We start from the raw sequence: 56,578 nt of genomic DNA on the forward strand, positions 1-56,578 counted from the left end.
GCGCAACCGGCGCGAGCTGCATGGCGGCGTTGGTGGCGTAGTCGCCGTGCTCCGGACGCCCCGGTCGTTCGAGGCTGATCGGGGGCCACGTGGCGCCCTCCTGGCGGCCCAGCTCACCGGCCGCCTCGGCGCGGTCGCGGGCTGCCTCGACCGCGGCGCGCAGATCCGCGCGCAGCGAGCTCATCGGTCCCTGGCCAGTCGCAGCTCGAGCACCTGGTCGGCGTCGAAGCCGCGCAGCGCGAGGGCCTCAGCTGCCACCTCCAGCAGGGCCCCGGCCGGCGCCAGACCGATCAGCTCGCAGTGGTCGATATCGGCTCCGAACTGGCGTGCCAGCTGCCGGATCTCGTTCACCACCCGGGCGATGCCGGTCTGCTCCCAGTCGACCAGGTTCATGCTCACCTGGGCATAGCGTGGCTGGCCGGGGTTCTCGAGCTGGACCGCCATCGCCTGCACCGCCGGGAGCCCGCCCGACGATTCGCGGATCGCCTCGGCGATGCGCTGGGCCAGGCTGATGTCGTCGGTGGCCAGGTTGACGTTGAAGGCGATCAGCGGCTTGCGCGCCCCGACTGCGACGGCCCCCGCGCGGGGATGCGGGCGCTTGGGACCGAAGTCGGGGTCACGCTCCGGATCGGAGCCGAGCTCGGCCTTGAGCCCCTCGTACTGCCCGCGTCGCACGTCGGCGAGGCGGCGGCGCTCCGGGCGCAGCGCAGCCTCACCGTAGAGGTAGACAGGGAGTTCATAGGTCCGCGCGATCTGCTCGCCAAAGCGTCGCGCCAGGTCGACGCACTCCTCCATGCGGGTCGTGCCCAGCGGGACAAAGGGAATGACGTCGACCGACCCGATGCGCGGGTGGGCGCCGGTGTGCTGCTCCATGTCGATCAGCTCCACCGCGCGGCCCACAGCAGCGGTCGCGGCCCTCACCACGGGCTCAGCTGATCCTGCGAACGTCACCACGCTTCGGTTGTGGGTCTCGTCCCGCGAGTAGTCGAGGAGCGTCACGCCATCGATCTGCCGAACCGTGCGCACGATCTCCTCGACGACCTCCGCGCGACGACCTTCCGAGAAGTTGGGGACGCATTCAATGAGGCTGGGCATGGCGGAACCGATGATACCGGCGGGTACCCGCTCAGGCGTCGGCGGCGGCAGCCTGTGGTGGATCGTCTCGACCGATGCCGTCCGGGTTCTTGCCCCGCGCCCGCGCCAGGCGCTCGGCGAGGAGCTGGAGCGGGATGGCCGTCGCTAGCGCGGCTGCGGCCGAGCGTGGGAGCGCGGCGGCCAGGGGAACGCTCAGCCGTCCGGCCGGCGTGAGCGCATTGGGGATGTCGTCGCCGAGGTCGGCGGCGATCAGAGCGGCGGCGGGCATGCCCAGCTCTCGGGCCGAGCGCAGGACGGCGAGCGACCGCTCGATCAGCGTCTCGCCCCAGCCTTCGGCGTCGGTCAGGAGCATCACCAGCCCGGTCTGCGCATCGACCGCTGCCAGGTGACCGTGCCGGATCGTCTCGAGCTGGAGCGCCGATGCCGGCAATCGCGCTCCCTCCTCGATCTTGAGCGCCAGCTCGCGGGCCGCGGGATAGTCGATTCCCGAGCCAACGATCAGCAGGCGCGAGCAGCCCGCTAGTCCCGCTGCCGCAGCTTCGGCAGTTGGCTCGTGCCCGGCGGCCTCGAGCAGCGCGCGCGCCACGACCGGGTCGATCGGCTTGTCGCGAAGAACGCCCGCCAGCGCGGCCGCGGCAATGACCGGGGAAAGGTAGCCGACGGTGTGGCACCAGCTCTGGTCCTGCTCCTGGGTGGCAATGACGTGGTCTGACAACGCAGCAGCGGGGGAACGATCGCTGACCGTGATCAGCGCCGTTGTGGACCCAGCGGCGCTCGCGGCCTTGAGCGCCTCGTTGGTCGCCCACGTCCCGCCTTCGTGCGACACCGCCAGGAGGAGGCCGCCGCGCGGCGGTCGGCGAGCGACTTCCAGAGCCTGCATCGGCCAGACGGTGGTGGCGTCCAGGGCATCGGTCAGCAGCTCTGCGGCGATCATTGCCGCGTGCTCGCTCGTGCCGCAGCCGGTTGTGATGATCGGTCCGTCGGCGGTCGCTGCCGTGCGGATCGCTTCGGCCGCCCGACCCAACGCAGGATCGTCGGACAGGCGCCGCAGCAGCCGCTCGGCAAGGGCCGGCTCGGCCGCGATCATCTCGGTCATGGCGTAGGGAGGGCCGTCACGCCGGGCGGGCATCTCCGAGCCCGCCCACGGGTCGGGAGCACCGGGCAGGGGGGTCTCCGGGTCGAAGGTGTCCACGAGCCGATGCTACGGCATGACCGCGCACCGTCGTGGCGAGCGGTACGCTGGGCCCATGCCAGAGCAGTCGGACCTGCCGGTCCCGCCGCGGGCCAGCTTCGAGCCTGAGCTGCCCGCCGACCCCAACCTCATCAACCTCCATGACTACGAGCGGGCGGCGGCCGAGCGGCTCGCGGCGGGTCCGCTCGCCTACTTCACGGGCGGCGCCGGCGACGAGGTCACTCTGCGCGACAACCGGGCCGCCTTTGCGCGACAGGCGATCGTGCCGCGCGTCATGCGCGACGTCTCAACGGTGGATACAAGCGTCGAGCTCTTGGGGCGGCGCTGGCCCTCCCCGATCTTCATCGCGCCCACGGCGCTCCAACGCATGGCCCATCCCGACGGCGAGCTTGCCACCGCCCGTGCCGCTGCGGCGCGCGGCGTGACGATGGCCGTCTCTACCTCCGCCAGCACCGACCTGGCCGAGATCGCCGCGGTCGGCGGCCCGCGTTGGTTCCAGGTCTACTTCCTCGCCGACCCCGGCGCGCGCCGCGCACTGATCGAGCGCGCCGTAGCTCACGGCTACGAGGCGCTGGTGCTCACCGTCGACCTCGCGCGCATCGGGCAGCGAGAGCGCGACCTGCGGGTCGGCTTTCGGATCCCGGAAGGCGTCGAGATCCCGAACGTGGCGATCGCCGCGGGAGTCCCGCCGTCCGAGGTCGGATCGGTTGAATACGTCGATCGCATGAGCTGGGCCGATCTCGAGTGGCTGGCCCGCTTTGGACTGCCGGTCATCGTCAAGGGGATCCTGCATCCAGATGACGCGCGCCTGGCGATCGAGCATGGCGCGGCGGGGATCGGCGTGAGCAACCATGGGGGGCGCCAACTGGATGGCGCAATTGCGAGCCTCGACGCGTTGCCGGCAGTGGTTGACGCCGTTGCCGCCCGGGTGCCCGTGCTGCTCGACGGCGGGGTGCGGCGCGGGACCGATGTTCTCGTCAGTCTTGCCCTCGGCGCCACCGCGGTCGGCATCGGCCGGCCCGTGATCTGGGGGCTGGCGGTGGACGGCGAAGCGGGCGTGGGCAACGTGCTCGACCTGCTCGGCAACGAGCTCGCGAATGCCATGGCGCTTGTGGGCGCTGCGAGCGTTGCAGATCTCGACCCGGACCTGCTGGCCTAGACCTCCTCGGCCATCGGCACGTGAACGCCGCGTTCGCGGGCGACCTCCAGGGCACGCTCGTAGCCAGCGTCGGCGTGCCGGATGACGCCCATCCCCGGGTCCGTGGTCAGCACGCGCTCCAGTCTGGCTGCGGCTTCATCGGTCCCGTCTGCGACGACCACCATTCCGGCGTGTAGCGAGTAGCCGATCCCCACCCCTCCGCCGTGATGCACGCTGACCCAGGTGGCGCCGGCGGCGGTGTTGACTAGGGCGTTCAGGATCGGCCAATCAGCGATCGCGTCAGACCCATCCTTCATCCCCTCGGTCTCGCGGTACGGGCTGGCCACGGAGCCGGCGTCCAGGTGGTCGCGCCCAATCACGATCGGCGCCGCCAGCTCCCCCGACCGGACCATCTCGTTGATGCGCAGCCCCGCCTTGGCTCGCTCGCCGTAGCCGAGCCAGCAGATCCGCGCCGGCAGCCCCTGGAACGGCACCTTCTCCTCGGCCAGGCGCAGCCATCGGTGCAGTGACTCGTCCTCCGGGAAGAGGGCGGCGAGGGCGGCATCGGTCTTGAGGATGTCGTTCGGATCGCCCGACAGGGCGGCCCAACGGAACGGACCCTTCCCCTCGCAGAAGAGCGGCCGGATAAAGGCAGGCACGAAGCCGGGGAAGTCGAAGGCGTCGGACACGCCCGCGTCGCGTGCGAAGTTTCGAATGTTGTTGCCATAGTCGAACACGACCGACCCGGACCGATGGAAGGCGAGCATCGCGCGCACGTGCTCGGCGATGGAGGCCAGGGATTTGCTGGTGTACCCGTCGGGGTCGCGCTCGCGTAGCGCGAGCGCCTCCGCCAGGCCGATGCCTCCCGGGACATAGCCGTTCAGCGGATCGTGGGCGCTGGTCTGGTCGGTGACGATGTCGGGATGCCAGCCGCGCTTGACCAGCTCGGGCTCGACGTCGGCGGCGTTGCGGATGAGCGCCACGCTACGGGCCTCGCCCGCGGCACGCCAGGCATCGACTCGCCGAACCGCCTCGTCGAGGTCGATCGTCAGCTCATCGACGTAGCCAGCCTTGTGACGCCGCTCGGCTCGTGCCGGGTCCACCTCGATGGCCAGCACCGCCCCCTCGTTCATGGTGATGGCCAGCGGCTGCGCGCCGCCCATCCCGCCCAGCCCGGCGGTCAGGGTGGCCGTGCCCTTGAGGGAGCCGTTGAAGTGCTGCCGCGCCGCCTCGGCGAAGGTCTCGTAGGTTCCCTGGATGATCCCCTGCGTGGCGATGTAGATCCACGACCCGGCGGTCATCTGGCCGTACATCGTCAGGCCGGCGCGCTCCAGCTCGCGGAACTGCTCCCAGGTCGCCCAGTGGGGGACGAGCATGGCGTTCACGATCAGAACCCGCGGCGCCTGGGTCGTGGTGCGGAACACGCCAACCGGCTTGCCTGACTGGACGAGGAGGGTCTCGTCGTTCTCGAGCCGGCGCAACTCGCGGACGATGGCGTCGAACGCCTCCCAGCTGCGCGCTGCCCGCCCGGTGCCGCCATAGACGATCAGGTGGTCAGGGTCCTCGGCCACGTCGGGGTCGAGGTTGTTCATCAGCATCCGTAGCGCCGCCTCCTGGCCCCAGCCCTTGCAGGAGAGCTCCGTACCGTGCGGCGCATGAACGGGACGAGGTCCTGATGCGGGCTTCGCTGTCGCAGTCATGCGCCATTCTCCCACCCGAATCGACGCCAGGTGCACCCGTCCCTACCGGTGCCCCCCGGCACGGCCGAAGTCGTGGCGCTACTAGAGCGGCAGCGGTCCGCGGAGGATCGCCGGCTGGTAGACAGGGCCGTCCGGCCCGGCGCTGAGGAGAGTGACCGGCACAAACAGGTCGCCTCCCATGATGATCGCTTGTCCAAGCGTGTTGATCCCACCATCGGCCAGGAATCCTGTGGTGGGACCGCTCCATGTCTCGCCATCGGCTGAGAACCAGAGCTGGATCGTGTCGCTGGGGGGGATCTGACCGGCAGGGTCGTACGACCAGCCGGCCGATGGGAAATGGCCGCCGATCGCAACGAATCCCTCGTCGGAAGAGACAGCCTGACTGACTCGCTGGCCCGACTCGCCCTGCAGGACGAGCGACCAGTTCAGCCCATCGCGCGAGTGCCAGATCGCCGGAGTTGCCGGATAGGTATCACCAGGGCCAGTGAGCGCCCCGGTGGCGACGAACGCGCCGTCCCGGAATGCAACCGAGGTCATCTCGGCTCCCTGCAGCGCCCCCTGCTCAGGCGCCGCCGTCCAGGTTGCGCCGTCAGTGGATACGAAGGAACTCGCGGCCGAACCGCTGCCACCAACCGCGACCATCATGCCGGCTTCTCCGATGACGTCGTTGAGGCTGCCTGTAACCCCCACGCTATCCATTGAGGTCCAATCGCGACCGTCAGCCGAGGTCCACACCTGCGGCCGGCCCGTGAAGCCATCGTCCGAAGCAAGGCCGATGGCCACGTAGCCAGGCCCGCCGACCGCCAGCGCTTCGATCCGCTCGAAGCCACTCGGGCCGTAGACGCTAGTCCACCGCTGGCCATCGGTCGAGTACCAGATCCGCGGCGTGCTGACGTCGATGGTCTGCCACGTCCCGACCGCCACCAGTCCGCCCGGTCCCTGGACGATGGACGTCATGGTCGTTGCTGCATAGTCGAGTGGCTCCGTTGCGGGGAGGTCGGGCGCCAGCGTCCACGAGCCGCCATCCAGGCTCGTCCACACTGCCCCCTGATCGCCGTGGCGGCCGACGCCGATCAGCCGGCCATCGACCTCGATGATCGCCCGTACCTCGTCCTCGCTGCCTAGGCCGGCGATTGGAATGACCGACAACTGCTCCTGCCCCGACGGAGCCGGGCTCGTTGTGACCGAAGGCGACTGCGTTGCGGTCTCGCTTGCGGAAGAGGTCGGGTGCGGCGTGGCGGTCGCCTCGCCGGTCGGGGGAGCAGGCCGATCATTCAGCAGGAGCACCACGATCAGGCCGGTCGCGACGCCTCCGCCAGCAACCAGGGCCCCCCACGCCAACGCACGCGCCCTCGTTGACCTTGAGCCGATGGTGGCGAGATCCGGCGCGGCCGCGCCGGGCACGCGGGCTTCAGAGGCCCGCAGTCGCTCGGTCAGGGAACGCTCGAACTCGTCGTTGTGATCAGTCATCGGTCAATGCCTTTCGGAGCTGCGCCTTGGTGCGGGAAAGCCAGCTCGCGACCGTTCCAGCGGGAACTCCGAGCATCTCGGCAATCTCTGCCTGGGTGAAGCCGTCGACGGCGCTCAGCAGCAATGCCGCGCGGTGTTCGGGTCGGAGGCCCTGGAGCGCGTCGCCGAGCTCGGGATCGACCGCATCCACCCAGGGCTCCTCTTCGGTCCGCCGGCCGAACAGCGCCGTGAGGCGCACGCGTCGTCGACGCTCGTTGAAAGCCAGGCGCAGGCCGATGGTGTGCAGCCAGGCCCGGGCGTCTTGTCCGTCGAAGCGGTCCCAGGAAGGCCCGCAGGTAGGCGTCCTGTGCCAGGTCGCGCCCGGCCTCGCGATCCGCGACCACGATCGTGAGTCGGCGGACCAGCCCGGCGTAGTGCGGGCCGACGGCAGCGGCGAAGTCATCGGCGCGAGTCTGCGGTTGGGCGTTCAAGGTAACGGCGCTCTCCACTTCACCCTGTACAACACCCGAGGCGTCCAGTTTCTTGCAGCGGTCTGCTGATCAGCTCACCGTCGTCAGCAGGAAGGCCGTCGCGAAGCCGAAGACGGTAGCCAGCGCGGTCAGGTCGCCGCCGTCGGCGAAGGCCTCGGGGATCATCGTGTCGCTCAGCATGGTGAGGATCGCGCCCGCGGCGAAGGCCTGGATGAGCGGGATGGCGCCCTCTCCCATCCCGCCGAGCAGCGCGTAGCCGAGGGCGGAGGCGACCCCCTGAGACGGCGGCAACGCCTACCCACAGGCCGATGATCCACGGCGGCCGATGCCCGTCCCGCCGCAGGTCCGCCGCCGCCGACAGCGCCGCGGGGACGTTCGAGATTGCGACGGCAGCCAGGAAAGGAAGACCGATCGCGCCTCCGGCGATCAGGGTCGACCCGAGGACAACCGACTCGGGGATCCCGTCGAGCATCGCCCCGAGCACGATCGCCGGCCCGTTGTCCGCCGCCTTGGCCATGCGCTTCCCGCGCCGCGCGCCGCCCCGTCGGCCCAGTATCTGGTCGCCGGTGAAGAAGGTGAGGGCGCCCGCTGCGAGGCTAGCGGCCACCGGCAGCGTGCCTCCCTGCTCAAACGCATCCTGGGTCAGGTCGAAGGCAAGGGCGCTGACCAGAGCGCCCGCACCGAAGGCCATCGCCAGTGGCACGCGTCCGGTAAGCCCGATCAACGCGCCGAGCACCAGTGCGGACGCGGCGGCAAGTCCCCACAGACCGGCCTCGAGCATCGCTCAATCGTCGCCGAACGGGTTGGGGCGGGAGGGCTTGGGCGGGAGGCGGAAGAGGTCCTCCTCCTTGGGGCCCTTGGGAAGTGGCAGCGGCCACTCCTCGCCCTCGTCGGGCGGTCGGGTGTGCGACAGGAGGTCGCCCCAGCCAACGTCCGCGGAGGCTCCCTCCAGCTCACGGCGGTAGACCGGGTAGCGCTCCTCGCCGGCCGCGAGCGCGAAGCCGGCTGCCTCGTAGACGGACGCAGGCCCCGGCGAGAGTGACCACCGGTCGGCCACCCCTTCCGGATACGCCTCGACCGCTATGATCCCGCGTCGATCGAGCTCGTCGCAGACAGCGGCAAGGAGCGAAGCGGCAACCTCCTCCCGCTCCGGCGTCTCGGGCACGACCTGGAGACAGGTCACCACCCATGGCGCGGGTGAATCGGGGAGGGAAGGGTAGCGCTCGCGGATGACCTGGGCGCGTGGGTAGGCGGAGATCGGCCCGAATTGGGCCCAGCCGACGGCGACCCGGTCGCCAGTCGCATCCACGCTCCAGGCGAGCATCCCGTACGAACCTGCCAGCCGGGCACCGGCCATCAGGCGGCTGAGCTTCAGTTCGGCGGCTGCCTCCGACTCGGACGCCTCGCGGTTGCCGTCCAGGCGCTCCCAGTAGTCGCAGGTCTGGCATCGGGCACCGGCCGTGGCGGGAACGGGAATCGAGGCAAACGAATCTGCGTCGACGAGGGTGAAGGTCAGGCCGGTGCCGGCCATCGGTCAGGACCCGTCGGCGGCGGCCAGCAAGTCGCCGGAGTGGACCAGCTCGCGGACTGCAGCGATGTCCGGTGACGGAGAACGGTCCTTGTCAAGGTGGAGGACGCGGGCGCGGATGGTCGAGCGTGCGCGCGAGACGCCGTGGCCCGGACGCATCGGCACCCGGAAATCCAATCCCTGGGTGGCGCACAGCGCCTCGATGGCAAGGACCGTCTCCGCAGCCTCGAGCACGGTGCGCAGGTGGAGCGCCCCGGTGGCGCCCATGCTCACGTGGTCCTCCTGGTTGGCACTGGTCGGGATGGTGTCGACCGATGCCGGATGGGCCAGCGTCTGCATCTCGTTGACGAGTGCTCCGGCGGTGTACTGCACGATCATCAGGCCGCTGCTCACTCCCGGCGTCTCGGAGAGGAAAGGCGGCAGGCCCGACAGGTGAGCGTCGACCAGCCGGGCGGTTCGACGCTCCGAGATGGACGCCAGCTCAGCGAGGGCGATCTTGGCGTAGTCGATGGCGAGCGCGATCGGCTCGCCGTGGAAGTTGCCGCCCGAGACGACCCGGCCATCGGCGAGGACAAGCGGATTGTCGGTGGCGGCGTTCATCTCTACCAGCAGGACCCGCTCGAGCTGGTCGAGTGCATCGCGCACCGCGCCGTGGACCTGCGGCATGCAACGAATCGAGTACGAGTCCTGGAGCCGATGCGAGCTCTGCGCGTGCGACGCCCCGATCTCGCTGCCCTCGAGCAGGGCGCGGAGGTGGGTGGCGGCCGCAACCTGGCCGGGGTGCGGTCGGGCGGCGATGAGCTCCGCGTCGAACGCTGCCGCGGTCCCTTCCATCGCCTCGAGGCTCATCGCGCCGATGACGTCGGCCGAGGCGGCGAGGCGCTTGCCGTCATGCAGCACCAGGGCGGCGATGCCGGCCATCAGCTGCGTCCCGTTGAGGAGGGCGAGCCCCTCCTTTGCGCCCAGCTCGATCGGGACCAGGCCCGCGGCGCTGAGCGCATCGGCGCCGGACATCGGTCCGGCGGGGGTATCCGCCGATCCCTCGCCGATCAGCACGGCCGCCAGGTGCGCGAGCGGCGCGAGGTCGCCGCTGGCCCCGACGCTGCCTCGCGACGGGATGATCGGGTGCACCGCCTCGTTGAGCATCCCGCACAGCAGCTCGGCGATCTCGGGCCGAGCGCCGGAGAGGCCGACCGCTAGGGCATTGGCGCGCAGCAGGAGCATGGCCCGCACCACGTCGACCGGGAGCGGCTCACCGACCCCGGCGGTGTGCGATCGCACCAGGTTGCGCTGGAGCTCGGCGACCTGCTCCGGCTGGATCCGAACGTTGGCGAGGTCGCCGAAGCCGGTGGTCACCCCGTACACCGTCTCGCCCTGCGCCACGAGCCGCTCGATCACCTCGCGGGACGCCCGCATCCGCTCCGCGGCGCCGGGGTCGAGCGCCACCTGGCGGCCATCACGGGCGACCGCGGCGACGTCCGCATTCGTCAGGTCGCGCCCGGTGATGAGCAGCGGTGAGGACGGCGCGGGGAGCGTGGAGCGGCTCCTTTCGAGGGGCTTCGATCCGCTTCGAACCCCCGGGGAGGCCGGAGGCCGTCCCTATACTACGCAGCGTGCGACGAGCCCCGGACCCCACGAGCCGTTCGATCGCGGCCGCCGAGGCCCCGGATCCTGGCAGCGCGGTTCCCAGTCCCGCCTTCGCGTTCCTGCTGGCGCTGATCGCGCTGCCGAGCCTCTTCTGGCTGGTCACGTTCAAGCGTCTCACCGACCACACGGTGCCGGAAGACTGGCTGATGATGGAGGTCGTCCTGCCCGTCCAGCACTGGGTCATGACCACCGCGCCGCCGCTCGACGCGCTGCTGGTCGGGATCAGCGGCCTTGGCTCCGGCTGGTTCGTGGGCCTTGTCTTCGGGGTCGCCGGTGTGGTGGCGGTGTGGCGGGGCCGGACCGATCTTGCCCTCCTGCTGGCGGCCGGGACGCTCGCCTTCCCGATCGAGTGGGCGCTGAAGTACTTCACCGCCATCCCGGAGATCAGCCTGGCGACGCTGGGGAACGCGATGTTCAACATTGGGGGTATCGGTCTGGATGACATCGCCGACTTCCCCGCCGGACACGCCCTGCGCGCCACCGTCTTCTACGGCCTGCTCGCGTTCTGCGTGGCGCGGGTCAGCCTGGATCGGCGGCGCGGCATGATCGCCTATGGCGCGGCGATTGGCCTGATCGGCGCCATCAGCCTGATTCGCCTCTATCTCGGGGCCCACTACCCGATCGACCTGCTCGGCGGCTGGATGGCGGGCGGCGCACTGCTGGCGGTGATCGTGGCGGTCTACTCCCTGGCGGTGGACTACCGAGTCCCCGCCTGACCGATGCTCGACTTCATCGATCGGACCATCATCCCCTTCTTCCTGGGCCTGTACGACGCGGTCGGCTACCTGGGGGTGGCGATCGCCATCGCGCTGGAGACCTTTGTGCCGATCATCCCGTCCGAGGTGATCGTGCCGATGGCCGGCTGGAAGGTGAGCCAGTCTGCGTCCGATCCCTCGATCCTCGAACCGCTGACCAATGCGCCGTGGAGCTGGCTGATCGTGCTGGTGATTGCCACTGTCGGGGCGGTGCTGGGGTCGCTGGCGGGCTACTTGATCGGTGCCTGGGGCGGGCGACCCCTGCTGGACCGATGGGGACGCTACGTCCACATCAAGCCCGATGACCTCGATCGCGCCGACGCGTGGTTTGCGCGCTACGGGGATCGGGCGGTGTTCTTCGCTCGACTGGTGCCGCTGCTGCGGGCCTTGATCAACTACCCCGCCGGGGTGGCCCGCATGCCCGTCGGCCGCTTCCTGCTCTTCAGCGCGCTGGGGTCGTTGCCCTGGAACGCAGGTCTGCTGCTCGGCGGCTACCTGCTCGGGGAAAACTACAAGCGACTGTACGAGGCGGTGCGCCCGTTCGAGCTCGTTATCTACGTCATCGTGGTGGTGGGCATGGTGTATGTCATCTACCGCTGGCTGCGGGCTCGAGGGGGGACCGACCAGGTCATTGCGTGATCCGCGGTGCGCGGGGGTTAACGGGCGAGCTTGGCCTCCCGTCGCGACCGCGACTTCGCCCGGCTAATTCTCTGACGCGGGGGCTTATGCCCAATCATGGGCGCAGATTCGGCGGACGGCGCCTTCAATTCTCGGGCTGTGAGGAATGACTAGACCTGCATCCCTTGCGCGGCACATTGCTCTCCGAGGGCGAGAAATAGGCGTGGACGTTGGGGGGCTGCACCTGGCTGCTTGACCGCCAGGTGCGCAGCGTGCACGCTGGCGTCAACTGAACGATTCATCGCCTTCGGGGCGGGGTGAAAGTCCCCACCGGCGGTCGGCTCGCTGAGGCGAGCCAGCCCGCGAACCCCATCAGGCCCTGACGCCGAGGAGCGGCTGACGGGGCGAACCTGACGGGGCCGACCTGACCCGGCGAGCGCAAAGCTCGCAGGCAGACAGGGCCGACGGTCACAGTCCGGATGGGAGAAGGCGACCGCGAGGCGCTCTCCGACGCATCGACGAAGCCGATGGCGCGCGCGTGCGCGCCCGACGCACGTCGAGCCACGAGAGCCCGCGGCCGAGCCCCGCGCGCGATGCCAGGACGGCGTCAGCGGGAGCGAACGATGATCAGCGAGGCGGCGACGAAACCGGCGGAGGCGCCGATGCCTTCCGGCATGCCCGTCCGCCTCGAGGGCGTGAGCGTCCAGTTCCCCGAGGCATCGGGCATGGTTGAGGCGCTGCGAGACCTCACCCTCGGCATCCCTGCGGGCAGCCTGACCGTGATCATCGGTCCCAATGGCTGCGGCAAGAGCACCCTCCTGCGAGTCATTGCCGGGCTGTTGCCACCAGCCGCCGGCCGAGTTCTGATCGGCGAGGGATCAGCCGCCGGGCCGCGAGCCGGTGACGGGCGGGTCGGCCTTGCGTTCCAGCAGCCGCGCCTGCTGCCGTGGCTGTCGACCCTCGACAACGTCACGCTGCCGCTCACCCTGGCCGGCGCCCCGGCCGTCGAAGCAAGGCAACGCGCGCAAGAAGCACTCGAACGCGTGGGGCTGGCGGAGGCTGCGGAGCTTCGGCCGGCGCAGCTCTCGGGCGGGATGGCACAGCGAGCGGGACTGGCTCGAGCCCTGATCACCGACCCGCCGATCCTCCTGCTGGACGAGCCGTTCAGCGCGCTCGACGCCCTCACCCGCGAGGGATTCGACGGCGAGCTGCAGCGCCTCTGGATGGACCGCCCGCGAACGGTGGTCCTGGTGACGCACTCCGTGAGCGAAGCGGTCCGCATGGCCGATCGAATCGTGGTCATGACAGCGCGACCGGGCAGAGTGGCCCAGATCATCCCGGTCGAGCTGCCACGGCCGCGGCCAGCGACGCTCTCCGGAGACCCAGCGGCCGCGAGCATCGACGCCGCGACCCGCACAGCGCTGGCGGAGGTCCATCCGCCGGAGCTGACGCCGTGGCTCGATCGATGAGAAGCCTCGCCACGACTCTCATCTCGCTCGCAGCCTTCCTGGTTGCCTGGAAGGTGCTCACCGTCGTGACCGGCACGCCCGACTACATCCTCCCCGCGCCCGAGGTGGTGGCTGAGCGCGCCGTGCGCGCCATCGGCTCAGGACTGCTCTGGGAGCACACCGCCGTGACCCTCTCCGAGATCCTGCTGGGTCTCGTGGTCGGAGCTGCGTCAGCGATCGCCGTGGGAACCGCCCTGGGCAAGAGCGTGGTGATCGAGCGGGTCCTCTCGCCGTATATCGTCGCGGCCCAGTCGGTGCCGATCCTGGCGCTGGCCCCGCTGCTCGACATCTGGTTCGGCGGCGGCCTCTTGGCGCGAGTGCTGATCTGCGCCCTTATCGTCTTCTTCCCGATCGCCATCGCCACGATGGTCGGCATCCGCTCGGCCGATCCGTTGCTGGTCGAGCTGTTCCGTTCGCTGGGCGCGACAGCGGGCCAGCGGACCACCCGGCTGGAGATTCCCTCAGCCCTCCCCGTCATCTTCGGCGGCCTGCGGGTGGGAGTGACCCTGGCCGTCATCGGCGCCGTCGTGGCCGAATGGGCTGGTGCCGGCAGCGGCCTCGGCGTCCTGATCAACATTGCCGACCAGGGGCTCTTCGACACCCCTCTCATGTTCGTCGCTCTCGCCACCCTTGCGATCATCGGCATCGGCCTGCACGGGCTGGTCGTGCTAGTCGAGCGCCGTCTCGTCGTGCAACCGTAAGAAAGGAAGACCGATGTCTCCGCGCCGCCTCCTCCTGCCGCTGATCGTCCTGATGCTGGTCGCCTGCCAGAACGCGGGTACGTCCTCGCCATCCGTGGCCCTCAGACCGGTCACGCTGCTGCTCGGCTTCCGGCCTGACGTGCAGTTCGCCCCCTTCTACCTCGCCCAGCGGGCCGGCTACTTCGCGGATGCGGGCCTGGACGTGAGCATCGAGTTCAAGGACGCGAGTGACGTTCTCGTCCTGGTGGCCGATGGACAGGCCGAGTTCGGGGTGGCCGACGCCACTGACGTCATGATCGGCCGAACTTCGGGCATCCCCGTGAAGTACATCTCCACGCTGTACGACCACTTCCCGGTGGCCCTCATCGGACCTCGCGGCTCCGTGCCCTCCGAACCGGCCGAGCTAGCCGGCATGCGAATCGGCACACCGGGAGAGTTTGGCTCGTCGTGGCACGCGCTCCTGGCACTTCTCGACGCCGGCGGAATGACTCCCGACGACGTGGTGATCCGCGGCTACCCGCAGTTCAACCAGGTCCAGGGGCTGCTGAACGGGGACGTCGACATGATCACCGGCTTCCGCAATAACGAGCCGCTGCGCCTCGAGGGCGAAGGGATGGCGGTCGATTTGCTGACCCTGGACGACCTCGCTCCGCTGCCCGGCCCGGGGCTGATCGCGGGGGACGATCTCCTCGCCAGCGACCCGGCCTTGGCGACCGAGTTCGCCAGGGCGATCATTCGTGCGCTAGTGGCCATTGCCGCGAACCCGGAGGTGGGACTGGATGCGGCCGTCGCTGCGGTGCCGGCGATCGGCGAGGACCGGGCGACGGCGTTCGCCGTGCTGGAGGCGACCGTGGAGCTCTGGAGTCAGGACGGGGCGATCGACACGTCGGTCTGGACGAGCGGCTACGAAACGATGCTGCGACTCGGCTTCATCGACGGCTCGGTGCCGCTCGATGACATGATCGAGGCCATCGCCTCGCCCTGATCGATCAGCGATCCGATTTGGTCGGAGCTCGCTCCGGGAGGGCGTATCGGTCGAGTGCGGGCTCGTCGGATGACTCGGCCCGCTCAGCGGCATCGACCGTCTGCTGCAAAAGCATCATGGTCGTGACCGGGCCAACCCCACCCGGCACGGGGGTGATGGCGCTGACCACCGGCCGCACCGCGGCGAAGTCGACGTCGCCCACGATCCCGTCCGGCGTGGTGTTGATGCCGCAGTCGATCACCACCGCCGAGCGATTCACCATCTCGGCTCGAACCAGGTGCGGCACGCCGGCGGCGACCACCAGGATCTCCGCTCGTCGCGTCTCGCGGGCCAGGTTGCGGGTCCGGCGATGGCAGATCTGCACGGTCGCGTCGGCGGCCAGCAACAGGGCCGCGGCGGGCCGTCCCACGACCGCGGAGCGACCGACCACCACGGCGCGCTTGCCCGCGATCGGGATCCCATAGCTGCGCAGGATGGCCATCACCGCCAGCGCCGTGGCCGGCACGAAGGTCCGCTCGCCGCGCGCGATGCGGCCGGCATTGAGCGGCGTGGCGCCGTCCACATCCTTCACCGGGTCGATCAACTCCACCACGGCTGCCGCGTCGAGGTGGGCAGGCACCGGCTGGGCGATCACGATGCCGGCGATGCTCGGGTCGCGGCTCAGGGCGCCGATGCGCGCTGAAAGGTCGGAGAGCGCCACCCCCTCCGGCGGGGCGATCTCGAACGCGTCGACGCCCACGCTGCGAGCCGCGCGCCACACGCTCGCCGCATAGACCGCGGACGGGCCCCGTGCGTCGAGCCGGACGATCGCCAGGCGAGGCGTGGCCCCCGTCCGCTCATGCAGTTCGGCGATGCGGTCCGAGAGGTCGCGCCACAGGCGGGATGCGACGGTCCGGCCGTCGAGGATCTTGGCCGTCATTTGGCCGCCAGCCGCTCGTCCACGGCAGCCAGCGCCGCCTGCTCGCCCGTCGTGGCCAACGCCTCGAGACGTGCGATCTCGGCGGGCGCCGACTCGCGCAACGGGTCGTCATCGGCGAGGTAGGGAAGGTTGATGCGGACGTTGAGGAGCGCGCCGCGCAGCCCCGCCGCGGCCAGCTGGGCGGCCACACCCGCATCGCTGGCCGCGTTGCGATTCCCAATCGGTGCGATCCGCTCGGCCAGGTCGAGGACCTCCGAGGCGACCACCGCGGCACGCAAGGGGATTCGTGCCGCTTCCGTCATGGCCCCCTGCAGGGCGCCGGTACGTGCCGTGCGCTCCGCCTCCGAGTCCTTCGGCATGTGGCGAGCGCGGACAACTGCGTCGTAGGCAGTGGCGTCCTCCTGGGCCAGGCTGAGCAGCTCGGCCTTGCGGTCCAGGGCATCGAAGCGCAGGTGCCTGACGGTCGCTTCGTGTTCGGCGTAGGCCGGACGGCCGATCGTCAGCTCCGCCACCATCGCGACCAGGGCGGCGCCCATGGCGGCCGTCAGCGCGGCGGCGCTGCCGCCACCGGGGACCGGATCGCTGCTCCCCAGGCGCTCAAGAAACTCGTGCAGGGGAAGGTCGGTGAGTTGGGTGGAATCGCCCATCGGCGAGCTGCCTCGTGTGGTCTTCGGACGCCCGCACGGCGCCCGCGGGCGAGCCTTGCCTCGGATTGTACGGGCTAGACTCCGAACCGCATGAAGCAGGTGGGCTGGCGCATCGCGCTCATCACGACCGTGCCGCCCGTGGCCGCGGCATTTGTTCCCACACTGCGCGAGCTCGGCCATGACCCGGTCGCCATCATCAGCGCTCGCCGGCGGCAGCCTACACCGCCCGGTCGCGAGCCGATGGGCGACGAGACCGCGCCCCCTGGCCTCGACGTGCTGCTGGCGCACGACAAGTGGTCGGTCGAGCCGCTCCTGCGCGCCAGCCGCCCGGACCTGGCGCTGTGCTGGGGATTCCCGTGGCGCATTCCGCAGGGGGCGCTGGATGTGCCCCCGCTCGGTTCAGTCAACTGCCACCCCGGCATGCTGCCCCGCCATCGCGGCCCGATCCCGCTGGCCTGGGCCTTCCGCGATGGAGACGCGCAGTTCGGCGTGACCTGGCATCGGATGGACTCGGAGCTCGACACCGGTCCGATCCTGGCCCAGGCCCCGGTGCCGATGCTCGACGACGACTATGGCATCGACGTGGTCGGTCCGCGCATGGGCGCGGTGGCGCTCAGCCTGTTGCCGGAAGTCTTCGCCCGCATCGCGGCCGGCGACCCCGGCGACCCGCAGCCGACCGAGGGGGTCACCTGGGCCGGCCATTTCGGCGAGGACTACGCGACCGTCGACTGGTCCCAGTCTGCGCGACAGATCCACGACCAGGCGCGCGCCTGGGCCTTCACGTTCGGCCTGTCGCCGGTGGTTGGCCCCATCGCCGAACTGGATGGTAAGCGGGTCCGCTTGGTCCGCACATCTCTCAGCGACCCGGGCGGCGACGCTCGGCGCGTTGAAGCCGGCGACGGGCCGCTCTGGATCGTTGAGGCCGAGCCCTTGGACTGAGGCTCCCTACGCTGCCTCGTCGAGTGCGTCCACGAACCAGCGCCGGCGCCGTCCATCGAACACGACCGAAGCCTGGCCCGCATCGGTCTCGACCAGGTAGGTGATGCGCGGGCCGCGATCAGCGGGGTAGGCCGCGGTCTCGTCGCGCATCACGTCAAGCCCGGTTACGGTCAGCTGTCGGCCACCGACCCGGACGGTCGAGGGCCTTGCGAGTCGCCGGTCCCACTGCACGCGTGCCGGGGTCGGCGTGATCTTGGTGAGCGCCATCGGTTCCACAACTCCTTCACGCCGCCTGCCGCAGGCACCGAACAGGCGTTCTATTAGGCGGCAGCATACGAACAGGTGTTCGACTTGTCAAGGGTCCGGGTCGGGTGGCAGCTCGGGCTTCTCCCCGAAGTCAAAGCGGCGCCGATCCCGGTGCCCGATGAGCCGCGCCCGCGTGATCGCCTTCTCCCCGAACCGTCCGCGCACCGCGTCGATCGAGCGCGTGATGCGATCGGCCTTGTCGGGTTCGTCGAAGAGGGTGAGCTGCTGGACATCGGTCAGATTGATGGCGGTCAGGCCGATGAGGCGCACGGCGCGGTCGCGGACCAGCGTCTTGCGCAGCAGGGCGACGCCGGCGGCATAGATCGGCTCCGATTCGCGGGTCTGGCGTGGCACCGGCATCTGCCGGGTGAGCGTTTCAAACCCCTCGTAGCGGAGCTTGAGCTGCACGGCGCCCGCGGCCAGGTGATGGCTGCGCAGACGGCTCGCCACCGATTCGGCCAGGTCGAGCAGCGTCGCCTCCAGGCGCGCCGGATCGTCGACGTCACGCTCGAACGTCAGCTCATGACCGATGCTCTTGGGTGCCTGCCACGCGACCACGGGCGCCGGGTCGATGCCGCGAGCGCGGAGCGCCAGGTCGTGGCCGTGGCTCCCGAATCGGCGGCGGAGGGTCCCATCGGGCAGCGCCGCCAGCTGCCCGATCGTGGTCACGCCATAGTCGGCCAGTGCCTGGCGCGATTGCGGCCCGACGCCCCACAGCCGGCTGACGGGGAGCGGAGCCAGGAACTCTGCCTCACCGCCAGGAGGGACGACGACCAGCGCGTCGGGCTTGCGCAGGTCCGATGCGACCTTGGCGCACAGCTTGTTGGTCGCCACCCCCACACTGACCACCAGTCCGGCCTCTGCGAGCACGCGCTGCTTGAGCGCCCGCCCGATCGTCTCGCCGTCGCCGAACACCTCGCGGCTGGCGGTGACATCCAGGAACGCCTCGTCCAGGCTGATCGGCTCGACCATTGGCGTGTACGAGGCGAAGATCCGCATCACCTGGGTCGAGAGGTCGCGGTAGCGGTCCGGGTGGCCGGGAAGGAAGACGCCGGTAGGGCAGAGTGCAGCCGCGGTGCGGATGGGCATGGCGGAGTGGACGCCGAACTTGCGCGCCTCGTACGAGGCGGCCATCACCACGCCCCGCGTTCCGCGATCGCCGCCCACGATCACCGGTTTGCCGCGCAGGGACGGGTTGTCGAGCACCTCGACGCTCGCGTAGAAGGCGTCGAGATCGGCGTGGAGGATGGTGCGAGTCATCGCCCCCCGAGCCTACGTCAGCTTGCGGATGACCCCGACCACCTTGCCCTGGATCTGGACCTCGGTGGCGTAGATCGGCTCCATCTCGGCATTCGCCGGCTGCAGTCGAATGCGGTCCTTCTCGCGATAGAAGCGCTTGAGCGTGACCCCATTGTCCTCGAGCAGGGCCACGACGATGTCGCCGTCGTGGGCGGTTGCCTGGGGCTGGACCACGACGTAATCGCCGTCGTCGATGAGGTCGTCGATCATGCTCTTGCCGCGCACGCGAAGGACGTACGAGTCGTCGCGCGCCTGCAGCGAGCGGGGGACATCGAGCGTCTCGGCGCCCTCCGCGTAGGCCTCGATCGGCTGGCCGGCGGCGATCTCGCCGACCACCGGGAGGGCCAGGCGATCGCGCTCCATCCGCATCCGGAACGGCGTGACCCGGCTCCGTTCGGCCGGTACCGGGCGGCGAGCGGGTAGACCCAGCTCGGCTTCAGCGCGAACCGTCAGTCGCAGGGCGCGCGATGAGTGGGAGCCGCGCTCGACCATCCCGTCGCGCTCGAGGGCGGTCAGGTGGTGGTGCACAGCCGATGGCGAGGCAAGGCCGACCGCCTCGGCAATCTCTCGCACGCTGGGCGGATAGCCGCGCTCCGCGACGATGCGGGCGATGCTCTCGAGGATCTTCCTGCGGCGCTCGGCGTCATGCTTTGTCACCGGCGACTCCTTGGTAGGGCGTTACCCGCGACAGTACCAGAACAGGCGTTCTAATGTCAATGGGCTTTGGCCCACGAAACCTGAAATCTGGCGGCTCTGATACCATCGGGGCCCACCTGGACCGGAACCGGAGAATCACCGTGAAGCTATCCGGCCAACTGCGCTATGCGCGCATGGCACGCCTGATCTGGAAGCTCCCGATGTACGCGCGCGTCATCTGGGGACTCGTCCGCGACCCGCGCACGCCCCTCCCCCTCAAGGGTCTGCTGGGAGCCGCGCTCGTCTACCTGGTGATGCCCTTTGACCTGATCCCGGACGCCATCCCGATCCTCGGCCAGGCCGATGACCTGACGGTCCTGATGCTGGTGCTGGACCTGTTCATCGCCAATGCGCCGGCACAGGTTCGCAAGGATCACCTGGACCGCGCGAAGAACGGCACCGCCGACCTCGACAAGGACCTGGCGCGACTCCGCTCGCTGATGGGCCATCGCTACGACGAGATCCGCGACAACCTGCCGGAGCTGCTCGAGCGCTACAGCGATCTGCGGGATCCACGCGCGGTCAAGAGCCTCCTCGCGCGGCTGAGGATCTCGCGACGCGGCAACCCCGCGGAGCGTGAGGGGGCCACTGCCGACCCAGAGTCAGCCGACGACCAATGGCAGCTCCAGGTTGCCGCTGGACGTGGCGAGCCAAAGCTCAACTGACCAGCGGAAAGGGACGACAGACGGCATGAAGGTGATCTTGAAGCGCGATGTGAAGGGGCTCGGTCACGCCGGCGACGTGAAGGAGGTCAAGAACGGCTACGCGCGCAACCTCCTCTTCCCGACCGGTGCAGCGGCCCTCGCCGACGCCGGAGCGCTCGCCAACTGGGAGCGCCACCGTGGCGAGCGCGAGGCTCGCGAGCAGGGTCTCCGCGCCGAGGCCGAGGCCACGGCCGAGCGGCTGCGCTCCATGAAGCTCGAGGTCGCGGTCAAGTCCGGCGAGAAGAATCGCCTCTTCGGATCGGTCACCAACCGCGAGATTGCCGAGCTGATTGCCAAGGAGGGGATCGAGGTTGATCGGCACGACATCCACCTCCGCTCGCCGATCAAGATGCTCGGCGACTTCAAGATCGACGTGCGGCTGATGCCCGGCGTCGAGGCCGAGATGACGGTCAGCGTGGTGCCACTCCAGGGCTGACGAGTTCCCGCGAGCCGCCGCTCGGCGAGGGCAGGGCCGGGACAGACTAGGTGTCGCGGCCGAGGGCTTGACTGGCATCATCCACGCAGCTGGTGTGCCACGTGAACAGCTCTCGCGCGTCGCCGATGTCCACAGCCTGTCCCCACCCGCGTTTCGGTTTGGTGGGTAAGTCGGTGGACAACCGTGCCCTTCCCACGTGCTGTGCCGGTAGGGTCTGGACCATGCCTCGCCAATGCCTCGCCGTGCCTGCCTGCGTGGCGAGCCGATGAGCATCGACAAGCTGGCACCACAGGCGGTCGAGGCCGAGCAGAGCGTCCTCGGCTCGATCCTGATCGATCCTGAGGCGATCCTCAAGGTCGCCGACTTCCTTCATCCGCCCGACTTCTACCGCCAGCAGCACTCCGACATCTACGAGGCCATGCTCGGCCTGCATGGCCAGCGTGAGCCGATCGACCTGGTGACGCTGGGGGACGAGCTGGCGCGTCGGGATCGGCTGGAACCGATCGGCGGCCCGGCCTACCTGGCCAGCCTGATGAACATGGTCCCCACCGCCGTCCACGTGGAGCACTACGGCCGGATCGTCGAGCGCAAGGCGGTGCTCCGCAACCTGATCGGCGCGGCCGGCAAGATCGCCGCTGTCGGCTACGAGGAGGCCAACGACGCGGAGGCCGCCATCGACCGGGCCGAGGGGATCCTGTTCGAGATCAGCCAGCGCCGCACAGTTGGCGGATTCGAATCCCTCGCCACGCTGCTGGGCCAGGCCTACGACCGCCTCGAGTACCTGCACGAGCATCGGGGCCAGATCCTGGGCATCCCGAGCGGGCTCTCGCAGCTGGATGCGCTGCTGGGTGGCTTCCAGCCGTCCGACCTGATCATCCTCGCCGCCCGGCCGAGCGTCGGGAAGACGAGCATGGCGCTGAATATCGCACAGCACGCGGCGGTGCACGAGGGAAAAAAGGTCGGCGTCTTCTCGCTGGAGATGAGCAAGGAGCAGCTCGCGCTGCGCCTCCTCTCGGCCGAGTCGGGGATCAACCCGCGACCCCTGCAGAGCGGCTTCGTGGACGAGACCGACTGGAGCAAGATCGCCCAGGTCATGAACTCGATGCACGCGGCGCCGATGTGGATCGACGACTCGCCGGTGCTCACCGTCCTGGAGCTGCGGACCAAGGCCCGTCGCCTGGAGGCGGAGCAGCGCGGGCTCGATCTGCTGATCGTCGACTACCTGCAGCTGATGCAAGGGGGCTACTCGCAACGGGAGCCGAACCGGGTCCAGGAGGTGAGCGAGATCAGCCGAGGCCTGAAGCAGCTGTCGCGGGAGCTGAAGGTGCCGGTGATCGCCCTCTCCCAGCTGTCACGCGGCGTCGAGCAGCGAGGCAGTGCCGAGCCACGCCTCTCCGACCTGAGGGAGTCGGGCTGCCTGACAGCGGACACCCGGATCCTTCGCGCCGATACGGGGGCTTCGGAGTCTCTCGGCGAGCTGCTGGCCCGCGGCGAGCGAAACGTCCCCGTCTGGTCTGTCACCGACAACCTGCGATTGGTGCGCCGCACCATGACGCATGTCTTTCCCAGCGGCATGAAACCGACCTACCGTTTGCGACTTGCCTCCGGTCGCGAGGTGAAGGCCAGCGGCAACCACCCATTCCTGACCATGGACGGCTGGGCCGCCCTCGATGATCTGCGGGTGGGAAGCCGGGTGGCTGTGCCGCGCCGCGTCAGCGCTCCGGCGTCGGTGCGCGAGTGGCCGGCAGCCGAGGTCGTGATGCTCGCGCACCTGATCGGGGATGGGACCGTTGCCAGCCATCAGCCGATCCACTACACCAGTGCCGACGAGGAAAATCTCCGGGCCGTGGCCGACGCCGCATCTCACTTCGGAGTCACGCACCGGCGGGTGAAGCAGGGCAGCTGGACTCACATCTACCTGCCATCGCCATACCCGCTCGCGCGCGGCCGTCACAACCCCATCGCTGCGTGGCTGACCGGCCTCAACCTCTATGGCCTGCGGGCGCATGAGAAGTTCCTGCCGCCGCAGGTCTTCGGCCTGCCGGACACACAGGTACGCCTCTTCCTGCGCCACCTGTGGGCGACCGATGGGTCGGTCACCACCGCGCGCGGCGGAGCAGTCAGGATCTACTACGCCACCACGAGCCGACCGCTCGCCGAGGACGTGCAGGCTCTGTTGCTCCGGGTTGACCTGCGTGCGCGGCTGCGATCCGTGCCAGCGACGCGCGGTCGTTTCGGCTACACCGTCGATGTATCGGGGGTCTCCGATCAGCGGAGGTTCCTGGAGGAGATCGGTGTCCACGGGGCGCGGGCGGAGAGTTGCCGGTCGGCCCTGGTCCGACTGCGCGGTGTGGCCTCGAACCCCAACGTCGACACCATCCCGCTGCAGGTCTGGCGTTCAGTCCGCCTGGCAATGAACGGACGCGGTCTGTCCGAGCGAGCGCTGCAGGTGGCAGTCGGGTCGTCCTACGCGGGCAGTTCTTTCTACCGCCACGCACCGAGTCGCCCACGGTTGGCGAAGCTGGCGGAGGTTCTCGAGGACCCGGGGCTGCAAGACCTGGACACTGGCGATCTGTTCTGGGATCGGGTGGTGGCCATCGAGCCGCTCGGGCAGGAGATGGTCTACGACGCCACGGTGCCCGACACGAACAACTTCATCGCCGACGGCATCGTCGTCCACAACTCCATAGAGCAGGATGCGGACGTTGTGATCTTTCTCTATCGCGACGGCGAGGCGAACGCGAACAGCGACGTGGAATTGATCAAGGCCAAGGTGGCCAAGCACCGCAACGGCCCGATCGGGGAGGTCCCGCTGCAGTTCCGCAAGACAAACACGCGCTTCTACACGATGGCCGCCCGGGAGACCGAGGCCGTTACCTACTAGGCCCCTACGGCTCGACGACCACCACGGCGTGCATCCCAGCCTCCCAGTGGCCCGGAAGGTGGCAGCCGAGCAGGATCTCGGCGGCCGTGTCGAAGCGGTAGCTGACCACACCGGTTTCGCGCGGCGCCAGGAAGATCCCGTACCCGGCGTGGCGCACCTGTGGCTGAGCGCTCGCCGCCGCGGCCATGTGCATGGCGGCGTGCGCCAGCTGATCGGCCTCCGTGCCGATGAAGAGCTCGTGCGCGATGTCATCCGGGTTGGTGACCACGAACGCCACCAGCTCGCCGGCTCGGACCTCGACGCGGTCGGGGATGAAGTGCATCCCTTCCATCGAAAGCTCCACCACGCGATCGGTGCCGGCCGGCACATCGCGCCGGGCGGCGCTCGGCGAGCAAGCGACCAGGAGCAGCGCCAGCCCGACGATCGTGAATCCCTTCCAGGCGGTTGAGGCCATCGGCTCACCCTCTGCGGCGAATTGGCTTAGGCGTACCACCGGGCGGCACGGCTGTCACGAGGCGAACGGCCCGAATCGAGCGGGTCGATCGGTGCCAAATGGCACTTGCAGGCGAGTTCCGCTCAGCGACACTCCCAGCTGAGCTCGCCGCTCAGGCTTGCCGGCCAGGCTGGGTCCGGCGTCGTCTCCATCGGCACATCGGAAAACGCCAGACGGCCGCTGAGGCCAAGGTAGGCGATCTCCTCGATCGTCACCAGATCCGTCCAGCCGATGGTGCGTCCGGAGGTGGCGGCCATGAGGGCCGCGATCGGCACCGATTGGGCGGGAGACGGGGCGGCGATGTGAACGCTCAACATCAGGTGCACCTCGTCGCCGGCCCGTGGATCGCCTAGCAGGCCGAGAGCGAGGGCCATCGGTTCCCCCTGGAGCAAGCCGACCTTGTCGCTCGCAACGCCTGCGACCGAGCCATCGGCCTCGAAGTCGCACGTCGCGGTGGCGCTGGAGTCCCCGACCCACCCGATCCTCGAAAGCTCGAGGGTGATCTGTCCCACCACCGTCGGAGCGCCAGGTGCATCCTCGGCGAACCATGGTCCACATGACCAGGTGATCTCGCCTGAGAGAGTCGTGGGCCAGGATGGCCCCGGCGCACCCAGCTCCGGGTCGACGCGGATCGGTGCGTCTGCAAATCGGACGCTGCCGCTCGCGCCACCGGAAGACGATTGGATCTCCACCTCGTCGGTGTCCCACATCGGAGCCACCGATCCATCGGGGAAGTGAGCTGCGTCGATGAACAGTGAGACATGGCCCGAGGCGCCCGCCGCCGGCAGGTTGACTGCCGCACGCAAGGCGTTGCCATCCATGTCGCCAAGGCTCAGTGCCGTCACACCTGCGACGTCGGTGCCGGCCACCACTGACTGGCAGTTCGCTCGGCCAGCCGTCGAAGGCTCGAAGGTTGGGACGCCGTCCAGCGTCACGCTTGCCTCGCCCCGGCCTGGAGCACCACCGGCGGGTGATAGCCGATGTCAAGGATCGGGACGGCGGCCCAGCCCCCGGCGCCACCCGCTGCGATGAGCGCTGCTGCAGCGAAGGAATAGCGACTGGCCACCCGTCCACGCCCGGCCGGGCGCAGGGCGTTGCCGACTCCCGCCAGGCCCGCGATGAGCACCAACCCGCCGATCGCGTATGCCAGGTACGCGGCGCCGAACGCCCCGCCAAACCCGCCGAGCGACGACTGGTACGCCGCCTGGTAGCCGAGGAAGGCCCCGATGCCAAGCGGAACCACGGCCAACAGCCACCGCCACACCGTTTGTGGCACTCGTCGGGCGGGCGGCGCAGATGACTGCTCGTTCACGTCGGGATCATCGGCCATCCGACTGCGGCCGCATAGAGGCACGGATTGCACTCTAGGCAGGCCTTGAAGGCGTGTGTATAGTCGGCCGCGCAACGTCCGGTCCACTGCTCAACCCGAGTCCGACCGATCCAGCGCGACGCCGCCGATCAGCCCAGGCCCGAGGAACAGCACCGTACATATCGGCCCGGGCGTGACGATGGAGGGCAGGGGTAGGTGTACGCCGACAAGACGATCAGCTGCCGCGACTGCGGGATGGACTTTGTCTTCTCCGCCGGCGAGCAGCAGTTCTACGCCGAGAAGGGCCTCGTCAACGAGCCTCAGCGCTGTCCGAGTTGCCGCGCAACCGCGAAGCAGAATCGGGCCCTGGGGATCAGCTCGGGTGGCGGTACGGGCCAGCGCGAAATGCACGCCGCGGTGTGCGCCGAGTGCGGTGGACAGGCGCTCGTGCCATTCCTGCCGCGCAATGACCGCCCGGTCTACTGCAGCAGCTGCTTCGACAAGGTGCGTGCCACCCGGACCTGACCCGTCCGACATTCGTCAGGCACGCGCACCGGAACGCCGCCGCCCGAGGGCGTCGTTCGCGCATCCCCACCCGCCGGCCGGCGCTACGATGCGTCGTCTCCCAAGCATTTGAGGTCTGTGCCTGCCCATGGCCGTAATAGCCGTCGTCGGCGCCCAGTGGGGCGACGAGGGGAAGGGCCGCGTGGTCGACTACCTCGCCACCGATGCCGACCTGGTGATCCGCTACGGCGGCGGCAACAACGCCGGTCACACGGTGGTGAACCCGCACGGCCACTTCAAACTGCACCTGATCCCTTCCGGCATCTTCTACCCGGCGACCCGCAACCTGCTGGGCGGGGGCGTGGTGATCAATCCCCCGGCGCTGGTCCGCGAGCTCGACGGCCTTGCCGCGGCGGGCTTCGACGGCGCCAATCTCTTCATCAGCGAGCGAGCCCACCTGGTGATGCCCTACCACGTGCTGCTCGACCAGCTCGAGGAGCGTGAGCGCGGCACGGCGAAGCTGGGGACGACCAGCCGAGGCATCGGTCCGGCCTACGTCGACAAGGTGGCCCGCCGCGGCATCCGGGTGGTCGACCTGATGGAGCCCGATGATTTCCGGGCGCAGCTTCACTCCGCGCTGAAGCGAATACGACGCATCGTCACCGGTTACTTCGGGGCGGGTGGTGATGGCGACGAGCTGCTCCCCGCCATCGACGAGGCGACCGATGAAGATCGCATCGCCACCGAATACCTGGCCGCGGCGGAACGGCTGCGACCGCATGTCGTGGACGGCCAGGAGCTGGTCGACGGCGCGCTGGTGGATGGGCAGCGCATCCTGCTCGAGGGCCAGCTCGGCACCATGCGTGACATCGACTGGGGGACCTATCCCTACGTCACCTCCTCGTCCCCGATCCCCGGTGGCGCGTCGATCGGGGCGGGCCTGCCCGCAGTGGCGATTGACAAGGTGATCGGCGTCGCCAAGGCCTACACCACGGCCGTGGGCGCGGGACCGCTGCCGACCGAGATGCTCGATGCGGAGGGGGAGGGACTGCGCGAGCGCGGCGTCGAGTACGGCACCTCGACGGGGCGTCCGCGGCGGTGTGGCTGGTACGACGCCGTGACGGTGCGGTTCAGCGTGCGGCTGGCCGGCTACTCGAGCATCGCCCTGACCAAGCTGGACGTGCTCGACGGATCCGACCGGATCAGGGTCTGCGTCGCCTATCGCGATCCGGAGACGGGAGCGGAATGGAAGACGGTGCCCGCCTCGACATCGGTCTACCAGCGGTTGGAGCCCGTGTACGAGGACCTTGCCGGATGGGAGGCCGATACGACCGGCTGCCGCGAGTTCGGTGAGCTGCCACCGGCGGCACGCGCCTACGTCGAGCGGCTCGAGGGGCTGGCTGGCGTGCCGATCGGGCTCGTCTCCGTCGGCCCCGAGCGGGACCAGATGATCGTCCGCGGAGCCGGGTAGGGAGCAGATGACCGCGGCCCTCGGTCGGCTGGCTGCGGGCTGCGCCGGCGTCGCAATGCTGACGGCCTGCGCGGCGGCCCTCGAACACCCTGCCCCGCAGGGGCCTTCGTTTGAGAATGATGACTTCCGATTCGTCGCGCCGACCGGTTGGAACATCCAGCCCTCGACAGCCGGGCCATCCGCTGAAGGCGGCATCGTGCTGTATGTGGCGAATCAAGCGTTGCGCGACGACTGCTCAGGAGCGGCGTCCGCGATCACCTGCCAATTGCCGATTGACGGCGAACTGCATCGCGGGGGGATCCTCGTCACGTGGGTCCGCCACGCGTGCGTGGCAAAGGGCTGCGACCTGCCTCCGGCACAGCTCATCGCCATCGGGAATCGACAGGGCGTCAGGGTGCCCGCAACGCAGGGATGTGAGGGCACGGGTAACACCGATGGATCGGTCTACTACGTCACGGTCACTCCCCAGCGGGTGGACGGCCTATTCGTCTGCGAGCGCGACCCGAGCGACGCGACGCGCTCCGCCCTCCTCGGCTTCATCGACGCGATCCAGTGGCGGATCCCCTGAGGTCTCGGCCCTATACTCGCCCGACACCCCGCGGAGGCCGTCGTTGATCGACCCGGCAATCATCTCCCCCGACGCGACCTCCACCCGGCTGCGACGCGCATACGGATTCGACGAGGTGGCGCTGGTGCCGGGTGCCATCACGGTCGACCCCGCCGAGGTCGACCTCACCACCGAGATCGGGGGACATCGGCTCCAGATCCCGTTCATCGCCTCGGCCATGGACGCCGTCGCTGATGCCGATTTCGCCGCCCGCATGAGCCTTCACGGTGGCCTCGCCTTCATCAACCTGGAGGGCCTCTACACCCGATACGCGGACGCCGGCCCGATCATCGAGCGGGTCGCCGCGGCGGACTCGAACCAGCAGGCGGCCGAGCTTCTTGCGGGGGCATACGCCGCCCCCGTGCGCGACGACCTGATCACGGCGCTCATCACTCGTGTCCGGGCCCAGGGCGGCGGCGCGGCAGTGGCCACCACCCCCGGCTCGGCCTGGCACCACGCCGAGGTCGCCGCCGAGGCGGGCGCGGAGCTCTTCCTCGTCCAGTCGCAGGTCTCGAGCGCCCAGCACATCTCGGCCGGCGGCCGGGTGTTGTCGCTCTCCGACCTGACCGGAGCGCTCAAGATCCCGGTCCTGGTCGGCAACACGGTGAGTGGCGAGGCCGCCTATCAGTTGATGCACCAGGGAGCGGCCGCGATCCTGGTCGGCGTCGGGCCGGGAGCCGCCTGCACGACTCGCGAGGTGCTCGGCATCGGTGTGCCGCAGGTCAGCGCCACCCTTGAGGTTGCGGCGGCGCGCGATCGATACCAGCAGGAGACGGGCCGCTACGTCCCGGTGGTCACCGACGGTGGCATGAAGACCGGCGGCGATATCGCCAAGGCGATTGCGAGCGGAGCCGATGCGGTGATGCTCGGCTCACCCTTTGCGGCGGCGCTCGAGGCGCCCGGCCTCGGCTTCAACTGGGGCATGGCGGCGCCGTCGCCGACGCTGCCGCGCGGGACCCGGATCAAGATCGGCGAGCGGCTGCCGCTGGAGCAGATCCTGTTCGGACCGGCGCACACCACGCACGGCACGCAGAACCTGGTCGGGGCGCTTCGCCAGTCGATGGCAGCACTGGGCGCGCGCACGATCCACGAGATGCACAGCGTCGAGATGGTCATCGCCCCGTCAATCGCCACGGAGGGCAAGTCATGGCAGCTCGCCGCCAAGGAGTGAGCTAGGGAGGGGTCATTGCCGGACGAGCCATCAACACCGCCGACCCGGGGGCGGACCGTCCACGGCGAGGCGGCGAACGCGGGCCACCGGGTCCTCGCCCCTGACGACGCCGAGGTCGAGGCGTACCTCGAGCAGGCGCTCCACGCGCCGCCTCCGGAGCGCGCCGAAGAGGTTCCGTCCGAGCCGGACACCGTCGTCATCCTCGACTTCGGGAGCCAGTTCGCCCAGCTGATCGCCCGCCGCGTGCGGGAGCTTCACGTCTACAGTGAGCTGCTCCCGCATGACACGGCGTGGGCGGAGATCGAGCGCCGCAGTCCGAAGGCCATCATCCTCTCCGGCGGTCCCTCATCGGTCTATGACGAGGGTGCACCGCAACCGGATCCGGCATTGTGGGGAGGCGGGATACCGGTCCTCGGCATCTGTTACGGGCTGCAGCTGATGGCCCAGCAGCTCGGCGGCGAGGTGGCGCCCAGCACCAAGCGTGAGTACGGGCCGGCATCGGTCCAGATCACGACCGAGGACGGGCTGTTCCGCGGCCTCGACCGGCAACAGCCGGTCTGGATGAGCCACGGAGACCAGATCGTCCGCCCGCCGACCGGCTTCGTGACCACCGCCCAGACGGAGACGAGCGCCTTCGCGGGCCTGGCCGATCCGACCCGCAACCTGTACGGGATCCAATTCCACCCCGAGGTGGTGCACACCCCGGCGGGGCGAGAGATCCTGCGCAACTTCGTGATCGAGATCGCCGGCGCGCGGCCGACGTGGACGCCGGCGAGCTTCGTCGAGACGACCGTCGCCGGGATCCGCGAACGGGTGGGTGACGGCAAAGTGATCTGCGCGCTCTCCGGCGGCGTCGACTCCGCGGTGGCGGCCACCCTGGTGCAGCAGGCGATCGGCGACCAGCTGACCTGCATCTACGTCGACCACGGCCTGATGCGCAAGCGAGAGTCGGAGCTGCTGCGAGCGACCTTCGCCGAGAACCTTGGCATGAAGCTGGTGATGGTCGACGCGCGGGAGCGGTTCCTGCGGCGCCTGGCCGGCGTGGAGGATCCGGAGGAGAAGCGGCGCATCATCGGCGACGAGTTCATCCGGGTCTTCGAGGAGGAGGCGGCCAGACTCGGGCAGATCGACTTCCTGACCCAGGGCACCCTCTACCCCGATGTCATCGAGTCGAAGACCGCCGAGACGAAGACGGCAGCCAAGATCAAGACGCATCACAACGTCGGCGGCCTGCCGGCCGACCTGCGCTTCAGCCTGATCGAGCCGCTGCGCTACCTCTTCAAGGACGAGGTGCGGAATGTGGGGGTGGAGCTCGGCCTGCCCGAGGCGATGGTCCTGCGGCAGCCGTTCCCGGGCCCTGGCCTCGCCATCCGGATCATCGGCGAGGTGACCGCCGATCGGCTTGAGACGCTGCGCGAGGCGGACTGGATCGTGATCGACGAGATCAAGGCCGCCGGGCTGTATCGGTCCCTGTGGCAGTCCTTCGCGATCCTGACCCCGGTGCGATCGGTCGGCGTGATGGGTGACGGACGAACCTACGCAAACGTGGTCGCCATCCGCGCCGTGACCAGCGACGACGGCATGACCGCCGATTGGGCACGCCTCCCCTACGACCTGCTGGCGAGGATCAGCTCGCGGATCGTGAACGAGGTGGCCGGCGTCAACCGAGTCGTCTACGACATCAGCAGCAAGCCGCCGGCCACCATCGAATGGGAGTGAGTCCGGGCTAATCGTCCGGGCCGTTGGCGCAGTTCGCGCCGCCCTGGTCCTCGGTTGGGCCCTGGCCGGGCACGCCGACCGGCGGCAGCGGGATCGTCTGCGCCGTGTTGTGCGACAGGCCGAACCTCACTTTGCCGTTCGTGTCGGATGGTTCTCCCGCGACGTCGGCGGAGCAGAGGGTGGACGGCAGGCCACCGTGATGGAAGCCCAGGACTGTGCCGGGGAGGGCGAGGGATCCGAGCAGCAGGGCGAGGATGAGAAGACGCTTCATGGGGTCACTCCAGGTGGGGTCTTGTGCTCGCAAATACGGTCTCGGTTACACCCGGCTACGATGCGGAGCACATGTCCAGCTGGTTCGACAAGCTTCTGGAGGAACTGCAGCGCCGCCAGGCTGAGGAGGATGCCCGCCGCGAGGGCCGGCCGATTCCCCCATCCGGGCCGCGACGCACCGGCGGCAACGGCGGTGACCAGGGCAACGGGCACGACCGGTCCGCCGGTGACGATGAGCCCGCTCCGTTCCGGCCCGGCCGACCGCGCGTCCTTCGACCGCGCGGAGACGGGCGAGGGCCGCGCTGGGGACTGTGGATCGGCGTCGCGGTGGTCGCCTTCGTAGTGTTCGGCTTCCTGGGCGGCATCGTGAACCTGATCACCGACCTGATGTGGTACGACGCCCTGGGTCGGACCAGCGTGCTGACCACCCGTCTGTGGTCGCAGGTCGGCCTCTTCGTGGTCGGCTTCCTGGCGTTCGCGCTGCCGGCCATTGCCAGCATCCTGCTCGCCCGCCGGATTGCGCCGCAGGTGCCGGTCCGCCGCATCGGACAGTTCGAGATCCCGGACGTGTCGCGCGCGGTCACGCTGGGGCTGATCGGGCTGGCGCTGCTGCTGGCGCTCCTGTCGGGGACCGCCTGGAGCGGCAGCTGGGAGACGGTCCTGCTCTTTGCCAACGGCGGCGACTTTGGAAGCGTGGACCCGAACTTCGGGCGCGACATCGGCTTCTACATCTTCGACCTGCCGTTCTGGCGCTTCCTGCAGGGCTGGGGCATCGCCAGCCTGATCGGCATCCTGCTGCTCAGCCTGGGAGCCTACGCGGCTGGTGCCATGCGCTGGCAGTTCCGGCTCACCACTTCGGTGCGGGCGCACCTCTCGGTCCTCGGCGCGCTGCTACTGATCCTGATCGCGGCCGGCTACCAGCTCGACATCCCTGAGCTCTCCTACTCGCCGAGCGGGTACGACGCGATCCAGGCCGCCACCTACACCGACATGAACGCCCAGCTGCCGGCCTACGTGATCCTGACCTTCGTGGCGCTGGCGTCCGCGACGCTCCTGCTCCTGAACATCTGGTTCCGCACCCTGTGGGCGCTGGTCCTCGCCGGCGGCGCCTGGTTCGGGCTCTCGATCCTGGTCGGCGCGCTCTTCCCCGCCTACGTGCAGAACTTCCAGGTCAACCCGAATGAGCTGGACGTCGAGCGACCGTACATCGCCAAGCACCTGGCCTCGACGCGCGCTGCCTTCGACCTGGACACGATCGAGCAGCGCAGCTTCACCGGTGAGCAGGCGCTCACCGAAGCCGTCTTCCAGCAGGACGCGGCCACCATCGACAACCTGCGCCTGTGGGACTACCGGCCGCTGCTGACGACCTTCGGCCAGGACCAGATCCTGCGTCGCTACTACGACTTCCTCGATGTCGACATCGACCGCTACACGATCGACGGGGATCAGCGCCAGATCATGCTGAGCGCGCGAGAGCTGGACATCGAAAAGCTGGCGACTGACGCCCGGACGTGGACCAACGAACGGCTGGTCTACACGCACGGCTACGGGATCACCGCGGTGCCGGTCGACGGGGTCACCAGCCAGGGCCAGCCCGACTACCTGGTCAGCGGCATCAACCGCGAGGCGCGTCTGCCGGTGGAGCAACCGCGCATCTATTTCGGCGAGGCGACCGACACCTACGTCATCACCGGGACCGACACCGAGGAGTTCGACTACCCGCTCGGCGAGTCATCCGACCAGGGAGCCACCACCGTATGGAACGGAACGACCGGCGTGGCGATCGACAACCTGATCAGCCGCGCACTGTTCGCGATGCGCTTCGGCGACCTGAACATGCTGATCAGCACCCAGCTGACGGCCGAGTCGCAGATCCTCTTCCGGCGGGCCATCGACGAGCGCGTGCCGGAGCTCGCCCCCTTCCTCGCCTACGACCACGACCCATACATCGTCAGCGCGGCGGATCGGCTCCTGTGGGTCTGGGATGCCTACACCCTGACCGACCGCTACCCCAATGCCCAGCCACTGGGTGCGGACGGCCCGTTCCCGGGGGCCAACTACATCCGCAACAGCGTCAAGGTGGTGATGGACGCCTATGACGGCAGCGTCCGCTTCTTCATCACCGACCCTGATGAGCCGATCATCGCCGCCTGGGCCAAGATCTTTCCGGGCTTGTTCGAGCCCCAGTCGGCGATGCCGGAGGAGCTCGAGGCACACCTGCGCTATCCCGAGCAGCTGTTCATCGCCCAGAACCAGATCTATCGCCTGTACCACCTGCCGGCGACCGATAACGGCGCCTCAGTCTTCTACAACCAGGACGACCGCTGGGCAATCCCCGAGGACGTGGTGGCCAAGGGGGTGCCGATGGAGCCCTATTACGTGATCATGCGCATCCCGGGCGAGGACGAGGCCGAGTTCGTCCTCATCCAGCCGCTGGTCCCCGAGGAGCGTCCGAACATGATCGCCTGGACGGCGGCGCGCATGGACCCCGGCGTCTACGGCGAGCGCATCGCGTTCCACTTCCCGAACGACACATCGACCGATGGCCCGGCGCTGGTCGAGGCGCGGATCGACCAGGACGACGCGATCGCAGCGCAGTTCGGCATATGGCAGCGGTCCGACTCGTCCGTGATCCGCGGCAACCTGCTGGTGCTGCCCATCGGCGAGGACGGCCTGGTGTACGTGGAGCCGATCTTCCTCCAGGCCGAGGGGGCGCCCTTCCCGGAGTTCGTGCGGCTGATCATGGTCAGCAACGACCGGGTCGCCTTTGCCGAGGACCTCCAGGGCGCGATTGAGCAGGTCCTGGGCGAGGCGCTCCCGCCGCCGCCCGACGGCAATGGCGGCCTGCCGGAAGACGTTGCCGGATTGGTCGCAGAGGCGAGCCGGTTGTATGGGGAGGCACAGGACGCACTGGCCGCCGGTGACCTGGGCACCTACCAGGCGAGGCTCAACGAACTCGAGCCGATTCTTCAGCGACTCGCCGAATTGACCGGTGCCTCCGTGGAGCCTTCGCCCAGCCCGTCTCCCTAAGCGGCGTGGACGTCCTCGTACTCGGCTCTGGGGCGCGCGAACACGCCCTTGCCTGGCGGCTGGCGCGCGACGAAGGGGTCGAGCGATTGCGGATCGCGCCGGGCAACGGGGGCACACCGGCCGTGGCCGGTACGGTTCAAGACCTGGACATCCTGGATCCGGCGGCGGTCGCCCGTCACGCTGCCCGTGAGCGCTACGACCTGGTGGTGATCGGCCCGGAGGCGCCGCTGGCGGCCGGCGTCGCCGACGCGTTGCGGCAGGCCTCGGTCCCGGTCTTCGGGCCATCTCGTGCCGCCGCGCGCCTCGAGTCGAGCAAGGCGTTCGCCAAGGAGCAGCTGCGCCGGGCCGATATTCCGACCGCTGCCAGCGCCATCTTCGATGACCTTGGCGAGGCCCTCGCCTACCTGCGAGCGTCTGACGCGCCTCCGGTGGTCAAGGCCGATTGGCTGGCCGCCGGCAAGGGCGTGGTGGTTCCCGACAGCCACGAGGACGCGGAGCAAGCGATCCGCGAGCTGATCGGCGACGCGCCCCAGGGCGCCCGGGTGCTGCTCGAGGAACGCCTGAGCGGGCGAGAGGTCTCGGTCTTCGCGCTGGTGAGCGACGAGTCGGTCGTCCCGCTCGGTGCGGCATGCGATTACAAGCGCCTGCGTGACGGGGACGAGGGGCCGAACACCGGCGGGATGGGCGCCTACACGCCAGTCCCGTGGTTCGGAACGGCAGAGACGGACCAGGCCGTGGCGACCATCTTCGAACCGATCGCCTGGCGCATGGCCCGCGACGGGACACCCTACCGTGGGGTCCTGTACGCGGGGCTGATGCTGACCGACGCGGGCCCGATGGTGCTGGAGTTCAACGCACGCTTCGGCGATCCCGAGGCACAGGCTCTCCTTCCGCTGCTGGACGGGAACCTGGCCACGGCGCTCCTGGGCGTGGCGGTCGGCGACCGTCGGGCGATGGAGGGCTCATTGGCCACCCGACCGGGAGCCGCCGCGGCGGTGGTCGTCGCCTCGGAAGGGTACCCGGAGTCGCCCGTCGTCGGGCGCCCGCTGACTGGAGGCGAGCCATCGGGGCCGGACGACGCTGGCCCCATCCTGCGATTTCATGCCGGCACCGCCACCGCGCGGTCGGGGTACACCTCGTCGGGCGGGCGCGCACTCACCGTGGTCGGCCTCGGTCCGGACCTCGGAACAGCTCGGGATGAGGCGTACCGGGGCGTCGCCGGCATCGGTCTGGCTGGGAGCCAGCACCGGACGGACATCGCCCTACGCGAGCTCTAGTCCGTCGGCCGCTCGCCCGCGGGATATCCTAGGACCGATGACCTCCAAGCCCATGGTCGCCGTCATCTGCGGCTCCCGATCCGACCTGCCGGCCCTCAAAGGCTGCTTCGATGTCCTGGATGACTATGCGATCGCATGGGAGGCGAGCGTCATCAGCGCTCATCGCCAACCGCAGGCGCTCGCCGGCTACGTTCGGGACGCGGAGGCGCGCGGGGTGCGCATCTTCGTGGGTGCCGCCGGGATGGCCGCGCACCTGCCCGGCGTGCTCGCCTCGCTGACCGCGAGACCGGTGATCGGCGTGCCGCTCGACGCGGGCGCGCTCGGTGGTGCCGACGCGCTGTACAGCGTGGTCCAGATGCCGCCCGGCGTCCCGGTTGCAGCGGTCGCCATCGGCTCCGGTGGGGCGAAGAATGCAGCGCACCTGGCGGCGCGCATCCTGGCGCTCGGCGATGCCGCCCTCGCCACGCAGGTGGATGGGGTGCGCGCAAAGCTGGCGGATGCGGCCGAGCTGGATATCGATCCCAGATGATCGACCGGTATGCGCTGCCGGAGCTGCGGGAGCTCTTCTCGGAGCAGCACAAGCTGGACCTCTGGTTGCGGATCGAGCTGCTGGCGGTGGAGGCGAGGCACGCCGCCGGCCTCGTGCCGGACGACGACTGGGAGCGAATCAGCGCCTCCGCCGGGAGCATCGACGGGGCACGGGCCCACGAGATCGAGCAGGAGTCGCAGCACGACGTGATCGCCTTTCTGCGATCGGTCACCGAGCGGCTGGGCCCGGAGGGGCGCTGGCTGCATTTCGGTTTGACCAGCTCCGACGTCCTGGACACTGCCACCGCGGTCGTGCTGCGCGACGCGACCCGCTTCGTGGAGGAGGAGCTGCGCAAGCTGGCAGAGCTGCTGGGCGGGATGGCGCTCGAGCATCGGTCCACCCCGATGGTCGGTCGCAGCCACGGCATCCATGCCGAGCCGATCACCTTCGGATTCAAGGCGGCCGGCTGGCTGGCCGAGGTGCAGCGCGACCAGGCGCGGCTGACGCGCGCACGGGAGGGGATCGCGGTCGGCAAGATCTCCGGCGCGGTGGGCACGCATGCCCATGTCGGCGCCGACGTGGAGGAGTTCGTGTGCCGCTCGCTGGGGCTCGGCGTCGACCCCGCCTCGACCCAGGTGGTGAGCCGCGATCGGCATGCCGAGCTGCTGACGGCGCTGGCCATCCTGGGTGGGACGCTGGAACGGATGGCGGTCGAGGTCCGGCACCTGCAGCGCACGGAAGTGGCCGAGGCGTTCGAGCCGTTCGGCGCCGGCCAGCAGGGGAGCAGCGCGATGCCCCACAAGCGCAATCCGGTGATCGCCGAGCGGATCAGCGGCCTGGCCCGCCTGCTGCGAGCTGACGCGCTGGTCGGCCTCGAGAACATGGCCCTGTGGCATGAGCGCGACATCAGCCACTCCAGCGCCGAGCGCTTTGTCTTCGAACGAGCCCTTGGCGTCGCCGGCTACGCCACCCGATCCATGACCGGGCTGCTCGGCGGCCTGGAGATCGACGCGGGCCGGATGGCGCGCAACCTCGACCTCCTGGGGGGGATGGTCCACTCCGAGGCGCTCCTGCTGGCCATGATCGCCAAGGGGGCCGACCGCCAGGAGGCCTACCGCCTGGTGCAGGCGGCCGCCAGGCGCGCCTGGTCCGGAGAGAGCAGCTTCCGCGCGGCGCTGGGTGCGGATGCGGAGGTCGGGCGGTGGCTCTCCACCGACGAAGTGGAGAAGGCCATGACCATGCAGCCGCACCTGGATGGCATCGAGGCGACCTATCGCGCACTGGGCCTGGCCGCGGTGGACGGGAACCGCGGATGAGCGGGCAAGCGAGGTGGGTCGGAAATGCGGCGGTCGCAGCGCGCGTGGCCGCGGATCGCGGGGAGCTGTGGCTGCCCGGGGCGCTGGGCGCCCTCACCTACCTCGCCTGGCTGCCGCTGGTGCTCACCGTTGCCGCTCCCCCGCGGACCAGCGATATCGCCTTCCTGGGGGCCGGCCTCATCGGCTCGGAGCTCTTTCCGCTCAACCTGATCCTGATCGCCGCGCTCGCGGCGCTGGGTGTCCTGATCGCCTGCCTGCTCGCGGCCTTTGCCGAGGTGGCCCTTCTGCGCGCGCAGGGCCTAGGTACGCCTGATCGCTCGATGACGCGGGAGCTCGAGGTTGCCCTCAGCGTGACGCTGCTGGCGGTGCTGCCTGCGGTGGCGGTGGGCGCTGCGCTGGTCAGCGGTGCCGCGGCGGTTGCGCCCGCCGAGTTCGGGGCGCCCGACCTGGGGGCGCCCCTGGCGCTGCGCATCGCCCTCCGCCTCGCACCGCTGCTGGCGGCGTTCGCCCTCGTTGCATGGCTCGGACAGGCCTTCGGCGCGGTGGCGCTGCGAAAGGCCGTCGGCCCGGGTGCCATGCCGGTCGGCGACGCGCTGAAGTCAGCCGGGCGAGACCTGTTCCGCCGACCGATGCGCCTGCTTGGGCTGGCGCTGACCTCATTCCTGGCCGACCTCCTGGCGGTCGCCCTTGCGGTCGCGTTGCTGCGCGTCCTGTGGGCGCCCATCAGCGTCGAGCTTGCAGGTGGGCAGCTGGTCAGCCCTGCGGCGCTCCTGCTGCTGGTAGGCTTCGTGGCGATCTGGCTGGCCGTCACATTGGCCTTCGGAGCGCTGCATGTCCTGGTCTCGACGTGGTGGTCGCTCGAGGTCGGAACGTCCGGATGGGAGGCCCGGCCAGAGGCGCAGGAGGCACAGCGCTGATCCCCGAACTCGGCTTCCGTCTCGAACTCGAGCTGGTGGGACGCATGGCGGTCGGCCTGGTCCTGGGGGCGGTGATCGGCTTCGAGCGCGAGCTGCACCACCAGCCTGCGGGGTTCCGGACCCATTCGCTGGTGGCGGTCGGATCGGCCCTCTTCACCATCGTCTCGGCCTACGGGTTCGCCGGATCCGCGGTCGACCCGACCCGCATCGCCGCCCAGATCGTGTCCGGGATCGGCTTCATCGGGGCGGGCACCATCCTCCAGCACCGCGGCAGCGTTCGCGGCCTGACCACCGCCGCATCGCTCTGGTCGGTGGCGGCCGTGGGCATGGCGGCCGGGGCGGGGATGCTGGCCATCGCGACGGTGGGCACGCTCCTGATCCTGGTGGTCCTCTCGCTCCTCGACCGCATCGAGGAATTCGCTCGGCGGCGCCTGGGGATCCGAGCCGAATCGCCTGAGTCGATTGACGAGCGGTCGGCCGACGGCCGAACCCAGGACCTGCCATGACGCTCACGGAGTCGGTGATCCCGGGGCTGACCCTGCTCCATCGCGGCAAGGTGCGGGAGACGTACGCCGTCGGCGAGGATCGTCTGCTGCTGGTGGCGACCGATCGCCTCTCCGCCTTCGACGTGGTCTTCGAGCAACCGATCCCCGACAAGGGGAGGCTCCTGACGGCGCTCTCGGCGTTCTGGTTCAGGCAGCTCGAATCCCTTGGCCCGACCCACTTTCTGTCGACCGATGCGGACCAGCTGCCGCCCGCCGCCTGCGGCCCGGAGCTGGCAGGTCGCGTCACCCTGGCGCGGCGCGCACAACGGATCGATGCCGAATGCGTCGTGCGCGGCTACCTGGCGGGGTCGGGCTGGGCCGAGTACCGGGCCAGCGGCGAGGTGGGAGGACATCGGTTGCCAGGGGGTCTGCGCGAGGCCGATCAGCTGCCCGAGCCGATCTTCACGCCCTCGACCAAGGCAGAGGTCGGGCATGACGAGAACATCACCCGCCAGCGGCTGGCCGAGATGGTGGGCGCCGAGCTCGCCCGCGAGCTGGAAGAGCGGTCGCTGGCCCTGTATCGCGCCGGCGCCACGCGGGCGGCCGAGGTGGGGCTGATCCTGGCCGACACGAAATTCGAATTCGGCTGGATCGATGGTGCCGTGGCGCTCATCGACGAGCTGCTGACGCCGGACTCGTCGCGCTTCTGGGATGCGGGACTCTATCAGCCGGGCTCCAGCCCGCCGTCGTTCGACAAGCAATACGTGCGCGATTTCGTGGCCGGATCAGGCTGGAACCGCGAGCCGCCAGCCCCCCGCCTGCCGGACGAGGTGATCGACGGGACGCGGGAGCGCTACGCCACGGCCTACGAGCGGCTGACCGGCGAGACGTGGCGCCCGGGGGAGGGATCGGCCTGATGCGCTGGCTGGCGGAGGTCCATGTCCGGCTGCGGCCGGGGATCGCTGACCCGGAGGGACAGACCATCGCCGGCGGGCTGCGCTCGCTCGGCTTCGAGGATGTGGCTGAGGTGCGCGCCGGCAAGCTGCTCCGAGTCATGTTTGAGGCTGCTGACCGCGCGAGCGCGGAGGCGGCCGTGGCGCAGATGTGCAGCCGGCTGCTCGCCAATCCGGTCATGGAGACGGCCGACTGGGAGCTGACCGTCGACGAGTCCGTGGCGGTGGGCATCGAATCGTGAGTCGCGCGCCGCGCGTCGCCGTCCTCGTCTTTCCGGGGACCTGGAGCGACCGCGACTTCGCGCACGTCGCCGGCCTCGTCGGCTGGGACGCGCGGATGGTGTGGCACACCGAGGTCGACCTCGGCGACGCGGATGCGGTCGTGCTTCCGGGCGGCTTCGCCCACGGCGACCATCTGCGGACCGGGGCGATCGCTCGCTTCTCCCCGGTGATGCCCGCGGTCGAGGCCTTCGCCGCGGCAGGTGGGGCCGTCCTTGGCTCCTGCAACGGCTTCCAGATCCTCACCGAGGCCGGGATCCTGCCGGGGGTCCTGCTGCGGAACGACCACCTGCAGTTCCGCTGCGACTGGCAGCCGCTGCGGGTCGAGGGGGCCACCGGTCCCTGGCTCGGCGAGCTGCACGCGGGCGAGACGATCCGCCTGCCGATCTCGCACGGTGAGGGTCGCTACTACGCCGAGGCGCCGGTCCTCGACGAGCTCGAGGCGACGGGTCGTGTCGTGCTGCGCTATGCCGATGGGGACGGGACCGTGACCCCCGACGGCAACCCCAATGGCTCGCTGCGATCGATCGCCGGGATCGTCAACGAGCGCGGCAACGTGCTCGGCCTGATGCCCCACCCGGAGCGCGCGGCCGAGGCCGAGGTGGGCGGAACCGACGGTCTCCGGATCCTGCGCGCTCTCGACGCGTGGCTGGTCATGCAGCCGGCAGCGGCGGAGCGTCGGCTATGATTCGATGCCTCCGAAGCGGTCCTGATGGAGGTCCATCGCCCGATGCAGGATGATGAGCGGGACCACCGCGACGCAGCGGCCGAGCAGCCCGCTGAGCCCGCTGAGCCGCCCCCGCCCGCTGAGCCGGCCGAGCTGGCCACGGAGGCGGCCGATCAGCCGGGTGAGCCGGTAGCGGAAGCGCAGCCAGGCCTGGCGCCGAGTGAGGCCGAGGCATGGGTCGTCCCACCACCACAGACCCCTTCCAATCCCGACGTGATCCCCGCGCATCCCGTGCCGGCGACGCCGCTCAGCGAGGGGACGGTCTGCCCGCGTTGCGGCACCGACAACCGGCCAGGGATCGCCTTCTGCCGCGCCTGCGGCCAGCGCCTGATGGCCCCGGGCGCTCCCGCCGCGGTTGAGCGCCCCACTCCTCCGGAGGGGACGCAGGCCTGCCCTCGCTGCGGAACCCACAATCGCGCCGGCGTCGCCTTCTGCCAGAACTGCGGCGCGAACCTCCGACCCGCCGACGCAGCGGCCGAGCCCGCACCGACCACGGCTCCGACCCCCGAGGCCCCGCGGCGGGCCATCCTCGGCCCGATCGTGCTCCTGATCGGGGCGGCTGGCCTGCTGATGGGCTGGCTGCTCCCCTTTGCATTCGGAGGCGCGTCGCTCTGGGACCGCTCGTATGGTGCGCCGGGCGGTTACGGCATCGGCTTCTGGCAGGGCTACCCCGACGGCCAGATCAGCGAGACCGCCTACTTCGGGCTGGCAGCTCCCGTCCCGATCCTGGTCGGGCTCCTGGTGATTCTGGCCGGGGCCGGACTGCTGCGGGCCGCGCCCGGCAGGGTTCAGCGCATCGCCGTGCTGGTGGCGCTCGCCTGGGGGCTGGGACTGGTTGCCCTCTTCCTGGTGGTCGAGCTGCTCGGCGGACCGGGCGGCGACATGGTCCAGGTCCTCCGCGCCCTGTCGCCGGGCGGGATCATCTTCCTGCTGGCCGGACTGATCGTCGCCATCGGCACCCTGACCCGCCTGTGGCGAGCCTGACGGTCGAGGGCGAGCCGCAGCGCGTGAGCATCGCAGCGCCCGTGGAGCGCCACGGGCTGACCGAGGCCGAATACGGGCTGGTGGTCAATGCGCTCGGCCGCGAGCCGAACCCGGTCGAGCTCGGCATGTTCGGCGCCATGTGGAGCGAGCACTGCGCCTACAAGCACTCTCGGCCCCTGCTGAGCGGCCTGCCGTCAGGTGGCGAGCGGGTGCTCGTCGGCCCGGGTGAGAACGCCGGCGTCCTCGACATCGGCGATGGGCTGGCGGTCGTCTTCAAGGTCGAGTCGCACAACCACCCCAGCGCGGTGGAGCCCTACCAGGGCGCGGCGACCGGGGTGGGCGGCATCATCCGCGACATCTTCACGATGGGGGCGCGTCCGATCGCCCTCCTCAACTCGCTCCGCTTCGGTCCGCTCGCCCCAGCCGAGGACGCCAGCCTGCGCACCGATGAGGCGGCTGCCACCCGGAACCGCTACCTCCTGGGTGGGGTCGTGGCCGGGATCGCCGGCTACGGCAACTGCATCGGCATCCCCGATGTCGGCGGAGAGATCGGCTTCGATGCCTCCTACAACGGCAACCCGCTTGTGAACGCGATGTGCGTGGGGATCGCGCGACACGAGGAGATCACCCTGGCCCGGGCGGCCGGCCCGGGCAACGCGCTGCTCCTGGTGGGAGCCTCGACCGGCAGGGATGGAATCCAGGGAGCGAGCTTCGCATCAGCCACGCTCGGGGAGGATCGGGACGAGCGCCGGCCGGCGGTCCAGGTCGGGAACCCATTCCTGGAGAAGCTGCTGATGGAGGCCTGCCTAAAGCTTTCCTCCTCCGATTCGGTCGTGGCGATGCAGGATCTCGGGGCGGCCGGCCTGACCTGCGCGCTGGCCGAGCTGTCGGCGCGCGGTGGCTGCGGCGCCGAGGTGGACCTGGACCTGGTCCAGCGCCGGGAGCCGGGGATGACGCCGTACGAGGTCCTGCTGAGCGAGTCGCAGGAACGGATGCTCCTGGTCGTCCGGGCCGGGGACGAGGCGTCCGTCCAGGCGGTCTTCGAGCCATACGACCTCCACGCGGTGGTCATCGGTCGGGTCATCGGCGAGCCCGTGGTCCGCGCCGTGGCCGGTGGCGGCCTGGTGTGTGAGGTGCCCGGTCGCGCCCTGGCCGACGACGCCCCGCGCTACACGCCACCGGCAGCTCCAGCTTTCAACCTGGCGCTGCGCCGGGCTGAACGGCTCGACGAGCTGGCCGCCGAGATCCCAACCGCCGACACCCTGCTCGAGCTGGTGGCGAGTCCCAACGCGCGCAGCCGGAAGCCGATCTGGCAGCGCTACGACCACATGAACGGGACGAACACGCTGGTCGGACCGGGGGCCGGCGACGCGGCACTCCTCCGCGTCAAGGGCACGCGCCGCGCGATCGCGCTGTCGCTGGATGGGCCTGGGCGCATCGGTGCGCTTGACCCGCGACTTGCCGGGATCGCCGCCGTGGTCGAGGGTGCGCTGAACGTCGCCTGCAGTGGCGCGACTCCGATCGGGATCACCAACTGCCTCAACTTCGCCTCGCCGGAGCGACCCGACGGCTACTGGGAGCTTGCCGAGGCGGTGGCAGGCATGGCCGAGGCGTGCGTTGCGCTTGGGCTGCCCATCGTGTCGGGCAACGTCAGCCTCTACAACGAGACGCCAGACGGACCGATCCTGCCCACCCCCGTCATAGGCACGGTGGGTCTGCTCGACGACCGGTCGCGCGCGATCCCGATGCGCTGGAGCGAGGGCGACGAGATCTGGCTGCTCGGCGCGCCGGCGTGGGACGCTTCGGCGCTCGCCGCGTCGGAGCTCGCCTGGCGGCGCGGCCGCTTTGGCGGGGCCCCCTCGCTCGACCTTGCCGCGGCGGTGAGGCTGGTGGCGCTGCTGAGGCATCTCGGCGCCCACGGCATGCTGGCCGGAGCGCACGACATATCGGTCGGGGGCCTGGGCGTGGCCATCACTCGGCTGGCGATCGCCTCGGGCGTGGGAGCCACGGTTGCGCTCCCGCCGGAAGCGGCGTCGCTGCCGACCGCCGGCCTGCTCGGGGAGCGGGGCGGCCGTGTGCTGGTGGCGGTGAATCCGGGGTCAGCGGGGGCCGTGGCCGGCGCGGCGAAGGCGGCGGGCGTTCCGGTCGGACGGCTCGGCACGGCCGAAGGTCTCAGCCTGAGCCTTGCGGTCGGCGGCGTGCGGCTGAACCTGGAGCTCGATCAGCTGCGGGCAGCCTGGAGCACGGCCTTCTAGGGACTCTGTTCCCTATATCCGGCCGGCGTCTCGGTAGCTTCGACCGGCGCGTCCGCAGGCCTGGCGCGGGGCGGGCGGACCCGTCGGCTGACGTTCGGGCGGCCGCCTGCATCGGTTGGCGGATTGAGCCGATGGAGCCCGTCGCGAGCCCGCTCATGCAGGTTGTAGACCTCCTGCAGGCCGTCGGGCGGCACCCCATCGGCGAAGACCTCACAGAACACGTCGACGACCTCGGGATCGAACTGGGTCCCTGCGTTGGCCCGCACTTCGGCGAGGGCGTGGGCGTGATCCCGCGCGTTGCGATAGGGTCGGTCTTGGATCATGGCGTGATACGCATCGGCGACCGCCACGATGCGGGCGCCGAGCGGGATCTCCTTGCCGCGCAGCCCGTGCGGATAGCCGCCACCGTTGAAGTGCTCGTGGTGATGGAGGACGGTGGGGACCGCCTCACGCAGCGATGACGCCTGCTCCAGGATCACCTGCCCGATGCGCGGGTGCTCGCCGATCGCCTGCCATTCGTGATCAGACAGGGAGCTCCGCTTGTCCAGGATCTCGAGCGGCACTGCCAGCTTCCCGAGATCGTGGAGGAGGCTGGCGATGCGAATCCGCTCGATCTCGTCCTGCGACAGTCCCATCTGGAGCGCCATCCCGGTCGCCAGCGTGGCGATCAGGTCGGACGGCTGCCCGCCATGCTGTGGCTGTGGCGCCAGGACCGATGCCAGCGCCTCCGCTGCCGTATCGCTGGCCCACTGGCCGATCGCCGTCGCGGCTGCGCGCCGCTCGGCCGAGATCGGTGCGCGGCGGACGGGGGCATTGTCATCGACCGCCCGATAGCGGTAGGTCCGGTTCCTGCCGAGTGACTTCGCGGCGTACATCGCCGCATCGGCCTGGTCGACCAGCCGATCGGCCTGCAGCTGCGACCCCACGTCGCCAGCTACGCCGATGCTGATGGTGACTTTCAGACCCTGGCCCGGGGCGGTGCTGAGAGGGTGGTCCATCACCAGCTGGCGCAGGTGCTCCGCCAGGACGGTCGCCTCCTCGGGGGTCGTCTCCGGCAGGATCAGCATGAACTCCTCGCCGCCATAGCGGCCGAAGAGGTCGCTGCCGCGGATGTTGTCGCCGATCAGGCTGGCGATCTCTTGCAGCACCGCGTCCCCGGTGTGGTGGCCGTAGGTGTCATTGATCGGCTTGAAGCGGTCGATGTCGATGAAGGCGACCGACAGCCACTTGTGATGGCGCGACGCTCGCTCGATCTCGGAGGCGAGAGTGGTGAGCAACGTCTCGCGGTTGACGACGCCCGTCAGGCGATCGTGGGCGGCACGCGCCTCGACCTGCACGAATGCGCCGCTGGCGGCATTGAAGGCGCGCGCCAGGCGTCGCTCCGCACGGGTGCCCGCCACGCGCAGCCGGACCGGTTGATCGCTGGTGAGGCTTGCCTCCAGGGCTGCGGCGACGTGACCCAGCCGGAGTCCGAAGTAGGTGTAGCAGGCGAGCGCGACGACTGTCGCGCCGGCTGCCCCTGCCAGGATGGTCAGCGCGCTGAAGGTGAAGCGCTGATGCGCGTCCGCGACGACCGCGACCGAGAAGCCAACCATCGCCAACAGGACGACGGGGATCGGAGCCATGAATCCGAGCGCCCTGATGAGTCGAAGCATCTGCCGTCCATTCGCGAGGGGTTGCCACCCTTGGTCGTCCGAGCATGGCCCTCCGCTGCATTGGCTGCCATGGGCTGATCGTCACCTCTCCGCCGAGCGATGCACGTCCGCGACCGGCTCAGCGCCCGAGAGCGGTGCGGTGCAGTACTGCCGCGGTACGTTGGTTCGAGACGGCGTCGGGTGGCGGGTGGCTCCGGTATCATCAGGCTGTGCCTCGACCCCACCTCGCCCGCTGATCACGGTGCGACGGACCGCCCTGCCGGCTCCTGAATTCGAGGCGGGACCACACCTCCGCGAGCTGCCGCGGTACGAGCCGCATGGGCCCAGAGAAGAGTGCGGCGTGGTCGGGGTCTACGCCCCCGGACTGCCGGTTGCGCACCTGGTGGCACTCGGGCTGCACGCGCTCCAGCATCGGGGACAGGAGTCGGCCGGGATCGCGGTCTCCGATGGATCCCAACTCACGCTGCACAAGCGGCTCGGGCTGGTCGGCCAGGTCTTCGACGAGGAGACCCTCGCCCGGCTGGAGGCCGATCAGGATGGGGCTCCGGGTGGGCACGCGGCGCGCCTGGCGATCGGACACACCCGCTACAGCACGACCGGTTCGAACAGCCTGCCGAACGTGCAGCCGGTCTACGCCGCGAGCGAGCTGGGGGAGCTCATGCTCGGGCACAACGGCAACCTGACCAACGCGACCTGGCTGCGCGACGAGCTGACCGAGCAGGGGATCGAGTTCGTGACCGCCAGCGACACGGAGGTGCTGGCCAAGCTTATCGCGCACGCCCCCGGGCGAAGCTGGGCGCAGCGGGTGGAGCACGCTTTCCATCGCGCCTCGGGTGCATACACCTTCACCATGCTTACCGGCCAGTCGCTGGTGGCGGCGCGCGACCCGGTTGGCTTTCGCCCGCTGGCGCTCGGCCGGCTGCACGACGCCGCCGGGCGGCCTTCCGGCTGGGCAATCGCGTCGGAGAGCGTCGGCCTCGACGCGATGGGTGCCACGTTCGTGCGTGACGTCGAGGCGGGCGAGATCCTGACGATCGATGAGGAAGGGGTGCACGCGTCGCGGCCGGGGGTGAGTGCCGAGGCGAGCGACGCACGCGAGCGGCTGTGCGTCTTCGAATTCGTCTACCTGGCCCGTCCGGACAGCGTCATCGGCGGCCGCCTCCTGTACGAGGCCCGCCTGCGGATGGGTCGGCGCCTGGCGATCGAGCAGCCCGCCGACGCCGATCTCGTGATCCCGGTCCCGGATTCCGCCGTCCCGGCCGCCATCGGCTATGCGGAGCAATCCGGCCTGCCGTTCCGCGAAGGGCTGATCAAGAACCGATACGTGGGTCGTACCTTCATCCAGCCCGGGCAGACCTCCCGCGAGGCGTCGGTCCGACTGAAGTTCAACCCGCTGCCCGAGGTCCTGGCCGGCAAGCGGGTGGTGGTGGTCGACGACTCCATCGTGCGCGGAACGACGACCGGGCCGATCGTCGCCATGCTGCGGAGGGCCGGAGCACGCGAGGTGCACGTCCGGATCCACTCGCCGCAGATGCGATACCCGTGCTACATGGGGGTGGACACGGGCCGTCGTGCGGAGCTGATCGCTGCCAACCTGGGGCTCGACGGGATCCGGCAGCAGATCGGTGCCGACACGCTCGGCTACCTGTCACAGGAAGGGCTGCTGGCGGCGGTCGGCGGCGATGAGCGTCGGCACTGCACCGCCTGCTTCGACGGCAACTACCCCGTCGACGTGCCACTCGACGTCGACAAGTTCGCGCTCGAGCGCGGCTGATCCGGATGGGGCAGAGCTATCGGGCCGCGGGAGTCAACGTCGACGAGGCTCAGCGCGCGGTTGACCTGATCGCGCGCGCCGCGGCGACGACGGCGACCCCGGCGGTGATGGGTGGCGTCGGGGGCTTCGGCAGCCTCTTTCGCTTCGACCCGAGAACGCATCCCGACCCCGTGCTGGTGGCATCGACCGATGGCGTCGGCACCAAGCTGAAGCTGGCCATTGCCCTGGATCGCTATGACAGCATCGGGATCGACCTGGTCCATCACTGCCTCAATGACATCGCCGTGCAGGGGGCCGATCCGCTCTTCTTCCTCGACTATCTCGCCGTCGGGCGGCTGCGCGCAGAGGTGGCCGCCCAGATCGTGACCGGCATCGCCAACGCGTGCGCGGCCGCCGGGGTCGCGCTCGTTGGCGGGGAGACGGCCGAGCTGCCGGACCTGTACCGCGGCGACGACTTCGACCTTGCCGGCTTCATCGTCGGGGTGGTGGCCGCGGCCGACGTGATCGACGGCTCGCTGGTGCGCGAGGGCGACATCCTCCTGGGCCTGCCGTCGAGTGGCCTGCACACCAACGGCTATTCACTCGCGCGTCGGATCTTCGGCGAGGACGATTGGTCCCGAACGGCGCCGGGGCTGGAGCGGACAATCGGCGAGGCGCTGCTCGAGCCGCATCGGTCCTATCTCGACGAGATCAGGATCCTGCGTCGCGCGCTGCGTGCGGCAGGCGGGGACACCTTGGCCTTCGCGCACATCACGGGCGGTGGCTGGGTGGACAACATTCCACGGACCCTTCCCCCCGGCCTGGGCGTCGCGGTCGAGCTGGGGTCGTGGCAGGTCCCGCTCATCTTCAGCTTGATCCAGGAGCGCGGCGACATCGCCGACGATGAGATGGTGCGCGCCTTCAACCTGGGGATCGGCCTCACCTGCGTCGTTCATCCGGAGCATGAGACGGTCGCCCGCGACGCGTTGCCCGAGGCCAGTCGTGTCGGCACGGTGGTGAGCGCGGCGCCGGGGTCGGCGCGCGTCACCTTCGCATAGGCCGATGCGCCTCGGCATCCTGGTATCGGGGCGCGGCTCGAACCTCGAGGCGGTCCTGGACGCCATTGCCTCCGGGCGACTCCCGGGGGTCGAGCCGGCCATGGTGATCGCCAACCGGCCGGGGATCCGGGCGCTCGAGGTGGCTGCCCGCCGTGGCGTTCCGTGGCGGCTCCTGGTGCGGAACGACTTCCCGAGTGCCAGAGCGCGTGATGAGGCGATCGGTCGCGCGCTGGTGGAGTCGGCGTGCGACGTGGCGCTGCTGGCCGGCTTCGACCAGGTCCTGCGGGCCTCATATTTTGCTGCGTTTGGCGGTCGCACCATCAACATTCACCCCTCGCTGCTTCCTCGACACGGCGGCCACGGGATGGTCGGGCTCGCGGTGCACGCCGCCGTCCTGGCCGCGGGCGAGGCCGAGACCGGAGTCACCATCCACGATGTGACGCCGTCCCTCGACGCCGGGCCGGCGATCCTGCAGGTCCGGCTACCGGTCGTTCCCGGAGAGTCGGCGACGGACCTCGCGGAGCGTGTGCTGGAGGTCGAGCACCGGGCGCTGGTGGAGGTGCTGGCGCAGCTATCTGGTAGCATGACCGCCGCGTCGCCAGCGCCGATCCGCGCGCGGCGGTAACCGGAGAGGTTCCTTCCCATGCCTGACGGCCTGCCGGATCCGGGGAAGATCTGGAACGACTTCATCACCAACCCGCTGGTCCAGACCGCGGGCACACTCATCGTCGTATACGTCGTCCTGCTCTGGCTGGGGACCGCCTATTGGGCATTCCGCGACATGCAGGCGCGCTCCGAGAACCCGATCCTTCCCTACTTCGCGTCGGCCCTGATCATCTTCTTCACGCCGCTCCTGTTCCTGTTTGCGGTGGTCCTGTACCTCATCGTCCGCCCCCGCGAGTCGTTGGCGGAGGTGTACGAGCGCTCGCTGGCCGAGGAATCGCTGCTGGCCGAGGTCGAGAAGAACGAGCTCTGCCCGGTCTGCCGCGACCGCGTCCACGCCGATTGGCTGGTCTGCCCGAACTGCCGCACCCGGCTGCACCGCGTGTGCCCTTCGTGCAGCAGGCTGGCCGATCCGGAGTGGCCGCTGTGCGCCTACTGCGGACACGAGTTTCAGCGTCCGGCCGCACGCCCGGTCGAGCGCGTCATGGAGCGCACCGCTCCGGCGCGGCCCGCGGAGCGGGCCCCCGACCTGGGCGCCGAACCTGGCCTCCGCCCCGCCTCTAATCCCTGACCAGCAGTCCGCCGGTGGACGAGCCCCGGCCTGAAGGAGTGTGGAACGCGGAGCCCCCGCGCGTCCCGCATCACGACCTCCTGAGCCGCTACCGCGCGCTGCAGGTCATCTCGCTGGCATTCATTGCGGCCGGGATCATCCTCCCCGTCGTCGCGCTGGTTGGCAGCCCGGAGATCCTCACACAGAGCCAGACACCCGAATCCGTCCAGCGCCTGATCGGCCCGCTGCTGCTGCTTGGCGTGGGGGGTATCCTCCTGATCGTCGGCCTGGTGATGAATGCGGTGCGCGCGCTCATCGTGCGCGCGGCACTCCCGCCCGAGCGCTACCGCGGGCCGGCGGTCCTCGTACTGCTCCTGCTGGCTGCCATCCTCGGCACGATCCTGGCGCTCGGGGCCGGCAGAACCGTGCTGGCGCTCTTCGACGGTGGCGAGCTCTCCGTCGGCGGGTCGCTGCTCCTGCTCACCTCGACCCAGATCGGCCTGCTTGCGGTGTCCGGCCTCCTGGTGGTGGCCCCGCGGGCCCTGGCCGGGGTCCGGCTCGTCGGGCGGACCGGCGTGGGCCGGAGCCTGTTGATCGGCCTCGGAGCCGCAATCCCGGCCTGGATCGCGGCGACCCTGCTCGGTGCCCTGGCTGCGGTTGCGCTCGAGGCCATCGGCCTCTCCGAGCAGCCCGGGCCGTTGGACACCTTCCTGGAACGTGGTGACCCGACCGTGATCCTCGTCGCGTTTCTGCTGGTTGCGCCGGCCGCCGAGGAGATCTTCTTCCGTGGCGTCGTCTACAACGCGTGGGAGCGCGAGCGAGGACCGTGGGTGGCGGTCGTCGGCTCGGCGGCGCTCTTCGCGGTGATCCACAGCAGCATCTTCGCGCTCGTCCCGATCTTTGCCCTGGGCGTGGCCCTCGCTCTTCTGTACCGCTCGACCCGCAGCCTCGCCGCCACCATCGCCATGCATGCCGGCTTCAATGCGATCTCGGTCGCCATCGCTCTGCTGGTCCGGCAGGGGATCCTGTCGCTCCCGACCTGACGCGATAAGCCGCCGATAATCGGCCGGTGAGGTGCCAGGGCTAGCCTCGCCACGGTGTCCGCCGTGCTTCGACCGATACCCTTCGACGCCGGGGAGGCGCCGCCGCAGGCTGCCCCGATGGCGCTGGCGAAGCTTGCTCGCTTCGGACCGAGTGCCCTTCACGATGACGAGCTGCTCGCGATTGTGGTCGGCGGTCGCGACGCCGCGAAAGCTGTCCGGTCCGTCCTCGACCCGCGAGGATTGGCCGGGCTGGCATCCGCCGGGCTCGCCGAGCTGCGACCGATCGGGCATCGCCGTGCAGCCTGCCTCCTGGCCGCGATCGAGCTCGGCCGCCGGGTTGCGTCCACGTGGCCGGCCGCCGGCTGGCGCATCCGCGCCCCTGCCGACCTGGCCGAGCGTCTGGTGCCGGTGATGGGTCACCTGGAGCGCGAGGAGCTGCGATCGGTGCTGCTCAACACCAAGAACACGGTCACCGGCATGGTCACCGTCTACGCCGGGAACCTGGCAGGCTCATCGGTCAGGGTCGGTGAGGTCTTTCGTGAAGCGGTCCAACGCCAATCGGCGGCCATGGTGGTCGTCCACAACCACCCATCCGGAGACCCGTCGCCGTCGACCGAGGACCTGCGCATCACCCGCGAGCTGGCTGAAGCGGGGAGGCTGCTCGATATCGAGCTGCTCGACCACCTGGTGATCGGCCACGGGCGCTGGGTCAGCCTGCGTGCGCTCGGCGCCCTGTAGGGCCCATGCGTCCAATGCCCCTGCACAACCTGCGAGGCCCCCGGCCGATCCGGGAGCCTCGCAGCTTGAGCGAGTGGTCGGGCCTACCGGCTCCGGCGAGCCGTTCGCACGCCCGTCGTTGCCAAGGCGGCCAGCATGGCGGTCAGGACCAGCGCGAAGACCACCGTACCCAAGGGGTTGCCTCGCTCTGAGCCACTGATCGCAACGTCCGTCAAGGAGGGGCTTGGCGTCGGCGCGCTTGATGCCGGCGCGCCCGCGCAGGTTGACGTATCGATGCTGTCGTTGATCAGGGTCACCTGCCCGTTTCGGGCCAGTGCTCGACCGGTCACCGTCACGCTGTCCTGCATCGTGATCGATGACAGAGCCATGATCGTCCCCACGAAGGTGGAGCCCGATCCGAGCGTCGCCGAGCTGGTGACCTGCCAGAAGACGTTGCACGCGCTCGCGCCGTTGATGAGCGCCACCGTACTGGATGAGGCCGTGATGAGGTCCGACGTTGCCTGGAAGACCCACACCGAACTCGGGTCGTTCTCGCCGTCAAGCGTGAGCGTCCCGGTGAGGCCGAGCGTGACGCCCCCTGCGTTATAGACGCCGCCGACGAGGGTCAGACCACCCAGCGTCCCGTGCGTGGCCGTCACCGGCAGCGCTGCGGCTACCGTGTACGCGGCGGCGAGATCGATCTTGGCCTGCAGCGCGACCGCGTCGGCCCTGTGGATCGTCCCGCTCACCGTCCCGGGCGGGAATCCCGTCACGGCGGCCGCCGGGCTGATGCCGAGGTCTCCCGTGATGGTGGTCAGCCCGGTATTTGTCACCGCCGGGGTGCCGGCCAGGACCGCGAAGGGCGCTGCCGTTCCAAGGCCGATCGGCGGCGGACCTGCCGCAATTGCGATCTGTCCGACGGCAAGCATGCTGGTCGCGAGGGCGACCGCGATGCCAGCCGGGAGCCTTAGCCTGGGATTGCGAATTCGTGCCTTCATCGTGCCTACCTCGAATCAGCGAACTGCCCCACCCTTCGTGGCAGGAGGCAGTCTACTCCCGCCGCCGTGCACTGGACCGACGGGCCGATCACGCCAACGGTGCGGAGCGATTCATCCCCTCAGCCATCGGCCAGCACTCGATAAAGGTCGCCGTCACTGATGTCGACGAGGTAGATCTCCCCATCCTCTCCCTCCCCGAACGCGGAGATTCGGAGCCCCGTGTCGGCCAGGGGCATGGCGGTCAGACCCTCCGCGGGGAGGGTGAAGACGGTGCCGGAGCAGTAGTCTGCAAACAGGTAGCTCCCCTGCATCACCGGCTGACGCGTGCCGCGATACACGTAGCCACCAGTGACCGAGCACCCTCTGTCGTGCCCGTACTCGGCGATCGGCCCGACCCCGCTGACCCCTTTGCAGTCCCGGAAGCAGTGCGATCCTTCGTAGATATTCCAACCGTAGTTCTCGCCTCCCGCAGAATCGGCGGGCTGGCGGTCGATCTCTTCCCATGCGTTCTGGCCCACGTCGCCGATGTACAGGTCGCCCGTGGCGCGGTCGAAGCTGAAGCGCCAGGGATTCCGCAGGCCGTAGGCCCAGATCTCGGACAGCCCCGCACCCGGGTCGACGCCGCCGGGCGCGTAGGGGTTGGTGTCGGGGATTGAGTATTGCTGCGTGGGTGCCGGCGCGGCGTCGACGTCGATGCGCAGGATCTTGCCGAGCAGCGTCTGCCGGTTCTGCCCGTTCCCAAACGGATCGCCACCCGACCCGCCGTCGCCAAGGCCGATGTAGAGGTAGCCGTCGGGCCCGAAGGCGATCTCTCCGCCGTTGTGGTTCGCAAACGGCTGATCCTGGGTCAAGAGGATCCGCTCGCTCGCTGCGCTGGCAGCGCCGCGGTCCGTCGACGCGGCCAGCTCCGAGATGACCGTCGCGCCGTCACCGCCGCGGCTGTAGTGCACGAAGAGGCGCCCGTTGGCGGCGAAGTCGGGGTGGAAGGCGACCCCCAGCAGCCCGCGTTCGCCGCCGGCTCGGACGCGGTCCGAGAGGTCGACGAAATCGACCCCGCGCACGGTTCCGTCCGGGTTGACGACACGGATTCGGCCACCCCGCTGGTTGACGAACAGGCGACCGCTGCCGTCACCCGCGTTGGTGATCCCGATGGGGTCGATGAGCCCCGAGGCGATCGGCTCTAGCCTGATCCCCTCCAGCGGCCCGAGGCTCGGCATGAGCGAAGGAGACGGGGAAACGGCCAGCGACGACGGGCTCGGCGCACCGGGAGCGGACGGAGACGCCTGGGGGCTCTCCGTGGGGGAGCTGCATCCGACCGCCAGCAGGACCGTGAGCGCGGCAGCCGACCAGTGGTTCTGTCGACGGTTTCGGGCGTGCATGTCGGCCACAGCCTACCCGGGCGTGGATGGGGTACGGTTGCGCTCCAACCGATGACGACGACCCGAGCAGCCCTCACGCGCGCCGCCGTAGCCGCTCATGCCGCGCTCGAGCCAGGGCCCGAGGCGATCGGGACGCGCCGGTCGATCGTGATCGAGGCCGTGGACCCGGAGATCGACTGCGGCGAGGCCGCGGTCAAGCGCGTCGTGGGAGACGAGCTGCGCGTCACCGCCGACATCTTCGGCGAAGGGCACGACCTGCTTGATGCGGCGCTGCTCATTCGTCGCGAGGACGAGCAACGCTGGACGGAGTCCGGCATGCGCCTGGTCTCCAACGACCGCTGGAGCGGCACTGCACGGCTGCGCCATAGCGCGAGGCATCGGTACACGATCGAGGCCTGGCGAGATGCCATCGGCTCATGGCGAGAGGCAATCACCAAGAAGCTCGACGCCGGCCAGCCGGTCGCCACCGAGCTGGCCGAGGGCCGCGCGCTGCTGGAGGCGACACAGGGGCGCACGCGCGGGGCGGACGCGCGCCTGATCGCCGCCGCACTGACGCGGGAGAGTCGAGCCCGCACCGAGCGCACGCGTGCCGCGGCGCTTGCGGACGACCGAGTCGTGGCAGCGGCTCGCCGACACCCCGATCGCGGCGCGGCGACGCGGTATCGGCGCGAGCTGCCGCTGGTGGTCGATCGCGAGCTGGCGCGCTGCTCCGCCTGGTACGAGCTGTTTCCGCGATCCCAGGGCCGCGATCCAGCCCACCCGGTGGCAACTACCCTGCGCGAGGCCGAGTGGCGTCTCTCGCAGATTGCCGCGATGGGCTTCGACGTCGTGTATCTGCCGCCCATCCACCCGATCGGTCGCACGAATCGCAAGGGACGCGACAATGCCGTGCGGGCGCGGCGCGGCGATCCCGGCTCGCCGTGGGCGATCGGACGTGACGGCGGGGGCCACACCCAGGTGGCGAAGGAGCTGGGCGGGATGGAGGCGCTCGATGATTTCCGAGGGAGAGCCGAGGCGCTTGGCCTCGAAGTGGCGATCGACCTCGCGCTCCAGGCATCACCCGACCACCCGTGGGTGAAGCAGCATCCGGAGTGGTTCAGTCAGGCGCCGGACGGCACGATCAAGTACGCGGAGAATCCGCCGAAGCGTTACGAGGACATCTACCCGTTCGACTTCGTCGGCGCGGCGCTCGCCGATCGCGAGGCGCTGTGGCACGCGTGGCTTCAGGTGGTGCTGACCTGGGTCGAGCGCGGCATTCGCATCTTCCGCGTCGACAACCCGCACACCAAGCCGGTCGCCTTCTGGCGGTGGCTGATCGCCGAGGTGCAGGCCGTCGATCCCGGCGTCATCTTCCTGGCGGAGGCGTTCACCGCCCCAAAGATGATGCGGGCCCTGGCCAAGGCGGGATTCAGCCAGAGCTACACCTACTTCACCTGGCGCGACTCCCCCGACGAGCTGCGCGACTACCTGACCGAGCTGACGGCAGGCCCGATGCGCGAGTACTTCCGCGGCAACCTGTGGCCGAACACCCCCGACATCTTCCCGCACCACCTCGAACACGGCCGAGCTGCCTTCGCGACCCGGGCCGTCCTGGCCGCGACGCTCGCTCCGTCGTGGGGGATCTACTCCGGCTTCGAGCTGTGCGAGCGCGGGCGCCTCGATGACCGGGAGGAGTACGCGCGCAGCGAGAAGTACGAGATCCGCGCGCGCGATTGGGGCGCGCCAGGCAACATCATGGCGCTGGTCTCCGGACTCAATCGACTGCGGCGCGAGTGGCGTGCCCTGCGGCTGAATGACAACCTGCGCTTCGAGCGGATGACCGGCGAACGATCCCTCTTCTATCGCAAGGCCATGCCCACGGGCGAGATCGATCCGCTCACCGGATCCTCGAGCCTGTGGCGCGATCCGGTCTACGTCGCGGTCAACTGTGATCCCGGGAGCCCGGAGAGCGCGATCCTGCACCCTGACCTGCCCGCGATCGGGATGGGCTGGGATGAGCCCTACCTGATGGTCGACCTCCTGACGGGACGCTCCCGCCGGCTGCGTGGCGCGGAGATCCAGGTCGAGCTCAACCCGGCGCGCCTCCCGTATCGGGTCTTCACCATTCGCCCGATCGCCGGCTCGCCCGCCAGGTGACGGCCGACCTCGGCGCTCCGCTCGGCGCCACGCCAGCGGAGGACGGCACAACCTTTCGCCTGTGGAGCGAGCACGGCGAGGCGGTAGAGCTCTGCATCTTCGAAGCCGATGGTGCGGAGCGGCGCGTCCCCCTGGCACGCGGCCCGGACCAGCTGTGGGCAGTCCACGTCACGGGGGTGGGCGAGGGCCAGCGCTACGGCTACCGGGTGCACGGACCGTTCGATCTGGAGGAGGGCCATCGCTTCAACCCGGCCAAGCTGCTGCTGGACCCGTACGCGCGCCGGCTGGAGGGGCCGATCTCCCTCCGCGAGGAGCATTTCAGCCATCGCGATGGCGAGGGGGACGACGACCGGGGACCTGATCAGCGCGACTCGGCGCCGTTCAGCCCGAAGACCATCGTCGAGCGTGCGATGCCGGCCATCGACGAGGCCGAGCGGCCACGCACCCCGATGCTCGAATCGGTGATCTACGAGCTCCACGTCAAGAGCTTCACGCGTCGCCACCCGGAGATCCCCGAAGGACTGCGCGGTACGTATGCCGGTCTGGCTCATCCCGCGGCGGTCGCGCACCTGCACACACTCGGCGTCACTGCGGTCGAGCTGCTGCCGGTGCAGCAGCAGCTGACTCCGCGATTCGTTCTCGAACGCGGCCAGATCGACTACTGGGGCTATAACACGGTCGCCTTCCTGGCTC

Annotated in this window: 55 protein-coding genes (2 of these 55 running past the window's edge); 34 read left to right on the plus strand and 21 right to left on the minus strand. The window is 69.9% G+C overall.

The features are described 5' to 3' along the window. The 3 genes in view from argS to WEB29_11240 are tightly spaced (at most 31 nt apart) and all read right to left on the minus strand, a layout consistent with a single transcriptional unit that may run on beyond the window. Positions 1–184: the 5' end (the start) of an arginine--tRNA ligase gene (gene argS / locus WEB29_11230; protein MEX2137502.1), read on the minus strand. It extends 1,481 nt beyond the left edge of the window; only the first 184 of its 1,665 coding nucleotides appear in the window; its start codon is at positions 182–184; its stop codon lies beyond the left edge, outside the window. Then, entirely contained in the window at positions 181–1,095 is a 915-nt protein-coding gene (ftcD, locus tag WEB29_11235; protein MEX2137503.1) for a glutamate formimidoyltransferase, read from the minus strand. The genes argS and ftcD overlap by 4 nt, the downstream gene beginning before the upstream one ends. A gap of 31 nt (positions 1,096–1,126) precedes the next feature. Further along, entirely contained in the window at positions 1,127–2,287 is a 1,161-nt protein-coding gene (locus tag WEB29_11240) for an SIS domain-containing protein (protein ID MEX2137504.1), read from the minus strand. Between the two features lie 55 nt (positions 2,288–2,342). On the opposite strand from WEB29_11240, the gene WEB29_11245 reads away from it, so the two are divergent. After that, on the plus strand, positions 2,343–3,446 hold the full coding sequence (locus WEB29_11245) for an alpha-hydroxy acid oxidase (protein MEX2137505.1): 1,104 nt from the start codon (positions 2,343–2,345) through the stop codon (positions 3,444–3,446). Here the strand turns inward: WEB29_11245 and hutU are convergent. From hutU to hutH, 6 genes are all read right to left on the minus strand, one after another. Next, positions 3,443–5,125 (minus strand): urocanate hydratase, encoded by a 1,683-nt coding sequence (gene hutU, locus WEB29_11250; protein ID MEX2137506.1) that lies wholly within the window; start codon positions 5,123–5,125, stop codon positions 3,443–3,445. The two genes, WEB29_11245 and hutU, sit on opposite strands and share 4 nt — an antisense overlap. Positions 5,126–5,206: 81 nt before the next feature. Then, positions 5,207–6,595, minus strand: a complete 1,389-nt coding sequence (locus WEB29_11255; GenBank protein MEX2137507.1) for a hypothetical protein — start codon at positions 6,593–6,595, stop codon at positions 5,207–5,209. Next, positions 6,588–7,037 (minus strand): RNA polymerase sigma factor, encoded by a 450-nt coding sequence (locus tag WEB29_11260; GenBank protein MEX2137508.1) that lies wholly within the window; start codon positions 7,035–7,037, stop codon positions 6,588–6,590. Before WEB29_11260 ends, WEB29_11255 begins: the two co-directional genes overlap by 8 nt. A 97-nt stretch (positions 7,038–7,134) precedes the next feature. After that, the gene (locus WEB29_11265) at positions 7,135–7,356 is read right to left on the minus strand and encodes a hypothetical protein (GenBank protein ID MEX2137509.1); all 222 of its coding nucleotides are present in this window, start codon (positions 7,354–7,356) and stop codon (positions 7,135–7,137) included. A 493-nt stretch (positions 7,357–7,849) separates the two neighbouring features. Continuing rightward, entirely contained in the window at positions 7,850–8,596 is a 747-nt protein-coding gene (locus WEB29_11270; protein MEX2137510.1) for a hypothetical protein, read from the minus strand. Positions 8,597–8,599: 3 nt separating this feature from the next. After that, positions 8,600–10,105 (minus strand): histidine ammonia-lyase, encoded by a 1,506-nt coding sequence (hutH, locus tag WEB29_11275; GenBank protein MEX2137511.1) that lies wholly within the window; start codon positions 10,103–10,105, stop codon positions 8,600–8,602. A gap of 101 nt (positions 10,106–10,206) precedes the next feature. On the opposite strand from hutH, the gene WEB29_11280 reads away from it, so the two are divergent. The 5 genes from WEB29_11280 to WEB29_11300 all read left to right on the plus strand — a co-directional run bounded on the left by WEB29_11280 (position 10,207) and on the right by WEB29_11300 (position 14,807). Beyond that, positions 10,207–10,956 carry a phosphatase PAP2 family protein gene (locus WEB29_11280; protein MEX2137512.1) on the plus strand — a complete coding sequence of 250 codons (750 nt, stop codon included), beginning with the start codon at positions 10,207–10,209 and terminating at the stop codon, positions 10,954–10,956. Between the two features lie 3 nt (positions 10,957–10,959). Continuing rightward, positions 10,960–11,634: a DedA family protein gene (locus WEB29_11285; protein ID MEX2137513.1), complete on the plus strand. Its 675-nt coding sequence runs from the start codon at positions 10,960–10,962 to the stop codon at positions 11,632–11,634. Positions 11,635–12,287: 653 nt separating this feature from the next. Next, entirely contained in the window at positions 12,288–13,082 is a 795-nt protein-coding gene (locus WEB29_11290) for an ABC transporter ATP-binding protein (GenBank protein MEX2137514.1), read from the plus strand. After that, positions 13,079–13,822 (plus strand): ABC transporter permease, encoded by a 744-nt coding sequence (locus WEB29_11295; protein ID MEX2137515.1) that lies wholly within the window; start codon positions 13,079–13,081, stop codon positions 13,820–13,822. The genes WEB29_11290 and WEB29_11295 overlap by 4 nt, the downstream gene beginning before the upstream one ends. A 13-nt stretch (positions 13,823–13,835) precedes the next feature. Further along, positions 13,836–14,807, plus strand: a complete 972-nt coding sequence (locus tag WEB29_11300; protein ID MEX2137516.1) for an ABC transporter substrate-binding protein — start codon at positions 13,836–13,838, stop codon at positions 14,805–14,807. A 4-nt stretch (positions 14,808–14,811) separates the two neighbouring features. Here the strand turns inward: WEB29_11300 and WEB29_11305 are convergent, their stop codons facing one another. Both WEB29_11305 and WEB29_11310 read right to left on the minus strand, forming a co-directional pair. Beyond that, entirely contained in the window at positions 14,812–15,726 is a 915-nt protein-coding gene (locus tag WEB29_11305) for a bifunctional 5,10-methylenetetrahydrofolate dehydrogenase/5,10-methenyltetrahydrofolate cyclohydrolase (protein ID MEX2137517.1), read from the minus strand. Beyond that, complete coding sequence (locus WEB29_11310; GenBank protein ID MEX2137518.1) at positions 15,723–16,373, minus strand: cyclodeaminase/cyclohydrolase family protein; 651 nt, start codon at positions 16,371–16,373, stop codon at positions 15,723–15,725. Before WEB29_11310 ends, WEB29_11305 begins: the two co-directional genes overlap by 4 nt. A gap of 90 nt (positions 16,374–16,463) precedes the next feature. Between WEB29_11310 and WEB29_11315 the strand changes: the two genes are divergently transcribed. Beyond that, on the plus strand, positions 16,464–17,312 hold the full coding sequence (locus WEB29_11315; protein MEX2137519.1) for a formyltransferase family protein: 849 nt from the start codon (positions 16,464–16,466) through the stop codon (positions 17,310–17,312). Between the two features lie 6 nt (positions 17,313–17,318). Here WEB29_11315 and WEB29_11320 read toward each other — a convergent pair whose 3' ends face one another. The 3 genes from WEB29_11320 to lexA all read right to left on the minus strand — a co-directional run bounded on the left by WEB29_11320 (position 17,319) and on the right by lexA (position 19,574). Then, positions 17,319–17,579 carry a hypothetical protein gene (locus WEB29_11320; protein MEX2137520.1) on the minus strand — a complete coding sequence of 87 codons (261 nt, stop codon included), beginning with the start codon at positions 17,577–17,579 and terminating at the stop codon, positions 17,319–17,321. Positions 17,580–17,666: 87 nt separating this feature from the next. Continuing rightward, on the minus strand, positions 17,667–18,878 hold the full coding sequence (dinB, locus tag WEB29_11325) for a DNA polymerase IV (protein MEX2137521.1): 1,212 nt from the start codon (positions 18,876–18,878) through the stop codon (positions 17,667–17,669). 12 nt (positions 18,879–18,890) lie between these two features. Continuing rightward, on the minus strand, positions 18,891–19,574 hold the full coding sequence (gene lexA, locus WEB29_11330) for a transcriptional repressor LexA (protein ID MEX2137522.1): 684 nt from the start codon (positions 19,572–19,574) through the stop codon (positions 18,891–18,893). A 140-nt stretch (positions 19,575–19,714) separates the two neighbouring features. Here lexA and WEB29_11335 point away from each other — a divergent pair, with 140 nt between their 5' ends. The 3 genes from WEB29_11335 to WEB29_11345 all read left to right on the plus strand — a co-directional run bounded on the left by WEB29_11335 (position 19,715) and on the right by WEB29_11345 (position 23,637). Next, positions 19,715–20,278: a YkvA family protein gene (locus WEB29_11335; protein ID MEX2137523.1), complete on the plus strand. Its 564-nt coding sequence runs from the start codon at positions 19,715–19,717 to the stop codon at positions 20,276–20,278. 25 nt (positions 20,279–20,303) lie between these two features. Further along, positions 20,304–20,753 (plus strand): 50S ribosomal protein L9, encoded by a 450-nt coding sequence (rplI, locus tag WEB29_11340; GenBank protein ID MEX2137524.1) that lies wholly within the window; start codon positions 20,304–20,306, stop codon positions 20,751–20,753. A 232-nt stretch (positions 20,754–20,985) separates the two neighbouring features. Beyond that, complete coding sequence (locus WEB29_11345; GenBank protein MEX2137525.1) at positions 20,986–23,637, plus strand: replicative DNA helicase; 2,652 nt, start codon at positions 20,986–20,988, stop codon at positions 23,635–23,637. Positions 23,638–23,641: 4 nt separating this feature from the next. Here WEB29_11345 and WEB29_11350 read toward each other — a convergent pair whose 3' ends face one another. The 3 genes from WEB29_11350 to WEB29_11360 form a co-directional block, all read right to left on the minus strand. Further along, on the minus strand, positions 23,642–24,091 hold the full coding sequence (locus tag WEB29_11350) for a plastocyanin/azurin family copper-binding protein (GenBank protein ID MEX2137526.1): 450 nt from the start codon (positions 24,089–24,091) through the stop codon (positions 23,642–23,644). Between the two features lie 122 nt (positions 24,092–24,213). Next, positions 24,214–25,065, minus strand: coding sequence for a hypothetical protein (locus WEB29_11355; GenBank protein ID MEX2137527.1), 852 nt, complete (start codon positions 25,063–25,065; stop codon positions 24,214–24,216). Then, entirely contained in the window at positions 25,062–25,442 is a 381-nt protein-coding gene (locus WEB29_11360; protein ID MEX2137528.1) for a hypothetical protein, read from the minus strand. The genes WEB29_11355 and WEB29_11360 overlap by 4 nt, the downstream gene beginning before the upstream one ends. Positions 25,443–25,655: 213 nt before the next feature. On the opposite strand from WEB29_11360, the gene WEB29_11365 reads away from it, so the two are divergent. The 5 genes from WEB29_11365 (at position 25,656) to guaA (ending at position 30,911) form a co-directional block, all read left to right on the plus strand. After that, on the plus strand, positions 25,656–25,964 hold the full coding sequence (locus WEB29_11365; GenBank protein MEX2137529.1) for a zinc-ribbon domain containing protein: 309 nt from the start codon (positions 25,656–25,658) through the stop codon (positions 25,962–25,964). Between the two features lie 127 nt (positions 25,965–26,091). Further along, positions 26,092–27,414, plus strand: a complete 1,323-nt coding sequence (locus tag WEB29_11370; protein ID MEX2137530.1) for an adenylosuccinate synthase — start codon at positions 26,092–26,094, stop codon at positions 27,412–27,414. A 7-nt stretch (positions 27,415–27,421) separates the two neighbouring features. Continuing rightward, positions 27,422–27,982 (plus strand): hypothetical protein, encoded by a 561-nt coding sequence (locus WEB29_11375; GenBank protein ID MEX2137531.1) that lies wholly within the window; start codon positions 27,422–27,424, stop codon positions 27,980–27,982. 43 nt (positions 27,983–28,025) lie between these two features. Continuing rightward, positions 28,026–29,192, plus strand: coding sequence for a GuaB3 family IMP dehydrogenase-related protein (locus tag WEB29_11380; protein ID MEX2137532.1), 1,167 nt, complete (start codon positions 28,026–28,028; stop codon positions 29,190–29,192). 198 nt (positions 29,193–29,390) lie between these two features. Next, on the plus strand, positions 29,391–30,911 hold the full coding sequence (gene guaA, locus WEB29_11385) for a glutamine-hydrolyzing GMP synthase (protein ID MEX2137533.1): 1,521 nt from the start codon (positions 29,391–29,393) through the stop codon (positions 30,909–30,911). A gap of 7 nt (positions 30,912–30,918) precedes the next feature. Here guaA and WEB29_11390 read toward each other — a convergent pair whose 3' ends face one another. Beyond that, a complete protein-coding gene (locus tag WEB29_11390; protein MEX2137534.1) occupies positions 30,919–31,182 on the minus strand; it encodes a hypothetical protein in 264 nt (87 codons plus the stop codon). Between the two features lie 71 nt (positions 31,183–31,253). Between WEB29_11390 and WEB29_11395 the strand changes: the two genes are divergently transcribed. The 11 genes from WEB29_11395 to purL are packed head-to-tail and all read left to right on the plus strand — an operon-like array spanning position 31,254 to position 43,933. Then, positions 31,254–34,211: a UPF0182 family protein gene (locus tag WEB29_11395; GenBank protein MEX2137535.1), complete on the plus strand. Its 2,958-nt coding sequence runs from the start codon at positions 31,254–31,256 to the stop codon at positions 34,209–34,211. Positions 34,212–34,216: 5 nt separating this feature from the next. Continuing rightward, positions 34,217–35,488 carry a phosphoribosylamine--glycine ligase gene (purD, locus tag WEB29_11400; protein ID MEX2137536.1) on the plus strand — a complete coding sequence of 424 codons (1,272 nt, stop codon included), beginning with the start codon at positions 34,217–34,219 and terminating at the stop codon, positions 35,486–35,488. A 37-nt stretch (positions 35,489–35,525) separates the two neighbouring features. After that, entirely contained in the window at positions 35,526–36,017 is a 492-nt protein-coding gene (gene purE, locus WEB29_11405) for a 5-(carboxyamino)imidazole ribonucleotide mutase (GenBank protein ID MEX2137537.1), read from the plus strand. Continuing rightward, positions 36,014–37,333, plus strand: a complete 1,320-nt coding sequence (gene purB / locus WEB29_11410; GenBank protein MEX2137538.1) for an adenylosuccinate lyase — start codon at positions 36,014–36,016, stop codon at positions 37,331–37,333. The genes purE and purB overlap by 4 nt, the downstream gene beginning before the upstream one ends. Next, positions 37,330–38,250, plus strand: coding sequence for a hypothetical protein (locus tag WEB29_11415; GenBank protein ID MEX2137539.1), 921 nt, complete (start codon positions 37,330–37,332; stop codon positions 38,248–38,250). The genes purB and WEB29_11415 overlap by 4 nt, the downstream gene beginning before the upstream one ends. After that, a complete protein-coding gene (locus WEB29_11420; GenBank protein ID MEX2137540.1) occupies positions 38,211–38,756 on the plus strand; it encodes an MgtC/SapB family protein in 546 nt (181 codons plus the stop codon). The genes WEB29_11415 and WEB29_11420 overlap by 40 nt, the downstream gene beginning before the upstream one ends. Further along, on the plus strand, positions 38,753–39,652 hold the full coding sequence (locus WEB29_11425) for a phosphoribosylaminoimidazolesuccinocarboxamide synthase (protein MEX2137541.1): 900 nt from the start codon (positions 38,753–38,755) through the stop codon (positions 39,650–39,652). Before WEB29_11420 ends, WEB29_11425 begins: the two co-directional genes overlap by 4 nt. Continuing rightward, the gene (purS, locus tag WEB29_11430) at positions 39,652–39,930 is read left to right on the plus strand and encodes a phosphoribosylformylglycinamidine synthase subunit PurS (protein MEX2137542.1); all 279 of its coding nucleotides are present in this window, start codon (positions 39,652–39,654) and stop codon (positions 39,928–39,930) included. Before WEB29_11425 ends, purS begins: the two co-directional genes overlap by 1 nt. Further along, the gene (gene purQ / locus WEB29_11435; protein MEX2137543.1) at positions 39,927–40,655 is read left to right on the plus strand and encodes a phosphoribosylformylglycinamidine synthase subunit PurQ; all 729 of its coding nucleotides are present in this window, start codon (positions 39,927–39,929) and stop codon (positions 40,653–40,655) included. Before purS ends, purQ begins: the two co-directional genes overlap by 4 nt. Positions 40,656–40,697: 42 nt before the next feature. Beyond that, positions 40,698–41,678, plus strand: coding sequence for a zinc ribbon domain-containing protein (locus tag WEB29_11440; GenBank protein ID MEX2137544.1), 981 nt, complete (start codon positions 40,698–40,700; stop codon positions 41,676–41,678). After that, entirely contained in the window at positions 41,666–43,933 is a 2,268-nt protein-coding gene (gene purL, locus WEB29_11445; protein ID MEX2137545.1) for a phosphoribosylformylglycinamidine synthase subunit PurL, read from the plus strand. The genes WEB29_11440 and purL overlap by 13 nt, the downstream gene beginning before the upstream one ends. On the opposite strand, the gene WEB29_11450 is transcribed toward purL, so the two are convergent. Then, on the minus strand, positions 43,930–45,588 hold the full coding sequence (locus WEB29_11450) for a diguanylate cyclase (GenBank protein MEX2137546.1): 1,659 nt from the start codon (positions 45,586–45,588) through the stop codon (positions 43,930–43,932). The genes purL and WEB29_11450 overlap by 4 nt on opposite strands. A 241-nt stretch (positions 45,589–45,829) precedes the next feature. On the opposite strand from WEB29_11450, the gene purF reads away from it, so the two are divergent. The 6 genes from purF to radC all read left to right on the plus strand — a co-directional run bounded on the left by purF (position 45,830) and on the right by radC (position 51,393). After that, entirely contained in the window at positions 45,830–47,362 is a 1,533-nt protein-coding gene (gene purF, locus WEB29_11455) for an amidophosphoribosyltransferase (GenBank protein MEX2137547.1), read from the plus strand. 5 nt (positions 47,363–47,367) lie between these two features. Next, positions 47,368–48,399 (plus strand): phosphoribosylformylglycinamidine cyclo-ligase, encoded by a 1,032-nt coding sequence (gene purM / locus WEB29_11460; GenBank protein ID MEX2137548.1) that lies wholly within the window; start codon positions 47,368–47,370, stop codon positions 48,397–48,399. A 4-nt stretch (positions 48,400–48,403) separates the two neighbouring features. Further along, complete coding sequence (purN, locus tag WEB29_11465; GenBank protein ID MEX2137549.1) at positions 48,404–49,024, plus strand: phosphoribosylglycinamide formyltransferase; 621 nt, start codon at positions 48,404–48,406, stop codon at positions 49,022–49,024. An 18-nt stretch (positions 49,025–49,042) separates the two neighbouring features. Then, the gene (locus WEB29_11470) at positions 49,043–49,633 is read left to right on the plus strand and encodes a zinc ribbon domain-containing protein (protein ID MEX2137550.1); all 591 of its coding nucleotides are present in this window, start codon (positions 49,043–49,045) and stop codon (positions 49,631–49,633) included. Between the two features lie 14 nt (positions 49,634–49,647). Next, entirely contained in the window at positions 49,648–50,655 is a 1,008-nt protein-coding gene (locus tag WEB29_11475) for a CPBP family intramembrane glutamic endopeptidase (protein MEX2137551.1), read from the plus strand. Between the two features lie 117 nt (positions 50,656–50,772). Beyond that, on the plus strand, positions 50,773–51,393 hold the full coding sequence (gene radC, locus WEB29_11480; protein MEX2137552.1) for a DNA repair protein RadC: 621 nt from the start codon (positions 50,773–50,775) through the stop codon (positions 51,391–51,393). Between the two features lie 83 nt (positions 51,394–51,476). Here radC and WEB29_11485 read toward each other — a convergent pair whose 3' ends face one another. Both WEB29_11485 and WEB29_11490 read right to left on the minus strand, forming a co-directional pair. Continuing rightward, a complete protein-coding gene (locus WEB29_11485) occupies positions 51,477–52,370 on the minus strand; it encodes an ice-binding family protein (GenBank protein MEX2137553.1) in 894 nt (297 codons plus the stop codon). 119 nt (positions 52,371–52,489) lie between these two features. Continuing rightward, entirely contained in the window at positions 52,490–53,587 is a 1,098-nt protein-coding gene (locus WEB29_11490; protein MEX2137554.1) for a PQQ-dependent sugar dehydrogenase, read from the minus strand. Between the two features lie 213 nt (positions 53,588–53,800). On the opposite strand from WEB29_11490, the gene WEB29_11495 reads away from it, so the two are divergent. Next, positions 53,801–55,885 (plus strand): alpha-1,4-glucan--maltose-1-phosphate maltosyltransferase, encoded by a 2,085-nt coding sequence (locus tag WEB29_11495; protein ID MEX2137555.1) that lies wholly within the window; start codon positions 53,801–53,803, stop codon positions 55,883–55,885. Then, positions 55,882–56,578, plus strand: partial view of a glycogen debranching protein GlgX gene (gene glgX / locus WEB29_11500; protein ID MEX2137556.1) — the 5' end (the start) only. 1,307 nt of this gene lie beyond the right edge of the window; 697 of the gene's 2,004 nt are visible here — the first part of the coding sequence; the start codon lies at positions 55,882–55,884; its stop codon lies off the right edge, out of view. The genes WEB29_11495 and glgX overlap by 4 nt, the downstream gene beginning before the upstream one ends.

This window comes from Chloroflexota bacterium, assembly GCA_040902225.1.
Taxonomy (GTDB): domain Bacteria; phylum Chloroflexota; class Limnocylindria; order QHBO01; family QHBO01; genus CF-167.

Coding starts and splice junctions, on each gene's coding strand:
- WEB29_11260 (MEX2137508.1), bottom strand. CDS start 7,037: ATGACTTCGCCGCTGCCGTCGGCCCGCACTACGCCGGGCTGGTCCGCC.
- WEB29_11305 (MEX2137517.1), bottom strand. CDS start 15,726: ATGACGGCCAAGATCCTCGACGGCCGGACCGTCGCATCCCGCCTGTGG.
- purN (MEX2137549.1), top strand. CDS start 48,404: ATGCGCCTCGGCATCCTGGTATCGGGGCGCGGCTCGAACCTCGAGGCG.
- WEB29_11345 (MEX2137525.1), top strand. CDS start 20,986: ATGCCTCGCCGTGCCTGCCTGCGTGGCGAGCCGATGAGCATCGACAAG.
- dinB (MEX2137521.1), bottom strand. CDS start 18,878: ATGACTCGCACCATCCTCCACGCCGATCTCGACGCCTTCTACGCGAGC.
- WEB29_11255 (MEX2137507.1), bottom strand. CDS start 6,595: ATGACTGATCACAACGACGAGTTCGAGCGTTCCCTGACCGAGCGACTG.
- WEB29_11290 (MEX2137514.1), top strand. CDS start 12,288: ATGCCCGTCCGCCTCGAGGGCGTGAGCGTCCAGTTCCCCGAGGCATCG.
- WEB29_11450 (MEX2137546.1), bottom strand. CDS start 45,588: ATGCTTCGACTCATCAGGGCGCTCGGATTCATGGCTCCGATCCCCGTC.
- WEB29_11350 (MEX2137526.1), bottom strand. CDS start 24,091: ATGGCCTCAACCGCCTGGAAGGGATTCACGATCGTCGGGCTGGCGCTG.
- purE (MEX2137537.1), top strand. CDS start 35,526: ATGACCTCCAAGCCCATGGTCGCCGTCATCTGCGGCTCCCGATCCGAC.
- WEB29_11370 (MEX2137530.1), top strand. CDS start 26,092: ATGGCCGTAATAGCCGTCGTCGGCGCCCAGTGGGGCGACGAGGGGAAG.
- radC (MEX2137552.1), top strand. CDS start 50,773: ATGGCGCTGGCGAAGCTTGCTCGCTTCGGACCGAGTGCCCTTCACGAT.
- WEB29_11375 (MEX2137531.1), top strand. CDS start 27,422: ATGACCGCGGCCCTCGGTCGGCTGGCTGCGGGCTGCGCCGGCGTCGCA.
- WEB29_11300 (MEX2137516.1), top strand. CDS start 13,836: ATGTCTCCGCGCCGCCTCCTCCTGCCGCTGATCGTCCTGATGCTGGTC.
- purS (MEX2137542.1), top strand. CDS start 39,652: ATGCGCTGGCTGGCGGAGGTCCATGTCCGGCTGCGGCCGGGGATCGCT.
- WEB29_11440 (MEX2137544.1), top strand. CDS start 40,698: ATGCAGGATGATGAGCGGGACCACCGCGACGCAGCGGCCGAGCAGCCC.
- WEB29_11495 (MEX2137555.1), top strand. CDS start 53,801: ATGACGACGACCCGAGCAGCCCTCACGCGCGCCGCCGTAGCCGCTCAT.
- WEB29_11485 (MEX2137553.1), bottom strand. CDS start 52,370: ATGAAGGCACGAATTCGCAATCCCAGGCTAAGGCTCCCGGCTGGCATC.
- WEB29_11320 (MEX2137520.1), bottom strand. CDS start 17,579: ATGGCGCTCACCAAGATCACGCCGACCCCGGCACGCGTGCAGTGGGAC.
- WEB29_11295 (MEX2137515.1), top strand. CDS start 13,079: ATGAGAAGCCTCGCCACGACTCTCATCTCGCTCGCAGCCTTCCTGGTT.
- purM (MEX2137548.1), top strand. CDS start 47,368: ATGGGGCAGAGCTATCGGGCCGCGGGAGTCAACGTCGACGAGGCTCAG.
- WEB29_11245 (MEX2137505.1), top strand. CDS start 2,343: ATGCCAGAGCAGTCGGACCTGCCGGTCCCGCCGCGGGCCAGCTTCGAG.
- WEB29_11390 (MEX2137534.1), bottom strand. CDS start 31,182: ATGAAGCGTCTTCTCATCCTCGCCCTGCTGCTCGGATCCCTCGCCCTC.
- rplI (MEX2137524.1), top strand. CDS start 20,304: ATGAAGGTGATCTTGAAGCGCGATGTGAAGGGGCTCGGTCACGCCGGC.
- WEB29_11310 (MEX2137518.1), bottom strand. CDS start 16,373: ATGGGCGATTCCACCCAACTCACCGACCTTCCCCTGCACGAGTTTCTT.
- WEB29_11490 (MEX2137554.1), bottom strand. CDS start 53,587: ATGCCGAGCCTCGGGCCGCTGGAGGGGATCAGGCTAGAGCCGATCGCC.
- purB (MEX2137538.1), top strand. CDS start 36,014: ATGATCGACCGGTATGCGCTGCCGGAGCTGCGGGAGCTCTTCTCGGAG.
- hutU (MEX2137506.1), bottom strand. CDS start 5,125: ATGACTGCGACAGCGAAGCCCGCATCAGGACCTCGTCCCGTTCATGCG.
- WEB29_11315 (MEX2137519.1), top strand. CDS start 16,464: ATGAAGCAGGTGGGCTGGCGCATCGCGCTCATCACGACCGTGCCGCCC.
- WEB29_11395 (MEX2137535.1), top strand. CDS start 31,254: ATGTCCAGCTGGTTCGACAAGCTTCTGGAGGAACTGCAGCGCCGCCAG.
- WEB29_11285 (MEX2137513.1), top strand. CDS start 10,960: ATGCTCGACTTCATCGATCGGACCATCATCCCCTTCTTCCTGGGCCTG.
- ftcD (MEX2137503.1), bottom strand. CDS start 1,095: ATGCCCAGCCTCATTGAATGCGTCCCCAACTTCTCGGAAGGTCGTCGC.
- WEB29_11270 (MEX2137510.1), bottom strand. CDS start 8,596: ATGGCCGGCACCGGCCTGACCTTCACCCTCGTCGACGCAGATTCGTTT.
- WEB29_11425 (MEX2137541.1), top strand. CDS start 38,753: ATGACGCTCACGGAGTCGGTGATCCCGGGGCTGACCCTGCTCCATCGC.
- WEB29_11470 (MEX2137550.1), top strand. CDS start 49,043: ATGCCTGACGGCCTGCCGGATCCGGGGAAGATCTGGAACGACTTCATC.
- WEB29_11420 (MEX2137540.1), top strand. CDS start 38,211: ATGGGAGGCCCGGCCAGAGGCGCAGGAGGCACAGCGCTGATCCCCGAA.
- WEB29_11415 (MEX2137539.1), top strand. CDS start 37,330: ATGAGCGGGCAAGCGAGGTGGGTCGGAAATGCGGCGGTCGCAGCGCGC.